This is a genomic window from Rathayibacter sp. AY1G1 (assembly GCF_002932095.1).
Classification (GTDB): domain Bacteria; phylum Actinomycetota; class Actinomycetes; order Actinomycetales; family Microbacteriaceae; genus Rathayibacter.
Genome location: NZ_PSUZ01000002.1, coordinates 111831 through 167914, shown reverse-complemented (window position 1 = coordinate 167914; position 56084 = coordinate 111831). Strand labels below are relative to the sequence as shown.

Genomic DNA, 56084 nt, shown 5'->3' with positions numbered 1-56084 from the left:
GTCGGGTCCAGGCGGATGCCGACGCGGTGCGCGGCCTCGGCCCACTGGCGCTTGAGGTGCTCCGTCGGCGCGACCACGGTGATCCGGTCGACCGTGCGGTTGTGCAGCAGCTCGGCGGCCAGCCGCAGCGCGAAGGTGGTCTTGCCCGCGCCCGGGGTCGCGGCGGCCAGGAAGTCGCGCGGCTCGTGCTGGAAGTAGGCCTCGAGCGCCTCCGCCTGCCAGGCGCGGAGCTTGTTCGCGGTACCCCACGGCGCCCTGCCCGGGAACGACGGGGACAGGTGCTCAGCGGCGGAGGTGCCGACCTGATGACCGAAGCTCGAGGGACTGTTCACGTGGACCGAATCTAGCCGACGCCTCCGACAGCGGCTCGGTCTCCGCGGCCCGCCGGGAGGCGCACGGCGTGTCGCGCCGTGCCACCGGCGGCCGGGTGCGGAGCATGATGGAGGGATGGTCGAGCAGCGTCATCCGTGGTCCCGCTACGTCGCCCTGGGCGACTCCTTCACCGAGGGGATCGGCGATCCCGAGCCCGGCAGCCCCGGCGGGCACCGCGGCTGGGCGGACCGCGTGGCGGAGGTCCTGGGCAGCCAGAACGAGGACTTCGCCTACGCCAACCTGGCGGTCCGCGGCCGCCTCCTGCAGCAGATCGTCGACGAGCAGGTCGAGCCCGCCCTGGAGCTGCGCCCCGACCTCATCACCATCTCCGCGGGCGGGAACGACGTCATCCGCCCGGGGACCGACCCCGATGACATCGCGTCCCGCTTCGAGTCGGGCCTCGCCCGGCTCCGCTCCGACGGGGCGACCGTCGTCCTCTTCACCGGAGTGGATGTGGGCTTCTCCCCCGTGTTCGGGCGGATCCGCGGGAAGGTCGCGATCTACAACGAGAACCTGCGGGCGCTGGCCAAGCGGTACGACTGCATCGTCGCCGACCAGTGGTCCCTCCAGGAGATCCAGGACGTGCGGATGTGGGCGCCGGACCGCCTGCACCTCAACCCGCACGGCCACCACGAGGTCGCGCGCATGGTCCTCGAGTCGCTGAACGTCGAGAACGACCTGCGCCCCCTCGCCCCGGAGCCGCTGCACGCCCGCACGTGGCGTGCCGCCCGCACGGAGGACATCCAGTGGGCGCGGGAGTACCTCGTGCCCTGGGTGCTGCGCCGAGTCCGCCACCAGTCCTCCGGCGACTTCATCACCGCCAAGCGGCCCTCCGCCGAGCGCTGGAGCATCGATCCCGCGGCCTCGGAGCCGGGCTCGGTCGTGCCGGGCAACGCGACGCCGGAGGAGGTCGCCGAGGACATCGCGACCGCGGGCGTGCGGATCATCGGCGATAGGGCCGCGGATCCCCTGGCCTGATCCGCTCCCGGGAGGCGGCGGCTCGCCCCGCGCTCAGCCGAACAGCTCGGCCGGGTGGCCGAGGCGCCAGGCGAAGCCCGGGTCCTCGATCGACCCGTCGGCGACGAGGGGAAGCTCGTACGGGGTGCCGTTGACGTCGACGGTCGCGGTCCCCACGCGCTCGCCGTCGGCGACGGTCTCGAGCGGATCGAGGGCGACCGTGGTCGTCGTCGAGACCGCGCCCCACACCAGCACGGACCGCGCCTCCGCGGTCTCGGCCGTCGCCGTCTCCCCCCAGGCGCTCGTGAGGGTGCCGTACTCCTGCCCCTCGACGGTCAGCGGGACGGTCCGGAAGCCCGCCTCGACGGTCGGAACGAGGGTCAGCACGTCCGCGGCGAGCTGCGGGTGCGTGCGCGCGCCCACCACCACGCCGACCAGGGTGACCGGCCGGCCCTCGACGGTCGAGTCGAGCGAGAACAGCAGGCACGAGCCCGCCTCGTCGGTCGTCCCCGTCTTGATCCCGTCCACTCCCGAGCGGCCGAGGAGCGAGTTGGTGTTGTCGACCTCGCCGACCCCCGGGATGACCGCGGTCGGCATCGCGACGATCGGAGCGAGCACCGGGTCCGCGATCAGCAGCTCGCCCAGGCGCACCATCTCGGCCGTCGTGCTGACCGTCGCCGGCGAGAGCCCGCTGGTGTCGGCGAGGGAGGTCCGCTCGAGCCCCTGCCCGTCGAGCCAGCCGCGCGCCGCGGCGAGGAAGGCGTCCTCCGAGCCGTACGCCCAGATCGCGAGCGACTTCGCGTAGTTGTTCGCGGACGGGAGCATCATGGCGGTCAGCGCCTCCCGCTCGGTCAGCTGCAGACCCGCGGTGACCGGAGCGTTCGAGCCGTTCTCGGCCAGGGTGTCGTTGTAGTACTGCACGTCCGCGCTCGTGAAGGTGATGGTCTCCCCGTCCGTCCCCGCCGCGATCGGCTTCGCCGCGAGGACGACGAGAGCGGTGACGACCTTGGCGATGCTCCCCGTCGGCACGGTTCCGGTGGAGCCGTAGCGGGCGAGCAGCCCGTCCTCCTCCGTCCCGTCGATGCCCACGGCCGCCACGGCGCCGGAGCCGTAGGCAGGCCAGGCCGGAGCGGGCGCGTCGACGGTGCTCGGGACGGGGTCCACCGCGACGGCGCTCGCCTTCGGCAGCTCCGCGGTCGCCGCGTTGGTCGCGTAGGCACCGCCTCCGCCGACCAGCACGGTCGCGGCGACGAGACCGGCGACGACCGCCCCGCGCCGTCGACGCGGTCGCGGCTCCGGCGCGGCGGGCTCCCCGAACAGGTCGAGGGCATCGTCGGATCGGGTCGGGGAGGTCACCCCGTCATCGTACGGGCGGGCCTCTCACCCGTCCCGGACGCCGCCCCGTCGTCGGGCGCGGCGGGTGACGCGCGGCACCGACCCCGATCCAGCGGCGGGAGCGTCAGCAGCAGGTCACCGCGGGGCCGCCGAGCGCCGGAGCCGGGCGGTCAGCGCCCGCGGGTCAGCGCCCACAGTGCGACGGCGCTCGCCGAGGCCACGTTGAGCGAGTCGACGCCGTGCAGCATCGGGATGGTGACGACGGTGTCCGAGGCGTCCAGCGCCGCGCGGCTGAGCCCGTCCCCCTCGGCGCCCAGGACGATCGCGACGCGCTCGGGGCGAGCCGCCGCGTACTCGTCGAGCGGCACCGCGTCCGGAGCGAGCGCCAGCGCGGCGACCGAGAACCCGGCCTCCTCCAGAGCGCGGCGAGCCGGTGCCCACTCGGGGGTGCGCGTCCACGGCACCTGCAGGACCGTGCCCATGCTCACCCGGACGCTGCGCCGGTACAGGGGGTCCGCGCACCGCGGCGTCACGAGCACCGCGTCCGCGCCCATGCCGGCCGCGGCGCGGAAGACGGCGCCGACGTTGGTGTGGTCGACCAGGTCCTCCAGGATCACGACGAGGCGCGCGCCCTCCAGCAGCTCGGCCATCGGCCGCAGCGGCGGACGGTGCATCGAGGCGAGCGCTCCGCGGTGGAGGTGGAACCCGGTCAGCTCCTCGATCAGCGGATCCGGCGCCACGAAGACCGGCACCTCGGGATGACGCTCGAGCACCCCGGCCGCGTCCGGCAGCCGCTTCTCCTGCACCAGGACCGAGCGGGGACGGTGCCCGGCGTCGAGCGCCCGCTCGATCACCTTGGCCGACTCGGCGATGTACAGACCGCCCTCCGGCTCCAGCACCCGCCGCAGCGCCACGTCGGTGAGGCGGTGGTAGTCGGCGAGGAGCGGGTGGTCGAGGTCGGTGATGTGCACGATCGGCATCCCGGCAATCTAGGGCACGGCGCGGACTAAACTCGTCCAGGGGCCGCTCGAACGGCCCTCGAAGGAGGCGCGGATGGAGTCGAGTCCGACACCGGTCGCCGAGGGCCCCGAGGCGCTCGCGGTCGAGCAGGCCGTCGAACTCCTCAGCGGGCGCCGCATCGCCGCCGTCACCGGCGCGGGCATGAGCACCGACTCGGGCATCCCCGACTACCGCGGAGCCGGGGCACCGGTGCGCAGCCCGATGACCTACTCCCAGTTCGTCGCCGATCCCGACTACCGCCGCCGGTACTGGGCCGGCAGCCAGCTCGGCTGGCGCCGGTTCACCAGCACGCTCCCCAACGACGGCCACCGGGCCCTGGCCCGGCTCGAGGAGCGCGGCCTGCTCACGGGCGTCGTCACGCAGAACGTCGACGGCCTGCACGTCCGGGCCGGCTCGCGCCGCGTGGTGGATCTGCACGGCTCGGCGGACCGTGTGCGCTGCATGACCTGCGGCCAGTACTTCGCCCGCGACGCGGTGGCCGAGCGGATCGAGGCGCTCAACCCCTGGCTCGACGACCCCGACGTCTCCTCCCTCAACCCCGACGGCGACGCCGAGGTCCACGACGTCTCGGCGATGACCGTCCCCGAGTGCACGGTCTGCGGCGGGATCCTGAAGCCGGACATCGTCTTCTTCGGCGAGTTCATCCCGACCGAGCGGTTCGAGGAGGCGCGCGCCATCGTCGCGGGCGCCGACGCGCTGCTCGTGGCCGGCTCGTCGCTCGTGGTCAACTCCGGCATCCGCTTCCTCGAGATCGCCCGTCGCGCCCGGATGCCGATCGTGATCGTCAACCGCGGCACCACCAAGGGCGACTCGCGCGCGAGCATCAAGATCGACGGCGGCACCAGCGAGGTGCTCCGCGAGCTCGCCGAGCGCCTGCCCGCGCGCCGCACCGCCGCCCTCTGAGCTCCCGCCCGCTCCGCACCCGACCTCCCGAGAGGCCCCTGTGACCCAGCTCACCCTCGTCCGCCACGGCCAGACCGACTGGAACGCCGCCCGGCGCATCCAGGGCAGGAGCGACATCCCGCTCAATGCGACCGGGCGCGCCCAGGCGCGGGCGGCGGCGCGGCTGCTCGCCGACCGGCGCTTCGACGCGGTGGTCGCCAGTCCGCTGCAGCGCGCCTTCGACACCGGAGCGATCATCGCGCGCGGTCTCGGACTCGACGAGCCGCTGGCGGCGCCGGGCCTGGCCGAGCGCGCCTACGGCGAGGCGGAGGGGATGACCGGTCCCGAGCTCGCCGAGCGCTTCCCCGGAGGCATCGAGCGCGCGCCGATCCCCGGCTGCGAGACCCGCGCCGAGGTCGTCGAGCGGGCGACCGCCGCGCTGCTCGAGGTGGCCGAGCGCTTCCCCGACGCGTCCGTCGTCGTCGCCACGCACGGTGCGGTCATCGGCAGCCTGATCCGCGCGCTCAGCAGCGAGGACCTCCCCGCGCACGGCGTCTCGGTCGGCAACGGCTCCCGGCACGACTTCGCGATCGTCGACGGGGCTCTGCGCATCGTCGGCGTCGACGACTCCGGCGACGTGGTCGTGGCGGACGTCGACCTCGACGACGTGCTCAGCCCGGCCCCGGGAGCCTGACGGCCCCGCCTCCCGGCGGCGGTCCGATCGCCGGCCCCGCGTCAGCGCCGGCCGAGATCCTGCAGGAGCCCGAAGAGCACCCGGGCGGAGTCGCGCCAGGAGAAGGCCGCGGCCCGCTCCGTCGCCCGGGCCGAGTGCGTCCGCCACACGGCGCCGTCCTCGAGCGACCGCACACCGTCCGCGATGCCCTTCGCGCTCGACGGGTCGACGTACACGGCGGCGTCCTGTGCGATCTCGCGGAAGATCGGGATGTCGCTCACCACGACCGGCGTCCCGAGCGCCATCGCCTCGACCAGCGGGATCCCGAAGCCCTCGTCCCTGCTCGCCGTCACGAGAGCGGTCGCCCGCGCGAGCACCGCGCGGTACTCCGCGTCCGGCGCCCCCTGGTGGAACACCAGCTTCGCGGTCGGCGCCAGGGCCCGGAGCGTCTCGACGGTCTCGTCGCTCGCCCGGCTCATCAGGTGCAGCTCGTAGTCGGGCAGCAGCCGCATCGCGCGCGCGAGCGTCTCGACGTTCTTGTAGGGCATGAACGAGCCCATGTAGACGAGCGAGCGCGCGGCCGACCGGTCGGGCAGCGATCCCGCCAGAGCGGCGCTCGCCTCGTCGGGCTCGGTCGCCGCGTTCGGGACGACGACCACCGGCCGGGTGGTGAGGCGGTGGGAGCGGATCAGGTCGCGGGTGGTCTCCGAGACGGTGACGACCGCGTCGGCGCGCTGGAGGAGCCTCCGCTGCGGCCACCAGGCGAGGTGGTAGAGCCGCCAGAGCGCGCGCACGTTAGCGGCCAGGTCGCGCGGCGGAGTGCGGTGGCGGTAGTAGATGAGGTCGTGCACGGTCAGGACGAGCCGGTAGCGGCGGCCGAGCGAGCCCATGGTCTGCATCGGCGAGAAGACCACGTCGGGCCGCAGCCGGTTCACCAGCAGCGCGACGAACGGCTCGAACGGGCTGGTCGGCCCGGTCACGCGCTCCCACGGGAGCGACGGGAGCATCGCGAGCTGGCGGCGGTCGCTGATCAGCATGGTCACGTCGTGCAGCTTCGCGAGCTCGCGGACGAGCTCCGCGGTGTAGCGGCTGATCCCGTCGTGCCGCTCGAGCCGGGTGTACCGGCAGTCGACGACGATCCTCATCGGTCGATCCCCTCCTCGAGGGCCGTCCGCAGTACGGCGGCGGCCTCGTCCGGCGTCTCGTAGTGGATCAGGTGGCCGACTCCGTCGATGACGTGCAGGCGGGCGTGCGGCAGCCTCTCGAGCAGGCGGTACTGCGCCGGGAGCGGAGTGATGTCGTCCTGCGCCGCGGCGATCAGCTGCGTCGGCACGCCGATCCGGGAGGCGTACTCGCCGACGTCGTGCGAGACGGAGGCGCGGAACGCCTCGAGGACCGTGTCGCGGGAGGCGAAGGCGCTGAAGTAGCGGTCGTGCTGGTCGTGCACGAAGCGTCGCAGCGCCGGCTCCTTCGTCTTCACCATCGCCAGGCTCATCACCCGCACGATCAGCGGGTCGCTGAGCAGGCGGCGTCCGAGGGGCCCCGGCAGGAGCGCGCCGAGCCGGTAGTAGAGGACGGCGAGCCTGGTCAGGACGCCGCGGGGACCCTGCAGGGCGGGCGCGCCGATCGGGTTGACCAGCACCAGGAGCGGAGCGGGCAGCCCGTCGGCGACGGCCGCGGCCGCGACGATCGAGCCGAAGGAGTGGCCGAGGACGGCCGCCTCACCGCGGAGCCCCAGCGCGTCGAGGAAGGAGCCGAGCCAGCAGGCGTAGCCGTCCACGTCGTGCGGCAGGCGCGTCATGGGGGTCGAGGCGCCGAAGCCGGGCAGGTCGGGAGCGACGACCCGCACGTCCGCTCCCCCGGCGAGCAGACGGGCGACGACGGGCTCGAGGCCGTGGTGCTCGCCGCGGAACCCGTGCACCAGCACGAGGACGGTCGAGGCGTCCGGAGCGCCGTAGGTCCAGTAGGCGGTGCGGGATCCGGCGACGTCCACCGCGGCCTCGCGGACGGGGACACGGCCGAGATCGGAGGCGTAGGGGGAGGGAGTGGTCATCGCGTTCCTTATCGTAGGGAAAGCCCGTCGAAGATCTGGCCGCAACGCCTTGCGTGGCCTCGATCCGAGCCGGGAGCATGATCACGCGCTCGCAACACGGCGCACCGCCCACCCGTCTCGCGAGACGGTCATCCGCTCAGGCAGCAGCAGAAGGAGCACCGTGAGCTTCACATCGCCGATCCAACTCCCCGGACTCGCCCTCGACCCCCAGTGGTACCGCCGGGCGGTGTTCTACGAGGTGATGATCCGGTCGTACTACGACTCCAACGGCGACGGCGCCGGCGACATCAACGGGCTCGCCTCCAAGCTCGACTACCTGCAGTGGCTCGGCATCGACGCCCTCTGGCTCCCGCCGTTCTACATGTCGCCTCTGCGCGACGGCGGCTACGACGTCTCCGACTTCAAGGCGATCCTCCCCGAGTTCGGCACGATGGAGGACTTCCGCGACCTCGTCCGGAAGGCCCACGAGCGCAACATGCGCATCGTGATGGACTTCCCGCTCAACCACACCAGCGACCAGCACGAGTGGTTCCAGCAGTCCCGCTCCGACCCCGAGGGGCCCTACGGCGACTTCTACGTCTGGAACGACACCGACGACAAGTGGCCGGACATCCGCATCATCTTCGTCGACACCGAGGACTCGAACTGGGCCTTCGACGCCGAGCGCCGCCAGTTCTACTTCCACCGCTTCTTCTCCCACCAGCCGGACCTCAACTTCGAGAACCCCGCCGTGCACGAGGCGATCCACGACGTGGTCAAGTTCTGGCTCGACCTCGGCGTCGACGGCATCCGGCTCGACGCGATCCCCTACCTCTACGAGTCCGACGAGGGCAACGGAGAGGGCGAACCGCCCACCCACGAGTTCATCAAGAACCTCCGCACCATGGTCGACCGCGACTACCCCGGCCGCATCCTGATCGCCGAGGCGAACCAGTGGCCGCGGGAGGTCGCCGCGTTCTTCGGCACGGAGGAGGAGCCCGAGTGCCACATGGCGTTCGACTTCCCGGTCATGCCGCGCATCTTCTACTCCCTCCGCGCGCAGACGGCGAACGAGCTGAAGAAGGTGCTCTCCGAGACGTTCGACATCCCCAGCGGCGCCGCCTGGGGCGTGTTCCTCCGCAACCACGACGAGCTCACGCTCGAGATGGTGTCCGAGGAGTACCGCCAGGCCATGTACGGCTGGTACGCCTACGACCCGCGGATGCGCTCGAACATCGGCATCCGCCGCAGGCTCGCGCCGCTGCTGGACAACTCGCGTGCCGAGCTCGAGCTGATCAACGCCCTGCTCTTCTCCCTCGCCGGCAGCCCGTTCCTGTACTACGGCGACGAGATCGGCATGGGCGACAACATCTGGCTCAACGACCGCGACGCGTCGCGCACGCCGATGCAGTGGACGCCCGACCGCAACGCCGGCTTCTCGGCCGCCGACCCCGGCAAGCTCGTGCAGCCGATCGTCCAGTCGCTCGTTTACCACTACAACCAGGTCAACGTGGAGGCGCAGCTGGCGCAGTCCCGCTCCCTGCTGCACTGGATGCGGAACGTCCTGCACGTGCGCCGCGGCCACCCGGCGTTCGGCCTCGGGTCGATGCGCGTCCTCGAGACGGACCACGAGTCGGTGCTCGCCTTCGTGCGGGACTACGCCGGCTCGGGCTCCGAGATGGGCGACCAGCCCGAGGAGGTGCTCTGCGTCTTCAGCTTCAACCACAACCCGGTCTCGGTCACGATCACCGACCCGGAGAATCCCGGATCGACGCTCAGCGACCTGTTCGGCGGCGGCCGCTTCCCCGGATTCTCGGACGACGGCACGCTGACGATGACACTCGGCACGCAGGGCTTCTTCTGGCTCCACGTCGCCAAGGCGCACGAGGCCCGCTGACCCGGCAGCACGCCGAGGGGCCTCCGGCCGATGTCGGAGGCCCCCTTTAGGCTGTCGGCGTGAGCACCACCGGAACGACCGAGACGCAGACCGAGCCGATGCTGTTCGACGACGCCGAGCAGGAGCTCGTCCCCTCCGAGGGGGCGCGGTGGTTCGATCTGCTGGCCGTGTTCGACCTCGAGACCACCGGCATCGACGTCCGCACGAGCCGCATCGTCACCGCGCACGTCGGCGTGATCGACGCGGCGGGCGAGCCGATCGAGGGCACGACCTGGCTCGCCGATCCCGGGGTCGAGATCCCGGCCGGCGCCTCCGCCGTCCACGGGATCAGCACCGAGCACGCCCGCGCGCACGGCCGCCCCGCCGGCGAGGTCGTGGCCGAGATCTCCGAGGCGCTGCGCTCGCTCCTCGCCCGCGGCATCCCGGTCGTCGTCTACAACGCCCCCTACGACCTCTCGCTCCTCGCCCACGAGGCGCGCCGCTGGGGCGTGCCCGTGCTGCTCGACCCGAGCCCCGTCGTCGATCCGCTCGTGATCGACAAGGCGGTGGACCGCTACCGCAAGGGCAAGCGCACCCTGACCCTCGCCGCCGAGCACTACGGCGTCGCCCTCACCGAGGCGCACGATGCGGGCGCGGACGCGATCGCGGCGGGTCGGGTCGCCCAGGCGCTGGGCCGCGCCTTCGCCGACGAGCTCGGAGTCGGCGCGGAGGCCCTGCACGCGCTCCAGGTCGACTGGTGCCGCACCCAGGCCGAGTCCTTCCAGGAGTACATGCGCCGCGTCCGCGACGAGTCCTTCGTCGCCGACGGGGGCTGGCCGGTCCGCCACTGACCCCTCAGGTCAGCGTGCGCCCCTCGCGCAGGAGCGCCACGTACTCCGCGATCCGCCGCTCCCGCGTCGCCGCCCGCTTCAGCTGCGAGAGGCGGAAGAGGAACGCGAAGCGCTTCTGCCCGCCGACGGTCGCGAAGAAGGCCAGGGCCTGCGGATCCGCGTCGAGCGCCCGCTGGAAGTCGTCCGGCACCTCCGCATCGCGCTGCCGGTAGGCCGCGTCCCAGCGCCCGTCGGCGCGTGCCCGCTCGACCTCGGCCAGCCCGCCCGGCAGCATCCGGCCCTCCGCCAGCAGCCGTGCGACGTGATCGCGATTGACCTTGGACCACGGGCTAGCGCGACGCCGCGGGGTGAAGGCCTGGAGCTTGAACTGCTCGTCGAAGGCTCCCGCCTGACCGTCGATCCAGCCGTGGCAGAGCGCGATGTCGAGCGCCTCGGCGTAGGTGATCCCCGGATCGACGGCGGCCTTCTTCCGCAGCTTCAGCCGGACTCCGTCCGGGTCGGGCTCGCCGCGGAGGTAGGCGTCCCACTCTTCAGGAGTCGTGAACGGCAGGATCGGCTTGTCGGCGAAGGACACCATGCCGGGACGCTACCGCGCCGGCTCCCCGACGGCCACGGCCCGCCCGTCGGCGCAAGCCCTCGCTCCGCGGACCGCGGCGCTGTGGGATCGGGTGAGCACGTGTTCCCCCTCCCCCTCTCGCAAGGAGAAGTCATGCCCACCATCCGCACGGTCACCGTCCTCGGCAGCGGAGTGCTCGGCTCCCAGATCGCCTTCCAGTCGGCCTTCCACGGCTTCGCCGTCACCGTCTACGACCTCTCCGACGACGTCCTCGAGTCGGCGCGCGAGCGGCTCCGCGGTCTCGCGGGCGTCTACGAGTCGGTGCCCGGCGGCGTCGCCGGCGGACCGCAGGAGGCGCTCGACTCCCTCCGCCTCACCTCCGACCTCGCGGAGGCGGTCGCCGACGCCGACCTCGTGATCGAGGCCGTCCCCGAGGACCTGGGCCTGAAGCAGGAGCTGTACGGCCGCCTGGGTGCGCTCGCTCCCGAGCGCACGGTCTTCGCGACCAACTCGTCCACGCTGCTCCCCAGCGACCTGAAGGCCTCGACCGGCCGACCCGACCGGTTCCTCGCGCTGCACTACGCCAACCACGTCTGGGCGCAGAACACGGCCGAGATCATGGGAACGGCGGACACGGACCCCGCCGTGGTCGACGCCGTCGTGGAGTTCGCCGTCTCCAGCGGCCTCGAGCCCATCAGGCTGCAGAAGGAGAAGGCCGGCTACGTCCTGAACTCGCTGCTGGTGCCGCTCCTCAACGCCGCGTCGGGTCTGCTCATGGGCGGCTACGCCGACCACGAGACCATCGACAAGACCTGGAGGATCGGCACCGGCGCCCCTCTCGGACCCTTCCAGATCTTCGACGTCGTCGGTCTGCGGACCGCCTACAACATCGCCGCCGCGGCCCCGGACGAGGCCTCCCAGGCGTTCGCCGCCCACCTGAAGACGGAGTACCTCGATCGCGGCCGCCTCGGAATGGCCACCGGAGAGGGCTTCTACCGCTACTGAGGACCGCGACGCGGGAACGACGAAGGGCCCCCGACCGTGCGGTCGAGGGCCCTTCGAGGAGTGCTACTTGCCGAAGTTCTTGTAGCGGCTGTTGAACTTCTCGACGCGGCCGGCCGAGTCCATGATGCGCTGCTTGCCCGTGTAGAACGGGTGCGAGGCGGAGGAGATCTCGACGTCGATGACGGGGTAGGTCACGCCGTCGAGCTCGATCGTCTTGCTGCTCTTCGCGGTCGAGCGGGTGAGGAAGGTCTCACCGGACGCGAGGTCGCGGAAGACGATCGCGGAGTACTCGGGGTGGATGTCGGTCTTCATGGTCGTGTCCTGTCGTCGATGGTCCTGAACCGCACCTGTCGTCGACGGGAACGGGTGGATGAGGGCGGGCGCACCGCGAACGGGCCCGAACCAGCTACCGAGAATACCAGACCGGCAGCGCGCTCAGAAGTCGCGGCGCGTCCGGACCCCGGAGCCGGGGTCAGCCGCGGGCGCGGGCCGAGAAGCGCCCGTTCTCGCGGGTGAGAGCGATGTCGAGCCCGAAGGTCTCGGCGAGCGTCGCCTCGGTCAGGGACTCGGCCAGCGGGCCCGCCGCCACCACCGCTCCGTCGCGGAGGAGCAGGGCGTGGGTGAAGCCGTCGGGGATCTCCTCGACGTGGTGGGTCACCATCACGATCGCGGGCGACGCCGGGTCCTTCGCGAAGCCGCCCAGCAGCTGGACGAGCTCCTCGCGGGCGCCGAGGTCGAGGCTCGCGGCCGGCTCGTCCAGCAGGAGCAGCTCTGGGTCGGTCATGATCGCGCGGGCGATCTGGACGCGCTTCTGCTCGCCGTCCGAGAGCGTCCCGAAGGTGCGCTCGGCGAGGTGCTCGAGCTTCCACTCGGACAGCACGCGGCGGGCGCGGCGCTCGTCGATCGCGTCATAGCCCTCGTTCCAGCGCCCGGTGACGGCGTAGGCGGCGGTCATCACGACGTCGAGCACGGTCTCGCCGGCCGGGAGGCGGCGGGCCATCGCGGTCGAGGCGTAGCCGATACGCGGGCGCAGCTCGAACACGTCGACCCGGCCGAGGGTCTCCTCGAGCAGGTGCGCGGCACCGGTCGAGGGGTAGGTCTGCGCCGCGGCGATCTGCAGGATCGAGGTCTTGCCCGCCCCGTTGGGGCCGAGGATCACCCAGCGCTCGTCCTCGGCCACGTCCCACGACACGCGGTCGAGGATCCGCTTGCCGTTCCGGACGAAGGACACATCGACGAACGAGACAACGCTGGGCATGGGAGCCATTCTAAAGGAGGCGGCCGGGAGGCTCAGACGAGCGAGTCGTAGATCGCCCGGGTGTCCCGCGCGATCTGCGTCCAGCTGAAGTGGCTCTGCGCGCGCTCGCGGCCCGCGGCGCCCATCCGCTTCGCCGTCTCCGGGTCGGCGACGACCTCGGCGAGGGCGGCGGCCAGGTCGGCGACGTAGCGCTCCGGGTCCACGGGGGTGCCGGTGCCGTCGGTGACCTGCTCGATCGGGACGAGTCGCCCGGTCACGCCGTCGTCGACGACCTCCGGGATGCCGCCGGTCGCCGTCCCGACGACCGCCGCACCGCAGGCCATCGCCTCGAGGTTGACGATGCCGAGGGGCTCGTAGATCGAGGGGCAGACGAACGTGGTCGCGTTCGTCAGGACCGCGGAGAGCTGGTGGCGCGGCAGATGCCGGTCGATCCAGACGACGCCGGTGCGCTCCTCCTGGAGGCTGCGGACGAGGGAGGTGACCTCGGCCATGATCTCGGGGGTGTCGGGGGCGCCCGCGCAGAGCACGAGCTGCACCTCGGGAGGCAGGGTCGCGGCGGCGCGGAGCAGGTAGGGCAGGCCCTTCTGCCGGGTGATGCGGCCGACGAAGACCACGGAGGGGCGCGAGGGGTCGATGCCCAGCTCGGCGAGGACGGCCTCGTCCTCGACCGGGTGCCAGGCGTCGAGGTCGATGCCGTTGTAGACCACGTGGACCTTCGCCGGGTCCAGGGCCGGGTAGGAGCGGAGGATGTCCTCGCGCATGCCGCCGGACACCGCGATCACGGCGTCGGCGTTCTCGTACGCCTCCCGCTCGATCCAGCTCGAGACGCGGTAGCCGCCGCCGAGCTGCTCGGCCTTCCACGGACGCAGCGGCTCGAGGCTGTGCGCCGAGACCACGTGCGGGATGCCGTGCAGGAGCTGGGCGAAACGCCCCGCGGCGTTGGCGTACCAGGTGTGGGAGTGGACCAGGTCGGCCCCCGCCGCGTCCTGCGCGATCTGCAGGTCGACCCCGAGGGTCTGCAGCGCGCCGTTCGCCTCGGCGAGCTCCGCGGGGACGGAGTACGCGAACGTGCCCTCCTCCTCGCGCGGCGCGCCGAAGCAGCGCACCACGACCTCCAGGTCGCTGCGCAGCGCCTTGGTGAGCTCGGCCACGTGGACACCGGCTCCCCCGTACACCTCGGGCGGGTATTCCTTGGTCAGCAGATCGACTCGCACCCCCGAACCGTAGTACAGGGCGCTCCCCCGGCGACAGCCGGGGTCCACGGGGAAGCCCGAGCCCCTACTGTGGTGCCATGCAGTCAAAGAAGATCTTCGGCATCGTCCTCGCCGGCGGCGAGGGAAAGCGCCTCATGCCCCTCACGGCGGACCGGGCCAAGCCCGCGGTGCCGTTCGGCGGGCAGTACCGGCTGATCGACTTCGCGCTGTCCAACCTGATCAACTCCGGTCTCACCCAGATCGTCGTGCTGACGCAGTACAAGTCGCACTCGCTCGACCGCCACGTCTCGCAGACCTGGCGCCTCTCCGGGCTCCTGAACTCCTACGTCGCCTCGGTCCCCGCGCAGCAGCGCCTGGGCAAGCGCTGGTTCAGCGGCTCGGCCGACGCGATCCTGCAGAGCCTCAACCTGATCCGCGACGAGAAGCCCGACATCGTCGTCGTGGTCGGCGCCGACCACGTCTACCGCATGGACTTCTCGCAGATGATCGACGCGCACATCACGTCCGGTGCGAAGGCGACCGTCGCGGCCATCCGCCAGCCGATCGAGCTCGCGGACCAGTTCGGCGTCATCCAGCTCGCCGGTGACGAGGCGGGCGACGGCATCGTCCCGACGATGATCTCCGAGTTCCTCGAGAAGCCCAAGGACGCCGTCGGCCTGGCCGACTCCCCGCACGAGGTCCTCGCCTCCATGGGCAACTACGTCTTCGACGCGGACGCCCTGATCGACGCGGTCATCCGCGACGGCGAGTCCTCCACGTCTGACCACGACATGGGCGGCGACATCATCCCCGACTTCGTCGCGCGCGGCGAGGCGGGCGTCTACGACCTCAAGCTCAACGACGTCCCCGGCTCGACCGACCGCGACCGCTACTACTGGCGGGACGTCGGCACCATCGACTCCTTCTTCGAGGCCCACCAGGACCTCATCTCGGCGCTGCCGGTCTTCAACCTCTACAACCAGCAGTGGCCGATCTTCTCGTCGCAGCTGAACTCCCCTCCGGCCAAGATCGTCCGCGACGGCAAGGGCAACATGGGATCGACGGTCGACTCGGTCGTCTCGCTCGGCACCGTGATCTCGGGCGCGCACATCGAGCGCAGCGTCGTCGGGCCCTGGACGGTCATCGAGTCGAACGCGACGGTCACCGACTCGGTGGTCTTCGACAAGGTCCGCATCGGCCCGGACGCGCTGGTCGTCCGCGCTATCCTCGACAAGGACGTCGTCGTCGAGCCCGGTGCTCGAGTCGGCGTGGACCACGACCGCGATCGCGAGCGCGGGTTCACCGTCACCGAGTCGGGCATCACCGTCGTCGGCAAGGGCGTCGTCGTCCACCCGTAGCACCCCCGCGGGTCGAGCTCTGCGCCCCGGCGCGCCCACCCGACCGATCGGACCGGCCCATGAGTGAGCGTCCTGCGACGCCTGCCCGCTTCCTCGTCGTCCTCGACGCGGACTCCACCCTCCTCCAGGACGAGGTGATCGAGCTCCTCGCGGTGCACGCCGGCTCCGAGGAGCGCGTCGCCGCCGTCACGGAGCGGGCGATGCGCGGCGAGCTCGACTTCGGCGAGAGCCTCCGCGAGCGGGTCGCCACTCTCGCCGGGGTCCCGGAGTCGGTGCTCCCCGGTGTGAGCTCGGGCGTCCGCGTCACGCCCGGCGCCGCCGAGCTCGTGGCCGGCGTCCACGCCGCCGGCGGCCGCATCGGAGTGGTGTCCGGAGGGTTCCACGAGGTCCTCGACCCGGTCGCTGGTGCGCTCGGCCTCGACTTCGTCCGGGCCAACCGCCTCTGCTGCGGGGGCGGCCTGCTGACCGGAGCGGTCGAAGGGGCGGTCATCGACGCCGCGGCCAAGGCGGAGGCGCTCCGCGAGTGGGCGGCGGTCTCGGGCGTCCCGCCGCAGCGCACGATCGCCGTCGGCGACGGTGCGAACGACCTGGAGATGATGGCGGTCGCCTCCCTCGCGGTCGCCTTCAACGCCAAGCCCCTGGTGCGCGAGCGCGCCGACCTCGTCGTCGGCGGCCTCGACCTGTCGCAGCTGCTGCCCGTCCTCGGCCTCCGCGGCTGAGGCCCGCCTCCCCCGGCCTCAGGGAGGTCAGCGGCCCGCGATCGCGACGAGTCCGGCGCAGCCGAGCGCCAGAGCCCAGCTGACGAGCGAGCCCACCAGGAAGTACTCCGCCTTCTCGCCGCTGCCGCCGTCGCGGGAGATCTCGGGGAAGCGCACGATCCCCTTGGCCGCGAGCACGGCACCGGCGAGGCCGATGGCTCCGGCGAGCGTGAGGCCGGCGATCAGCAGCCGCTCCAGCGGTCCGATCGTGCGCCCGCCCTGGAGGTCCGGCAGGCGGGCGTCGGCCGGCTCCCGACGCGCGAAGCGCTCGCTCCAGCGTGGACGCGGCGCGGGCTCGGCCTGCGGGAGCTCGCGGAACAGCGCCGCCCGCACGATCACGTTGCCGCTCTCCAGCAGGAAGAGCCCGGCTCCGACCGCCAGAGCGAGCTGCTCGATCGGAGGGAGCGTGCTCGCGACGGTGATCGGCGCGAGCGGCCCCGTCGGGACGCCGGCGGCGCGGTCGACAGCGGTCAGCACCAGGACCGCCGCGACGAGGGCGACGGCCGGACGCAGACCCCCGGGCGGCCGCGCGTTCTCGACGGTCGTGGTCGTCAGCAGCCAGGCTCCGGCCAGGACGACGACGATCGCCGCACCGAGCGGCGGGGCTCCGACGAGGAGCGCTGCGGTCACGGCTGCGGCGGCGAGCACAGGGATCGCGAGGAGGGCCGCACGGCGGCGGAGGTGCGTGCGCGCGAGGTCGCCGAGGCCGATCACGGCGAGCAGCAGCGCCGTCAGCACGTCTCCTCCAGCAGGCGCGCGCCGGCGAGGAGGGCGCCCGCTCCCGCGCGCCGCAGCGCCTGCGAGACGGCGGGCTGCGAGATCGACTCCTGCTCGCCCAGCTCCTTCTGCGACGCTCCGCGCAGGCTCCCCAGCACGAGTCGGCGATCGCGCGCGCTGAGCGCTCCGACCAGCGCGTCGCGGGAGAGGAGGTAGGCGTTGACGGCCGCCTCGCCGGAGTCCCCGTCGGCGTCCCCGGCGACGAACCATCCGCGGGCCGTGGGCACGGCACCGTCCTCGAGCGCGTGGGCGCGATCGATGGCCTCGCGCGCGCGCCACCAGCCGGACCCGTCCTCGAGGTCCCCGGCGATCCCCGACCCGACCACCCGCACCTCGCCCAGGCCGATGCCCGCGCGGCAGTCGACGCCGGCCGGGAGCGAGAGGCGCGCCTGCAGCGTCGCTCGGAGCGCGGCGTGGACGGAGGGGTAGATCGCCTGGAACTCGTCGCCGACCGTCGGGTGCAGGGGCTGGATCGCCGGGACCGCGGCCTCCACCTCGGCGAAGCCCCGCTCGATCTCGCGCTGAGCACCCGCGCGGTCGACGAGGGAGCGGGAGGTCACCAGGTCCAGGAGCACGGCGACGACATTGGAGGAGGTCATCGCATAAGCCTAGAGCTTATATCCCTCGGATATAAGCCCAGGGCTTATCGGTCAGTGGCCCATCCCGAGGCCGCCGTCGACCGGGATCACGGCACCCGAGATGTACGCCGCCTCGTCGCCGGCCAGCCAGCGCGTGACCTTCGCGACCTCGGCAGCGGTGCCGTAGCGGGCGAGCGGGATGCTCTTCCGGTACTCCGCCTGCTGCTCCGGCGAGAGCTCCGCGGTCATGTCGGTCTCGATGAAGCCGGGAGCGACGACATTGGCGGTGATGTTGCGGGCGCCGAGCTCGCGGGTCAGCGAGCGGGCGAAGCCCACGAGGGCGGCCTTCGACGAGGAGTAGTTGATCTGGCCCGGCGACCCGTAGAGGCCGACCACGCTGGAGATGAGGACGACGCGGCCGAAGCGCTGCTTGAGCATCCCCTTCGATGCGCGCTTGACGACGCGGAACGCCCCGGTGAGGTTCGTGTCGACGACGGACGTGAAGTCCTCCTCCGTCATGCGCAGCAGCAGGGTGTCGCGGGTGATGCCCGCGTTCGCCACCAGGATCTCGACCGGGCCCAGCTCGGCCTCGACCTGGGTGAACGCGGCGTCGATGGAGGCGGAGTCGGTCACGTCCGCGACGACGGTGAGGGAGCCCTCCGGGCCGGAGCCCGAGCGCGCGGTCACGGCGACCCGGTGACCGGCGGCCACGAACTCCTGGGCGATGGCGAAGCCGATCCCCCGGTTGCCCCCGGTGACGAGGACGGTGCGCGGCGTGGTCATGGTGTCCCTCCTGCCGGCGCTCGTGCGGCGCCGGGCGACCCGTACATCCTAGAGGCGCGTCGCGCAACAGATTCCGGGATGAGGCCCTCCCCGCCTGCACCCGCCCGCCGCGACGTAGGCTTGCAGGGCTGTGAAACCACGCGAGACACTCACCTCCCTACCGCCGTCGCCGAGCGCCGAGCGGCGCTCCCGCGCGATCAAGTACTCGATCGCCATGGGCATCAGGATGCTCTGCGTCATCTGCCTGCTCTTCGCCCACGGCTGGTGGCTGCTGTTCTTCGCCATCGGCGCCGTGGTCCTGCCCTACTTCGCCGTCGTGCTGGCCAACGTCGGCAGTGCGGGCGAGCGCGGCAACGTCGAGCGGCCGGGTGCGATCGTCCTCTCCCGGCCGGTCCCACCGCCCCCCGCCCCCGACTCCGAGGCGCCGACCGGCCCCGAGGGCGGCGACCCGCGAGGAGACCGGCCGTGATCCCGCTCGGCCGGGTCCCCGACGCGCACGCCTGCTCCCGAGCGGGCTGCCCGCGGACGGCGACGTTCGCGATCGCGTGGCGGAACCCGAGGATCCACGCGGAGGACCGTCGGAAGACCTGGCTGGCCTGCGGCGAGCACCGGGAGTTCCTGCGCGAGTTCCTCATCGCCCGCGACTTCCCGCTCGAGGTGAAGCCGCTCTACACGGTCGATCGCGGAGCGGAACGATGAGCGGCGACGCGCCCCGTCCCTCCTGGCGCTTCGTCTTCTCGCGACGCTGGTTCGGCTACCTCGCTCTCGCGATCGTCTTCGCCGTCGCCTGCGTGCTGCTCTCGCGCTGGCAGGTCGCGCGGCTCGACCAGGCCGCCTCGACCAACCGGCTGGTCACCGCGAACTGGACCGCCGACCCGGTGGCGCTCGACGGGCTGCTCCCCGCCGACTCCACGTGGGACGACGCGCTCGAGTACCGCCCGGTCGAGGTCACCGGCGTCTACGAGACGCAGGGGCAGACCCTCGTGCGCAACCGGCCCTACAACGGCAACCCCGGCTTCGAGATCCTGACGCCGCTGCGGCTCGACGACGGCAGCGTGTTCGTCGTCGACCGCGGCTGGGTCCCCGTCGGCTCGACCCAGGACTCCCCCGACGCGATCCCCGCGCCGCCCGAGGGGGAGGTGACCGTCGTCGCCCGCCTGAAGCCCGCGGAGGGACGGATCGACGGACGCTCCGCACCGGCCGGCCAGATCGCCACGATCCAGCTCGATGACCTGTCGACGCAGCTGGACGAGCCCCTGCGGACCTCGGCGTACGGCCTGCTGGTCGCCGAGGCGCCGGCGCCGGTCGACGCTCCCCCGCTGGCCGCGATCAAGCCGGTCGCCGACGAGGGCCTGCACATCAGCTACGCCGTCCAGTGGGTGCTGTTCGCCGTCATGGGCTTCGGCGGGCTCGGCTGGGCGATCCGCCACGAGTACCGCATCCGCAACGCCGACGACCCCGAGGTCGTCGCGGCCGAGGAGCGGCGCGAGGAGCGCCGCCGACGCCGCGGCCGCAGCGACTCCGAGGTCGAGGACGAGCTGCTCGACGCCCGCTAGGCGAGCGTGATCAGGTCGAGGTAGTCGGCCGCCCAGTGGTCCTCGGTGCCCTCCGGCATGATCAGGACGCGCTCGGGGTTCAGCGCCTCGACGGCTCCCTCGTCGTGGCTGACCAGGACGACCGCGCCCTCGTAGTGCGCGAGCGCGTCGAGGATCTCCTCGCGGCTCGCGGGGTCGAGGTTGTTGGTGGGCTCGTCGAGCAGGAGCACGTTCGCGCCCGAGACCACGATCATCGCCAGGGCGAGACGGGTCTTCTCCCCGCCGGAGAGGACCCCGGCCGGCTTGTGCGAGTCGTCGCCGGTGAACAGGAACGAGCCCAGGACCCGGCGGGCCTCGGTCTCGGTGAGGTTCGGGCTGGAGGAGACCATGTTCTCGAGCACCGAGCGCTTGACGTCGATCGTCTCGTGCTCCTGCGCGTAGTAGCCGATCCGGAGGCCGTGACCGGCCTCGATCACTCCGGTGTCGGGCTGGTCGACGCCGCCCAGGATGCGCAGGAGCGTCGTCTTGCCCGCTCCGTTGAGCCCCAGGATGACGACCTTGGAGCCGCGGTCGATCGCGAGGTCGACGGCGGTGAAGATCTCGAGCGAGCCGTAGCTCTTCGACAGGTTCTGAGCCTGCAGAGGGGTGCGACCGCAGGCGGACGGGGTTGGGAACCGGAGCTTCGCGACGCGGTCGACCGCACGGACCTCCTCGAGCCCGCTGAGCATGCGCTCGGCACGCGCGACCATCTGGTGCGCCGCTGCGGCCTTCGAGGCCTTCGCGCCGAACTTGGCGGCCTGCAGCTGGAGGGCGCCGGCCTTCTTCTCGACGTTGACCCGCTCCTTCTTGCGGCGCTCCTCGTCGGCGGCGCGCTGGCGCTGGTAGTTCTTCCAGTTCATGTTGTAGACGTCGATGACCTGGCGGTTGGCGTCGAGGTAGAAGACGCGGTTCACGGTCTCGCCGACCAGATCGATGTCGTGGCTGATCACGATGAAGCCGCCGCGGTAGTTCTTGAGGAACTCGCGGAGCCAGACGACGGAGTCGGCGTCGAGGTGGTTCGTCGGCTCGTCGAGGATCAGCGTGCTCGCGTCGGAGAAGAGGATGCGCGCGAGCTCGATGCGGCGCCGCTGGCCACCGGAGAGCGTCTTGAGCGGCTGGTCGAGGATCCGGTCGGGGAGGTTGAGGTTGCTCGCGATCGACGCGGCCTCCGCCTCAGCCGCGTATCCGCCGAGGGAGAGGAAGCGGTCCGTGAGGTTGCCGTACTTCTTCATGCCGGCCTCGCTCACGGAGGTGTCGCTGCTCGACATCGCGACCGTCGCCTCCTGCATGCCGAGCACCAGCTGCCCCAGCCCGCGGGCGTCGAGGATGCGGGTGCGCGCGAGCTCCTCCGGGTCGCCGGAGCGCGGGTCCTGAGGGAGGTAGCCGATCTCGCCGCCGCGGTCGACCGTGCCCTTCGAGGCGATGAGGTCGCCCGCGAGGACCTTGGTCAGCGTCGTCTTCCCCGCCCCGTTGCGGCCGACGAGGCCGACCTTGTCGCCGTCGCCCACCCGGAAGGAGACGTTCTCCATCAGGAGTCGGGCGCCGACTCGGAGTTCGAGGTCGTGCACGCTGAGCACAGTGCTGTCCGTTCCCGCCAAGAAATGGCGTTCGGTTCGGGAGGAGTGGGGCAAGGGGCCGCGATGCGGCAGCCCCCTAGTATATTTCCTGAGCCGCGGGGCGGATCCACGTCCGCTTACCGCGGACGCGCTCGCTCCTCGCTCTCGGGCGACCAGGACTCTCGGAGATCACCCATGTCCCCTTCCTCTTCCGCCCTCCCGCGCCCGGTCCTCGCCGACCGGCTCGTCACCCGCTCCGTCGCGACCGACGCCCTGCTGGTGCTCGCGGGTGCAGGTCTCACCGCAGCGATGGCGCAGCTGTTCATCCCGATGTGGCCGGTCCCCTTCACGGGCCAGACCTTCGCGGTCCTCCTGGTCGGCACGACGCTCGGCGCACTCCGCGGCGCGCTCTCCATGCTCGTGTACGCGCTCGTCGGCGCTCTCGGTGCCCCGGTCTTCACCGAGGGCTCGCACGGCTGGGCGGTCCTCGCGGGTCCCACCGGCGGCTACATCGTCGGCTTCGTCCTCGCGTCGATCGTCACCGGGTGGCTCGCCCAGCGGCAGTGGGACCGTCGCGTCCTCGGCACGCTGGTGACCTTCCTCGCCGGCACCGCCACCATCTACCTCGTCGGCCTGCCCTGGCTGGCCGCCGCCCTCGCCTCGCTGGGGCTGCCAGCCGACCTCGGCTCCGTCCTCTCCGCGGGACTCGTGCCCTTCCTGGTCGGCGACGCGCTCAAGGCGCTGGTCGCTGCCGCGCTGCTCCCCACCACCTGGGCGATGCTCTCGCGACGCTCGCGCTGAGCGGTCGCACGGACGCCGAAGGGCCGGGAGGACGATTCCTCCCGGCCCTTCGGGCGTCCGGCAGAGGTCGAGCCGCCCGGTCCTCCTGCTCGACCTCGGTGGGCACCTCCACCGACTCGACCGGCGGGGACGACGACGGCCCCGGACTCCGGAGCCGTCCCGCCCGGCCGTTCCGACTCCACGACGGACTGCGACAGGCCGAAGACGACAGGAACGCCGAAGGGCCGGGAGGACGACTCCTCCCGGCCCTTCGGCGTCGGTGTGCAGCGGCTAGATCGAGAAGCCGAGTGCGCGCATCATGTCGCGCCCGTCCTCGGTGATCCGGTCGGGACCCCACGGCGGCATCCAGACCCAGTTGATCCGGAACGCCTCGACGATGCCGTCGAGCGACTCGGCGGTCTGCTCCTCGAGCACGTCGGTCAGCGGGCAGCCCGCCGAGGTGAGGGTCATGTGGATGACGAGGGCGTCGTTCTCGTCGTCCCAGCCCAGGTCGTAGATGAGTCCCAGGTCGACCACGTTGACCCCGAGCTCGGGGTCCATGACGTCCTTGAGGGCCTCCTCGACCTGGTCGAAGAGCTTCGGCTCGAGAGTGGTGACCGCCATGATCAGACCGTCGCCGAGGTCAGGAAGCGGTCGTAGCCCTCGTCCTCGAGCCGGGTGGCGAGCTCCTTGCCGCCCTGCTCGGCGACGCGGCCGGCGACGAAGACGTGGACGAAGTCGGGCTGGATGTAGCGGAGGATCCGCGTGTAGTGCGTGATCAGCAGCACGCCGAGACCTGTGCTCTGGTGGGCGCGGTTGACGCCCTCCGACACGATCTTGAGCGCGTCGACGTCGAGGCCGGAGTCGGTCTCGTCGAGGACGGCGAACTGCGGGGCGAGCAGCTCGAGCTGGAGGATCTCGTTGCGCTTCTTCTCGCCGCCCGAGAAGCCCTCGTTGACGTTGCGCGCCGCGAAGGACGAGTCCATGCGGAGGTTCGCCATCGCCGACTTGACGTCCTTCGTCCACGTGCGGATCGCGGGCGCCTCTCCGGCGATCGCGGTCTTGGCGGTGCGGAGGAAGTTGGTGTTGGTCACACCGGGGATCTCGACCGGGTACTGCATGGCGAGGAAGAGGCCCGCGCGGGCGCGCTCGTCGACGGACATGTCGAGGACCTCGACGCCGTCGAGGGTGATCGAGCCGCCGTCGACGTGGTACTTGGGGTGTCCCGCGATCGTGTAAGCGAGGGTGGACTTGCCGGACCCGTTGGGGCCCATGATCGCGTGGATCTCACCCTGGTTGATGGTGAGATCGACACCGCGGAGGATCTGCTTGGTCCCCTGCTCGGTCTCGACACTGACGTGGAGATCGCTGATCTGGAGAACGGACATTCAGACTTCCTTCGTGACGGTCGGGTCGATGTAGACGTCGCCGTCGATGATCTCGACGACGAAGACGGGGACCGGCTCGTAGGCCGGGAGGTTCAGCGGGGTGCCGGTGCGGAGGGAGAACTGGGAGCCGTGCGCCCAGCACTCGAGGCTGTCGCCCTCGACGAAGCCCTCGGAGAGCGAGATCTCGCCGTGGGTGCAGGTGTCGCCGATGGCGTGGATCTCGCCGGCGGAGTCCTGCACGACCGCGATCGCGACTCCGTCGACCTCGACCCGCATGGCCTGGTTGGGGATCAGCTCGGAGACCGAGCAGATCATCGCGGCGTTGCTCATGCGGGGACCGCCGCTCCGCGGGAGGAGCCGGTCTGGCCGGCGCTGCCGGCGAGCTCCGCCTCGATCGCGAGCTGCAGGCGGTCCTCGAGCTCGGCGACCTTGATCTGCTGCACGATCTCGCTGAGGAACCCGCGCACGACCAGGCGTCGCGCCTCGTCCTCACGGATCCCGCGGGACTGCAGGTAGAAGAGCTGCTCGTCGTCGAAGCGGCCGGTCGCCGAGGCGTGCCCCGCTCCGGCGATGTCACCGGTCTCGATCTCGAGGTTCGGGATGGAGTCGGCGCGCGTACCGTCCGAGAGGACGAGGTTGCGGTTCTGCTCGTAGCTGTCGGTGCCGGTGGCGCTGTTGCGGATCAGGACGTCGCCGATCCAGACGGTGCGCGCGCCCTCGCCCTGCAGCGCGCCCTTGTAGGTCACGCGGCTGCGGGTGTCGGGGGCGTCGTGGTCGACGTACACCTGCTGCTCGAGGTGCTGGCCGCCGTCGGCGAAGTACAGGCCGAAGAGCTCGCCGTCCGCTCCGCGCTCGACGAGGTGCGCCGAGGGGTTCACCCGGACGATGGAGCCGCCGAGGGTGACCACGATGTGCTTCACCTTCGCGTCGCGTCCGACCCGCACGAAGTGGTTGGCCAGGTGCCGGGCGTCGTCCGCCCACTCCTGCACGGTGACGACGGTGAGCTGCGCGCCCTCGCCGACGAGGATCTCCACGTTCTCCGCGAGGGAGGCCTCCCCCTCGTTCTGCAGCACGACGACGGCGCGGGCGTAGGGCGCCGCCTCGATGATCGTGTGCGCGGAGCGGGGTGCGGAGCCGAGGCTCGAGCGGACGAGGGTGGCGACCTTCTCGTCCTCGCCCGTCACGTGGACGGCGAGGGCCTTCTCGAAGCTCGACCAGGCGTTCGCGGCGGCGCGGTCCTCGGGGAGGCCGGCGGTGCCGATCCGCTGGTCGTCGCGGCCGACCCACGAGACGTCGACACCGTCCACCGCCGCGTGCTCGAGGGGGGCGGGCGAGCCGTCGAGCGCGCCGTCGATCAGATCGCCGAGGCGGGCGACGGGCGTCAGCTTCCAGGCGATCTCGCGGCCGGTGACGGCCTCGAAGGCCTCGACGTCGGCCGACGCGAAGCGCTCGGAGCGCGTCTGCACGGGCGTGAACGCCCCGTCGGAGTGGGCGCTGATGCCCAGGCGCTCAGCGGCGGCCGCGCCGTCGATCTCGGGGGTCGCGGCGCTCGTGGGGACCGTCATCTGGCGGTGGTTCCTTTCGATGGGTGCGGGGCGCCCCGTCCGGGCGCCCCTTCGAGGGGGGAGGCGGGCGTCAACCGACGCTGCCCTCCATCCCCATCTCGATGAGCTTGTTCAGCTCGAGGGCGTACTCCATGGGCAGCTCGCGTGCGATCGGCTCGATGAAGCCGCGGACGATCATGGCCATCGCCTCGTCCTCCGGCAGGCCGCGCGACATCAGGTAGAAGAGCTGCTCCTCGCTGACCTTCGACACCGTCGCCTCGTGGCCGAGCTGCACGTCGTCGACACGGATGTCGATCGCCGGGTAGGTGTCGGAGCGCGAGATGGTGTCGACCAGGAGGGCGTCGCAGCGCACGGTGTTCGCCGAGTGGTGCGCGTTCGCGTCCACCCGGACCTCGCCTCGGTATCCGGCGCGACCGCCGCCGCGGGCGATCGACTTCGAGACGATCGACGACTGCGTGTACGGCGCCATGTGGACCATCTTCGCGCCGGCGTCCTGGTGCTGGCCGGGGCCCGCGAACGCGACGGAGAGGGTCTCGCCCTTGGCGTGCTCGCCGACCAGGAAGATCGACGGGTACTTCATCGTGACCTTGGAGCCGATGTTGCCGTCGATCCACTCCATCGTCGCGCCCTCGTGCGCGATCGCGCGCTTGGTGACGAGGTTGTAGACGTTGTTCGACCAGTTCTGGATCGTCGTGTAGCGCACGCGGGCGTTCTTCTTCACGATGATCTCGACCACGGCCGAGTGCAGCGAGTCCGACTTGTAGATCGGAGCCGTGCAGCCCTCGATGTAGTGGACGTAGCTGTCCTCGTCCGCGATGATCAGGGTCCGCTCGAACTGGCCCATGTTCTCGGTGTTGATCCGGAAGTAGGCCTGCAGCGGGATGTCCACGTGGACGCCCTTGGGGACGTACACGAAGGAGCCGCCGGACCAGACCGCGGTGTTCAGCGCCGCGAACTTGTTGTCGCCCGCGGGGATGACGGTGCCGAAGTACTCCTCGAAGATCTCGGGGTGCTCGCGCAACGCCGTGTCGGTGTCCATGAAGATGACGCCCTGCTCCTCCAGGTCCTCGCGGATCTGGTGGTAGACGACCTCGGACTCGTACTGGGCCGCGACGCCGCCGACGAGGCGCTGGCGCTCCGCCTCCGGGATGCCGAGCTTCTCGTACGTGTTCTTGATGTCGTCCGGGAGGTCGTCCCAGGTCTGCGCCTGCTTCTCGGTGGAGCGGACGAAGTACTTGATGTTGTCGAAGTCGATGTCCGACAGGTCGGCGCCCCACGTCGGCATGGGCTTGCGCTCGAAGAGCTTCAGGGCCTTCATGCGGCGGTCGCGCATCCAGGCGGGCTCGTTCTTGAGCGCGGAGATGTCGGAGACGACCTCGGGCGAGATGCCGCGTCGCGCGGAGGCTCCGGCGGAGTCCGAGTCGGACCAGCCGAACTCGTAGACGCCCAGGCTCTCGAGCTCGGGGCGGTCGATCAGGATGTCTGACATGTGTACCTCGTTTCCTACCCACTGCTAACCGGTCGGGTCCCGGAGTCATTCCCCCGGGGGTGGCCCGCGGGTGCTCTCCGGCCGGTCGCGCGATCGATCTGATGCGCGGAGCGGATGATGTGCGTCCCTGGATTCCGGAGGTGTGCGTCGGCGCTCCATCGGGCCGTGTGCGGATCACGTGCGCAGGGTGCGTCGAACCGTGACCAGCTTCACATTCTACCGGCGTCCGCCGTTCAGCGGAACCTCCGCACCTGGGTGTCGGCCGGGCACCGGTGACGTGCCTCCAGACGCGCATGGCCATACCAGTGTCGGTGGTCCGTGATTCGGTTCCGCCATGACGAACGACGCATCGACCCCGATCCCCGCACGACTCGTGACCGCACTGGTGGGCGCCGGCCTGCCGACCGGACCCGCACGGGCGTTCGGCCCTCTCGCCCGCGCGATCGCGGCCGACCTCCCGCTGCGGGCGCTCCCCCGCGTGCTCCTGCGCCTCCGGCGGCACCTGCTCTCCGCCGAGCCGGAGCCCGCGGTCAGGCGGCGGGCTGGAGCTCCTGGGCGGCGTCCCGGCGCTGGGCGCGCACGGTGAACAGCCTCGGGTTGACGTCGAGCAGCACGCGGACCGCGCCGACCCAGATGAGCGCCGAGCCGAGCAGGTGCACCGCGACGAGCGTCTCGGGCAGCGCGGTGAGCGACTGCGCGACCCCGACCAGCGCCTGCAGCACGACGACCACGAGGAAGGCGACCACGCGCCGCCGGGCGAGCTCCGAGCCCGCCGCCCGCGACAGGCGCAGGAGCAGCGCGGCGCCCACGACGAGCACCGCCGTGCCGAGCACGCCGTGGACGACGGTCACGCTCTCCCAGTGGAACTGCATGCGGGGCACCTCCGCGGAGTCGCCGGCGTGCGGGCCGGTCCCCGTCACGAGGGTCCCCACGAGGATCACGAGGAGCGTCAGGCCGACGAGCCCGATGCTGAGCGCCCGCGTCGGGCGGTCAGGCTCGAAGGCCACGGACTGCGAGCGGTGGGCGCGGTGCCACGTCAGTGCGGTGGTGGTGAGGAGGGCGATGGCGAGAACGAAGTGCCCGGCCACGATGTATGGGTTGAGGCCCGAGTGGACGGTCGCGCCGCCCGCGAGGGCGTTCGCGACGACGAGCCAGAACTGCGACCAAGCGAGCCGGGTCATGGTGCGGTCGCGCGGCTTCTGCAGGCGCGCGGCCGTGATCGCCCAGCCCACCGCGACCACGAGGACGCCGGTGAACGCGCGGTTCGTGAACTCGATGAAGCCGTGGATCCCGAGCTCGGGGGTCGAGGTGAGCGAGCCCGGCTCGCACGCCGGCCAGGTGGGGCAGCCGAGGCCAGAGCCGGTCAGCCGGACGACGCCCCCGAAGAAGATGATCAGGATGCTCGCGACGAGCGCCGCGGTGGTCCCCCAGCGCAGTGCGCGCGGACCCAGGGTCACCCGCTCGGCGAGCAAGGAGAACGGCGTCACCATCAGAAGGGGAGCAGCGGGTCGATGCCGACGGCGAGGAAGAGCAGGGTGAGGTATCCGATGGACCCGTGGAACACCCGCATCGGCGAGACGTGCTCGTGACGGATCGCGAGGCTGTAGAGGCGGTGCGTCTCGGCGATGAACCAGACTCCGCTGCCGAGCGCGACCACCGTGTAGAGCACCCCCATTCCGGCGACGGGGATCAGCAGGAGCGAGCAGGCGACGGTGGCCCAGGCGTAGAGGATGACCTGGAGCCCGACGATCGTGCGTCCGCGCACGACGGCCAGCATCGGCACGCCGGCGGCCTGGTAGTCGTCCCGGTACTTCATCGACAGCGGCCAGTAGTGCGGCGGCGTCCAGAGGAAGATGACGGAGAAGAGGATGACGGGGGCCCAGTCGAGCGAGCCGGTGACCGCCGCCCAGCCGATCAGCACCGGCATGCAGCCCGCGATGCCGCCCCACACGATGTTCTGCGGCGTCCGGCGCTTGAGGAAGAGCGTGTAGAACACGACGTAGATCAGGATCGCGGCGAGCGAGAGGCCCGCGGAGAGCCAGTTGGCCGTGAGGCCGAGCCAGACGATCGACAGGACGCCGATCGTGGTCGCGAAGACGAGCGCGGACCGGTCCGAGATCTCCCCGGTCACGAGCGGCCGGTTCTTCGTCCGGTTCATGATCCGGTCGATGTCGCGGTCGAAGTAGCAGTTGAACGCGCCCGCGGACCCGGCGCTCAGCGCGCCGCCGATCAGGACGTTGAGGACCAGCAGCAGATTGGGGATCCCGCCCTGCGCCAGGATCATCGTCGGAGCGGTCACCACGAGGAGCAGCTCGATCACGCGCGGCTTCGTCAGAGCGACGAAGGCCTTCACCTTGCGCGAGAGGGTCGTCGGCGACGCCCCGTCCCGCTCGACGGCGGTGGTCTCCACGACTGCGTCCATTGCTCCTCTAACGATTCGATGATCGCGAACGAGTGTAATGCGCCCGTCCGGGAGCCGGGCCCGGCGTGCACGCTTGTCCAATCGGACGCAGACATATGCGACCACGCAACCCCCGGTCGGCGGCGCACCCCCCTCCGTATACTCGGGACTGCTCGCCAGAGCGCCCGGCACGCACCCGAGCCCGCCCGACGATCGTCGGCACGGGGCCGAGAGGGCCGTCGCCGGAGCATCGTGTCGAAGTCGTCATGCGGCGTGCTCCACCATGCGAGAGGGCGGACGGTCCCCGTCTGCCCCACGTCTCGAGAAGGGTCAGTACCAAGTGTCAGAACTGCAATGGGAATCCATTGACGAGAAGGCAGTCGACACGGCGAGGGTTCTCGCCGCGGATGCGGTCGAGAAGGTCGGCAACGGCCATCCCGGAACCGCCATGAGCCTCGCGCCCGCCGCCTACCTCCTGTTCCAGAAGGTCATGCGCCGCGATCCGTCCGACGCGACCTGGATCGGCCGCGACCGGTTCATCCTGTCGGTCGGCCACTCCTCGCTGACCCAGTACGTCCAGTTCTACCTGGGCGGCTACGGACTCGAGCTCGACGACCTCAAGGCGCTGCGCACCTGGGGCTCGAAGACCCCGGGCCACCCGGAGTACGGCCACACCGACGGCGTCGAGATCACCACCGGGCCGCTCGGCCAGGGCCTCGCCTCCGCCGTGGGCTTCGCCTACGCCTCGCGCTTCGAGCGCGAGCTGTTCGACCCGGAGGCCGCCGCGGGCACCTCCCCGTTCGACCACTTCGTCTACGTGATCGCCGGCGACGGCGACCTGCAGGAGGGCGTCACCAGCGAGGCCTCCTCGCTGGCCGGCCACCAGAAGCTCGGCAACCTGGTCGTCATCTACGACTCCAACCAGATCTCGATCGAGGACGACACCAACATCGCCTTCACCGAGGACGTCAAGGCGCGCTACGAGGCCTACGACTGGCAGGTCCAGGTCGTCGACTGGAAGAAGACCGGCGAGTACCACGAGGACGTCGCCGAGCTGCACGCCGCGATCGAGGCCGCGAAGGGCGAGACCGACAAGCCGTCGCTCATCATCCTGCGCACCATCATCGGCTGGCCGTCGCCGAAGAAGCAGAACACCGGCAAGATCCACGGCTCCGCCCTGGGCGCCGACGAGCTCCGCGGACTCAAGGAGGTGCTCGGCTTCGACCCCGAGAAGACCTTCGACGTCGCCGACGAGGTCATCGAGCACACCCGCAAGGCCGTCGAGCGCGGCCAGGCCCAGCACGCCGAGTGGGACGAGCAGCTCGCCGCCTGGGCGTCCGCGAACCCCGAGAAGAAGGAGCTGCTCGACCGGGTCCTCTCGGGCGAGCTGCCCGAGGGCGTCCAGGAGGCGCTCCCCGTCTTCGAGCCCGGCAAGGAGGTCTCGACCCGCGCCGCGTCCGGCAAGGTCATCAACGCCCTCGCCGGCGTGATCCCCGAGCTGTGGGGCGGCTCCGCCGACCTCGCCGAGTCGAACAACACGACGATCGAGGGAGCCGGCTCCTTCGTCCCGACGGAGTTCTCGACCCACGAGTGGACCGGGAAGAAGGGCGGCCGCGTGCTGCACTTCGGCATCCGCGAGCACGCCATGGGCGCGATCCTCAACGGGATCGTCCTGCACGGCAACACCCGCCCCTTCGGCGGCACCTTCCTGATCTTCTCCGACTACATGCGCCCGGCGGTCCGTCTCGCCGCGCTCATGAAGGCGCCGGCCATCTACGTCTGGACCCACGACTCCGTGGCGCTCGGCGAGGACGGCCCGACGCACCAGCCGGTCGAGCAGCTGTCGACCCTCCGCGCGATCCCGGGCCTGGACGTCGTCCGCCCCGGCGACGCGAACGAGGTCGCCTACGCCTGGAAGACCATCCTCGAGCGCCGCGAGGGCCCCGCCGGCCTCGCGCTCACCCGTCAGAACATCCCGGTGTTCGAGCGCGGCGAGGGCGACGCGGAGGGCGAGACCTTCGCCTCCGCCGCGAACGTCGCTCGCGGTGCCTACATCCTGGCCGAGGCGCCGGGCGGCACCCCGGACGTGATCTTCATCGCGACCGGCTCCGAGGTCCAGATCGCCGTCGAGGCGCGCGAGGCCCTGAGGAGCGAGGGCGTCAACGCCCGCGTCGTCTCGGCTCCGTCCCTCGAGTGGTTCGAGGAGCAGGACGCCGAGTACCGCGAGAAGGTCCTGCCCTCCTCGGTGAAGGCGCGCGTCTCGATCGAGGCCGGCCTGAGCCTGGGCTGGCAGAAGTACGTCGGCGACGCCGGCCGCTCCGTCTCGATCGAGCACTTCGGCGCCTCGGCCGACTACAAGACCCTGTTCCGCGAGTTCGGGATCACCACCGAGGCGGCACTGTCCGCCGCCAAGGAGTCGCTCGCAGCCTCCTGACCCGAAGGCCGCGTCCACCACGGACGCGGCCTTCGCCGTCGGAGCAGCGGCTCCCCCTCACACCACGCACCACCTACGCAGAAGAAGAAGAGACATGACCGAGAACACCCCCACCGCAGAGCTCTCCGCCGCCGGCGTCAGCATCTGGCTCGACGACCTCTCCCGCTCGCGCATCTCCACCGGAGGGCTGCAGAAGCTCATCGAGGAGAAGAACGTCGTCGGAGTCACCACGAACCCCACGATCTTCGCCGCGGCCCTGACCAACGGCGAGTCCTACGACGCCCAGGTGCGCGAGCTCGCCTCCGCCGGCACCTCGGTGACCGACGCCGTCTTCGAGATCACCACCGACGACGTCGCCGCGGCGTCCGACATCTTCCGCCCGATCTACGACGCGACCAACGGCTACGACGGCCGCGTGTCGATCGAGGTCGAGCCCGGCCTGGCGCACGACGCCCAGGGCACCATCGAGCAGGCCAAGGCCCTCTGGGCCAAGGTCGACCGCCCCAACGCGATGATCAAGATCCCCGCGACCGTCGAGGGCCTCGAGGCCATCACGGAGGTCATCGGCTCCGGCATCTCGGTGAACGTCACCCTGATCTTCTCGCTCGCCCGCTACCGCGCTGTCATCAACGCGTACCTGGCCGGCCTCGAGAAGGCCAAGGACGCCGGCATCGACCTGTCGACCATCCACTCCGTCGCCTCGTTCTTCGTCTCGCGCGTCGACACCGAGATCGACAAGCGCCTCGAGGCCGTCGGCACCGACGAGGCCCGCGCCCTCAAGAGCAAGTCCGGCGTCGCCAACGCGCAGCTGGCCTACGAGGTCTTCGTCGAGGCGTTCGCCACCGAGCGCGCCCTGCTGCTCCAGGAGTCCGGCGCCAACCGCCAGCGCCCCCTCTGGGCCTCGACCGGCGTCAAGTCGACCGACCTCCCCGACACCCTCTACGTGACTGAGCTCGTCGCGGCCGGCGTGGTCAACACGATGCCCGAGAAGACCCTCGAGGCGACCTTCGACCACGGCGTCATCACCGGCGACACCGTCACGGGCTCGTACGCCGACGCGAACGCCGTCCTCGACGCCGTCGCGGCGCAGGGCGTCTCGTACGCCGACGTCACCGAGCTGCTCGAGAAGGAGGGCGTGGAGAAGTTCATCGTCTCCTGGAACGAGCTGCTCGACACCGTCACCGCGGCGCTCGAGGGCGCGAAGGCGCAGGCCTGATCATGGCCATCCAGATCCACGTCAGCGGAGACGCCGAGAAGGCCGTCGACCGCGTCGTCCCGGAGCTCGTCGCCGACGAGGTCGCCTCCGGCATCACCGCCCAGGTCCCCACCCTGTGGGGCGCCGCGGCGGAGGAGGAGGCGGCCAAGCGCCTCGGGTGGACCGAGTCGACCACCGTCTCCCGCCCCCTGATCCCCCAGATCCTCGCCCTGCGCGAGGAGTTCCAGGCCAAGGGCGTCGACCACATCGTCCTCGGCGGCATGGGCGGCTCCTCGCTCGCGCCCGAGGTCATCACCCGCACCGCCGGCGTCGAGCTCACCGTGCTCGACTCGACGGCGCCCGGCCAGGTGCTCGCGGCCCTGAACGACCGGCTCGCGTCGACCGCGGTCGTCATCTCCTCGAAGTCCGGCTCGACCGTCGAGACCGCGAGCCAGAAGAAGGCCTACGAGAAGGCGTTCACGGAGGCGGGCATCGATCCGCTCGACCGCATCGTCATCGTGACCGACCCGGGCTCGCCCCTGGACACCTCCTCCCGCGAGGCCGGCTACCGCGTGTTCAACGCCGACCCGAACATCGGCGGGCGCTTCTCGGCGCTCTCCGCGTTCGGCCTCGTGCCGTCCGGGCTCGCCGGCGCCGACATCGAGGCCCTCCTCGACGAGGCGGCCGAGGCCTCCCTCGGGCTCGCCGTGGACTCCCCCGAGAACCCGGGCCTGATCCTCGGAGCGGCGATCGCCGCGACCAGCCCGCGCCGCGACAAGCTCGCGATCGTCGCCGACGGGACCGACATCGTCGGCTTCGCCGACTGGGCGGAGCAGCTCATCGCCGAGTCCACCGGCAAGGACGGCACGGGCATCCTCCCCGTCGTCTTCGGCACGCTGGCCCCCGAGCTCTCGGAGGACCTGCCCGACGTGCAGGTCGTCCGCCTGGTCGAGGACGCCACGGCGCTGCACCTGTTCCCGCGCGACCGCCACGAGGGCGAGATCCTCCTCTCCGGCTCGCTCGGCGCTCAGATGCTGACGTGGGAGTACGCCGTCGCCGTCGCGGGTCGCCTCCTGGGCATCAACCCGTTCGACCAGCCCGACGTCGAGTCGGCGAAGGTCGCGACCCGGGCCCTGCTCGAGAAGCGCCCCGAGCCCGAGGCGCCCGCGTTCACCGACGCGGGCATCGAGGTCACCGGCAGCAGCAGCGTCACCGAGGGCGTCTCGACCGTCGCCGCCGCTGTCGACCGCCTCCTCGCGCAGCTGGGCGACGGCGGCTACGTCTCGATCCAGGCGTACGTCGACCGCCTCGCGCTCCCGCAGCTCGAGGGCGTGCGCGACCTCCTCGCCGCGCAGGCCCAGCGCCCCGTCACCTTCGGGTGGGGCCCGCGCTTCCTGCACTCGACCGGGCAGTACCACAAGGGCGGGGCGCCGACCGGCGTGTTCCTCCAGATCACCGAGCGCTCCGACGTGGACCTCGAGATCCCGGACAGCCCGTTCACCTTCGGCCAGCTCATCCTGGCGCAGGCCGCCGGCGACGCGAGCGTGCTCGCCGAGCACGGCCGGCCGGTGCTGACCCTCACGCTGACCGACCCCGAGGCCGACCTCGAGGCGCTCTTCGAGGCCCTCAACACCTGATCCGACGGGCACGCCGCCGCTGCGCTCTCGAGCGCGCGGCGGCGTGCCCGCGGTCGTCCCGCGACCACTTCCCGGGGCAGCAGCCGGGCCCGCCCGCTCCTCCCCCTCCCTCACCGATAGCAGTGCGCCGGTCCCACCGGCACACAGAAGGACACTGCACATGTCTGTGGACATCACCCCCGAGTTCAATCCGCTGAGGTTGAGCTTCGACCGCCGGTTGAACCGGATCGCCGGGCCCAGCGGCCTCGTCATCTTCGGCGTGACCGGCGACCTCTCCCGCAAGAAGCTCATGCCCGCGGTCTACGATCTCGCCAACCGCGGCCTCCTGCCTCCCGGCTTCGCCCTCGTCGGATTCGCCCGGCGCGACTGGGACGACCAGGACTTCGAGCAGGTCGTCCACGACTCCGTGAAGAAGCACGCCCGCACCGAGTTCCACGAGGAGGTCTGGGCGCAGCTCGCGCAGGGCATCCGGTTCGTGCAGGGCGAGTTCGACGACCCCGAGGCGTTCGCCCGCCTGAAGACGACCGTCGACGACCTCGACCGCGAGCGCGGCACGAACGGCAACTTCGCCTTCTACCTCTCGATCCCCCCGAAGTCCTTCCCGCAGGTCACCGAGCAGCTGCGCAGCTCCGGCCTCGCCGAGCAGAAGGACGGCCAGTGGCGCCGCGTCGTCATCGAGAAGCCGTTCGGCAGCGACCTGAAGACGGCTCGCGAGCTGAACGACGTCGTCGAGTCGGTCTTCCCGCCCGACTCCGTCTTCCGGATCGACCACTACCTCGGCAAGGAGACGGTCCAGAACATCCTGGCCCTCCGCTTCGCCAACATGATGTACGAGCCGCTCTGGAACTCGAACTACGTCGACCACGTGCAGATCACCATGGCCGAGGACATCGGCGTGGGCGGGCGCGCGGGCTACTACGACGGCATCGGAGCGGCGCGCGACGTCATCCAGAACCACCTGCTGCAGCTGCTCGCCCTGACCGCCATGGAGGAGCCGATCTCGTTCGACGCGGCCGACCTCCGTGCGGAGAAGGAGAAGGTCCTCGCGGCCGTCCGCCTCCCCGCCGACCTCTCCACCGCGACCGCCCGCGGGCAGTACGCCGGCGGCTGGCAGGGCGGCGAGAAGGTGCTCGGCTTCCTCGAGGAGGACGGCATGAGCCCCACCTCGACCACCGAGACCTATGCCGCCATGCGCCTGGACATCGGCACCCGACGCTGGGCCGGCGTGCCGTTCTACCTGCGGGCCGGCAAGCGCCTCGGCCGCCGCGTCACTGAGATCGCGGTCGTGTTCAAGCGGGCACCGAAGCAGCTCTTCGCCGAGAGCCAGACCACGTCGCTGGGCCAGAACGCGCTCGTCATCCGGGTCCAGCCCGACGAGGGCGTCACCATGCGCTTCGGCTCGAAGGTGCCCGGCGCCGGCATGCAGGTGCGCGACGTGACGATGGACTTCGGCTACGGCCACGCGTTCACCGAGGCGAGTCCCGAGGCCTACGAGCGTCTCATCCTCGACGTCCTCCTGGGCGAGCCGCCGCTCTTCCCCCGGCACGAGGAGGTCGAGCTGTCCTGGAAGATCCTCGACCCGATCGAGGAGTTCTGGGCCACGCAGGGCCAGCCCGAGCAGTACCGCCCCGGAACTTGGGGCCCCGATTCCGCCGACGAGCTCCTCGCCCGCGACGGCCGCACCTGGAGGCGTCCATGATCGTCGATCTGCCCGACACCACGACGAGCGAGGTCTCGAAGACCCTCGTCAAGATCCGCGAGGAGGGCGGCGCCGTCGCCCTCGGCCGCGTCCTCACCCTCATCATCGCGACCTCCCGGGGTCACGAGGAGGAGGCCATCGAAGCCGCGAACGACGCGTCCCGCGAGCACCCGATGCGCGTCATCGTGGTCTCGAAAGACGACGGCACCACCACGGTCCCGGTCGACGCGACGGCGCGGGTCGACGCGCAGATCCGGGTCGGAGGCGACGCCGGCGCGAGCGAGGTCGTCGTGCTCCGTCCCTACGGAGACGCGGCCGAGGACGAGGAGAGCCTGGTCACGGGCCTGCTCCTCCCCGACGCCCCCGTCGTGGCTTGGTGGCCGAACAGCGCTCCGGACAACGCCTCCGCGTCCCCGATCGGCCGGATCGCCACTCGGCGGATCACCGACGCGTCGGCCCAGTCGAACCCGGCGGAAGCGCTGCACCACCTCGCGTCCACCTACGCCCCCGGCGACACCGACTTCGCCTGGACCCGCCTCACCCTCTGGCGCGCGCAGCTCGCCGCCGTGCTCGACCAGCCGCCCTACGAGCCGATCACGGCCGTCGAGGTCTCGGGCGCGCCCGACTCCCCCTCGACGATCCTGCTCGCCGCCTGGCTGCAGCTCGAGCTCGACATCCCCGTCGACCACGAGCTCACGATCAGCGCGACCGGGTCCAGCGGGATCCACGGCGTGCGGCTCATCCGCGACTCCGGAGTGATCGAGCTCGAGCGCTCGGTGCCCAACGTCGCGACGCTCACGCAGCCCGATCAGCCGGTCCACGACATCTCGCTCCCCCGCCGCAGCCTCCGGGACTGCCTGGCGGAGGAGCTGCGCCGGCTCGACCCGGATGACCTGTACGGTGAAGTGATCTCGCGCGGGGTCGACATGCTCACTGAGAAGGCCGAGGCCCGCAGCGCCTCCTGAGGTGTGGGCGCCCGTCCAGGGCGCCCGCACCTAAGAGCTTCCCGACACGGAGCCGAACCCCGCCGATCGGCACCCGAACCCGAAGGAGTCCCCTAAGATGACCACCGAACGCCGCGTGCTGGTCCACCGCGACAAGCAGACCCTCGCCGGCTCGGTCGCCGCCCGGTTCCTCACCAAGACGATCGACGTCCTCGACGACCTGGGTTCGGCGAACGTCGTGCTCACCGGAGGGACGATGGGAGCCGCCACGCTCAAGGAGATCGGCTCCTCCTCCGCCGCCGGCAACGTGGACTGGTCGCGCGTGCACTTCTGGTGGGGTGACGAGCGCTGGGTGCCCCGCGGCCACGAGGACCGCAACGACGTCCAGGCCGGGGACCTCTTCAGCGTCCTCGACGTGCCGGCGGCGAACGTGCACTCCTACCCGGCCTCGGACGAGGGCCTGGACCTCGACGGCGCCGCCGCTGCCTACGACGCGGAGCTGCGCGAGCACGCCTCCGAGGGGCGCGACTACCCGCGCTTCGACATCACCTTCCTCGGCGTCGGGCCGGACGGGCACATCGCGTCGCTGTTCCCCGAGCGCTCCGCGATCCGCTCCACGACGCCCGGCGTCCTCGCCGTCCGCAACTCGCCGAAGCCGCCGCCGGAGCGCCTCACCCTCACGCTGCCGCTGATCAACCAGTCGGACCGCATCTGGATGGTGCTCGCCGGCGCCGACAAGGCCTCGGCCCTGGGCCTCGCGCTCGCGGGTGCCAGCACGAACGAGGTGCCCGCGTCGGGCGCGTTCGGTCGCAAGCGCACGGTGTTCTTCGTCGACCAGGAGGCTGCGGCCGAGGTTCCCGAGTCGCTCATCGCTCCGAGCTACTGAGCCCGGTCCGGAAACGACGGAAGGCCCGTCCCCCGAGGGGGCGGGCCTTCCGTCGTTCGTCGTCCGGTGAGGATCAGGACGGGGTCGCGGTGCCTCGTCGGGCGCGCAGCTGCTGCAGCGCCTCCTCGAGGAGCTGAGCGGCCTCGGCCTCGGTGCGGCGCTCCTTCACGTAGGCGAGGTGCGTCTTGTAGGGCTCGGTCTTCGCGACCTGCGGCGGGTTCGCCCGGTCGCGGCCCGCGGGGAGACCGGACTGCGGCGAGTCGATCACCTCGGGGATCTCGTCCTCGGGGAGGGCCGCCGAGAAGTGGCGCACCGTCTCGTTGCCGAGAGCGTCCCAGTAGGAGACCGCGACGCGCTCCGCGTGGAAGCCCCGGTCCTGCTCGCCCATGGGTCCTGCGCCGACGCGCGAACCGCGGATTGCACTGCCGCCTGATGCCATTGCGAGTACCCCTATGCTCCGGTGGTGAACTTGGTGATGAGTCCGAGCACCACGATGCAGGCCAGCCAGACGACGCCCAGGATCACGGTGATGCGGTTGAGGTTGCGCTCGGCGACGCCCGACGCGCCGAGGTTGGAGGTGACTCCGCCCCCGAACATGTCGGACAGACCGCCGCCGCGCCCCTTGTGGAGCAGGATCAGCATGGTGAGCAGGAGGCTCGTGATGCCCAGGATGACCTGGAGCACGACCTGGAGGATGTCCACGCGGTACCTTTCGAAGTTCTGGCGCGTTGCGCGCCCCGTCGAGTATAACGGCGCCTGCGAATCCGCGAGGAATGCATCGTCCCGTGTTCGGGGCGATGTATACGAGTGTCCGTCGAGGGGCGGAGCGGGTGGCCTCGTCGCGGTGCCCTCGACAACCTCTTCAGTCGCCGGACCGCGAGCCTGTGATCCACGTACCAGCGGACCGATCGAGCCGAACGCGACACGCTCTCGGAGGGCACCCCGCGACGAGCCGACAGCACCGGACCGGCCAACGCGTGAAGCCGGTATGGGATCTCCGAGGCGAACCGGCGATTCGCGTCCCAGCGGATCGACGTAGCCGGACGCATCCCGCTCTCGGAACCGCGCCCCGTCGCGAAGCCGACCGCGCCACGCCGCGCAGGGAGCGGCGTGGACGACGAAAGGGCGGGCCCGATGGGCCCGCCCTCTCGTCGCAGCAGCTCAGACCCCGACGTGGTTCCGGAATCGGGCGATCGCCGCGAACTCGTCGACCTGGAGGCTGGCGCCTCCGACCAGTGCTCCGTCGACGTCGGGCTCGCGCATGAAGCCGGCGATGTTGCCGGACTTCACGGAGCCGCCGTAGAGGATGCGGGTCTTCGCGGCGGTGTCGGCGCCGAGGACGTCGGCGACGACTCCGCGGAGCGCCTTGCAGACCTGCTGGGCCTGCTCGGGTGTCGCGGCCTGTCCGGAGCCGATGGCCCAGACCGGCTCGTAGGCGACGACGAGGTCGGCGTCCGCGGGGAGGCCGGTGAGGGCCTCCTTCAGCTGGGCGACCGGCACAGCCGACGGGCCGTGCTTCTCGAGGTCCTCCGCGGTCTCGCCGACGCAGATGATCGGAGCGACGCCGTGCTGGAGGGCCGCGGCCGACTTGGCGGCGATGTCCGCGTCCGTCTCGCCGTGGAGCGTGCGACGCTCCGAGTGGCCGACGATCACGTAGTCGCAGTCGAGCTGCTTCAGGAACTGGCCCGAGATCTCGCCGGTGTAGGCGCCGCTGTCGAACTTCGAGACGTCCTGCGCACCGTACTTGAGCGGCAGCTTGTCCGAGTCGACGAGGATCTGCACGGGCCGGAGGTCCGTGAAGGGCGGGAACACCGCGACCTCGACACCGTCGAAGTCGTGGTCGGCGTCCTTGAGGCTCCACGCCAGCTTCTGCACGAAGGCGATGGCCTGGAGGTGGTCCAGGTTCATCTTCCAGTTGCCGGCGATGAGCGGGGTGCGGGCGGCGGTGTCTACCATCCGAGGACCTCCAGTCCGGGGAGGCGCTTGCCCTCGAGGAATTCGAGGCTCGCTCCGCCTCCCGTCGAGATGTGGCCGAACTGGTCGTCGCGGAACCCGAGGGCGCGGACGGCCGCGGCGGAGTCGCCTCCGCCGACGACGCTGAGACCGTCGACCTCGGTGAGCGCCTGCGCGACGGTCTTGGTGCCCGCCGCGAACGGCTCGAGCTCGAAGACGCCCATGGGGCCGTTCCAGAACACCGTCTCGGACGCCGCGATGATCTCGGCGAAGTGCGCGGCGGTATCCGGTCCGATGTCCAGGCCGAGGCCCTTCTCACCGAAGGGCGTGCCCTCGATCGCGTCGGCCGAGGCGACCTGGTGCTCGGCGTCGGGGCCGAACTCCGACGCCACGACGACGTCCGTCGGCAGGACGATCTCCACGCCCAGCTCCTTCGCGTTCGCGAGGTAGCCGAGCACGGTGTCGACCTGGTCCGCCTCCAGCAGGCTGGCGCCGACCTCGTGGCCCTGGGCCTTGAGGAAGGTGAAGAGCATTCCGCCGCCGATGAGGATCGAGTCGACCTTCGGCAGCAGGTGCTCGATCACGCCGAGCTTGTCCGAGACCTTCGAGCCGCCGAGGACGACCGCGTAGGGGCGCTCGGGCTTCTCGGTGAGCCGCTCCAGCACCTCGAGCTCGGCCGCGATCAGCGTGCCGGCCGCGCTGGGGAGAAGCTCGGCGAGCTCGTAGACGCTCGCCTGCTTGCGGTGCACGACGCCGAACCCGTCGGAGACGAAGGCGTCGCCGTAGGCGGCCAGCTTCTCGGCGAAGGTGCGGCGCTCGGCCTCGTCCTTGCTCGTTTCGCCGGCGTTGAACCGGAGGTTCTCGAGGACGACGACCTGGCCGTCCTGGAGAGCATCGACGGCGGCCGAGGCCGCCTCCCCGACGGTGTCCTCGGCGAAGGCCACCGGAGCGTCGAGCAGCTCGCCGAGGCGGGCGGCGACGGGAGCGAGGCTGTACTTCGCCTCGGGCTTCCCCTCGGGGCGCCCGAGGTGGCTCACGACCACGACTCGGGCGCCCTCGGAGACCAGACGCTGGAGCGTGGGCACCGACGCGCGCACGCGACCGTCGTCCGTGATCGTTCCGTCCTTCAGGGGGACGTTCAGATCGCAGCGGACGACGACGCGCTTGCCTGCGAGGGAGCCCAGTGAGTCCAGAGTGCGGAGCGTCACTGCGCGCAGCCCTTAGAGCTTGCCGGCGACGAACTCGGTGACGTCGACGAGGCGGTTGGAGTAGCCCCACTCGTTGTCGTACCAGGAGGCGACCTTGACCTGGCTGCCGATGACCTTCGTGAGGCCCGCATCGAAGATCGACGAGTGCGGGTCGGTCACGATGTCGCTCGAGACGATCGGGTCCTCGGTGTACTTGAGGATGCCCTTGAGGTCTCCCTCGGAGGCCGCCTTGTACGCCGCGTTGATCTCCTCGACGGTGGCGGGCTTGGTCAGCTCGACGGTGAGGTCGGTGATCGAGCCGGTCGGGACCGGGACGCGGAGGGCGTAGCCGTCGAGCTTGCCGACGAGCTCCGGGATGACCAGGCCGAGCGCCTTGGCGGCACCGGTCGAGGTCGGGATGATGTTGACGGCGGCGGCGCGGGCGCGACGCAGGTCGCTGTGCGGGCCGTCCTGGAGGTTCTGGTCGGCGGTGTACGCGTGGACCGTGGTCATCAGGCCGCGCTCGATGCCGAAGTTGTCGAGCAGCACCTTGGCGAGCGGCGCGAGGCAGTTCGTGGTGCAGGACGCGTTCGAGATGATGTCGTGCGTCGCGGGGTCGTAGGTGTTCTCGTTCACGCCGAGGACCAGGGTCGCGACGTCGCTGCCGGTGGCGGGAGCGGAGACGATGACCTTCTTGGCACCCGCGGTGATGTGCTTGCGCGCGTCCTCCGACTTGGTGAAGCGGCCGGTCGACTCGATGACGACGTCGACTCCCAGCTCGCCCCAGGGGAGGTTCGCGGGGTCGCGCTCCTCGAGGACGATGATCGGCTTGCCGTTGACGACGATGCGGTCGCCGTCGAGCTCGACGGTCGCGTCGAGGCGGCCCGTGATGGAGTCGTACTTCAGGAGGTGCGCGAGGGCCTTGTTGTCGGTGAGGTCGTTGACCGCGACGATCTCGAGGTCGCTGCCCTTGGCGAGGGCTGCACGGAAGAAGTTACGGCCGATACGGCCGAAGCCGTTGATGCCGATCTTGACGGACACAGATATCTCCTGGTGAGGAAAGGCACCTCGACGGTGCAGTGGAGGGGTGGAAGCCGACGACAGGGCGTCCCGGACGCGGGGCCCGGGACGCCGAGATCGCTACGACAGTAGCAGCAGGCCCGAAGTCTTCTCGCGGGCTTTCTCGAAGCGCGCGGAGACGTCGGCCCAGTTCACGATGTTCCAGAACGCCTTGACGTAGTCGGCCTTCACGTTGACGTAGTCGAGGTAGAAGGCGTGCTCCCACATGTCGAGGAGGAGGACCGGGACGGTCGCCGCGGCGAGGTTGCCCTGGTGGTCGTAGAGCTGCTCGATGATGAGCTTCTCGCCGAGAGAGTCCCAGGCGAGGATCGACCAGCCGGAGCCCTGGATGCCGAGGGCCGAGGCGGTGAAGTGGGCGCGGAACTTGTCGAACGACCCGAAGTTGTCGTCGATGGCCGCGGCGAGCTCGCCGACGGGCTTGTCGCCGCCGTCCGGCGAGAGGTTGTTCCAGAACACGGTGTGGTTCACGTGACCGGCGAGGTTGAAGGCGAGGTCCTTCTGGAGCTTGTTCACGTTCGCGAGGTTCTCGCTGTCGCGAGCGTCCTGCAGCGAGGCGAGGGCGGTGTTCGCCCCGGCCACGTACGTCGCGTGGTGCTTGTCGTGGTGGAGCTCCATGATCCGCCCACTGATGTTCGGCTCGAGGGCCGAGTAGTCGTAGGGCAGTTCGGCGAGCGTGTAGTCAGCCATGTGCGATCTCCTGTTCGTGGTCGTCGCTCCCGTGCGACCCGCCGGCGTCTCGGCGTCCTCCGCGAGGCGGAGGAGGAGGGCCGGGAGTGTCCTGAGCGACCCGATCAGTCTAGCGAGGGGGCCCCTCCGCGTTCGGAGGGCTTGCGTTGTTCGACCAGGAGACACTCAGCGTTCGCCGGGCGGGGCGCGCCGTGCGGCCGGGCCTACAGGTCCTGCAGCTCGGCCGGGAGGTTCGCGTCGGTGCCCGGGATGTCGAGGTCGGACGCGCGCTTGTCGGCCATCGCGAGGAGGCGGCGGATGCGGCCGGCGACGGCGTCCTTCGTCATCGGCGGATCGGCGTGGTGGCCGAGCTCGTCGAGGCTCGCGTCGCGGTGCGCGAGGCGCAGGCGCCCGGCGTAGCGGAGGTGCTCGGGGATGTCGTCGCCCAGGATCTCCATCGCGCGCTCGACGCGGGCGCACGCCGCGACGGCGGCCTGGGCGGAGCGGCGGAGGTTCGCGTCGTCGAAGTTGACGAGGCGGTTCGCGGTCGCCCGCACCTCGCGGCGCTGGCGCAGCTCCTCCCAGCTCGCGACGGTCGCGGTCGCGCCCATCAGGGTGAGCATCGCGCTGATGCTCTCGCCGTCGCGGATGACGACCCGGTGGACGCCGCGCACCTCGCGGGACTTGGCCTGGACTCCCAGGCGTCCGGCGGCTCCGACGATCGCCATGGCCGCCTCGTTGCCGGGGCAGATGATCTCGAGCGCCGCGGAGCGGCCCGGGTCGGTCAGCGAGCCCTGGGCGAGGAAGGCGCCGCGCCACAGGGCGGCGAGCTCCTCGCGGGAGCCGGTCGTGAGGCGGTTGGGCAGGCCGCGGACGGGCCGGCCCCGCTGGTCGAGGAGGCCGGTCTGCCGGGCGAGGGTGTCCCCGCCCTCGACGACGCGCACCAGCCAGCTCGTGGTCCTCCGGGATCCGCCGGCCGAGACGATGCTGCCCTCGCTGCGGACGCCGTACAGCTCGGCGAGGTCGCGGCGCACGCGGGTCGCGAGCGGGGCGGAATCGAGCTCGACCTCGACCGCGAGGCGGTTGGAGATGATGTGCAGTCCTCCGGAGAAGCGGAGGATGGTCGCCAGTTCGGCGGCACGGACGGTGTTCTTGCGCGAGACGATCGCGACCAGTTCGCCCTTGACGTCTGCGGTGAGGGCCACGGAGTCTTCCTTACGTCGGGTGCGCGGCTGAGCGCGCGGGGATCATTCTCGGCCGAGGTCGCGGTGCGCCACGTTGACGGCGACGCCCGGCAGCTCGGCCAGACGGGCCGCGACACGGCCCGCGACCGCGACGGAGCGGTGCTTGCCTCCCGTGCAGCCGATCGCGATGGTCGCGTGGCGCTTGTTCTCGCGCTGGTAGCCGTCGAGCACGGGGCGCAGGGCCCGGGAGTAGGAGTCGATGAACTCCTCGGCGCCCTGCTGGGCCAGCACGTAGTCTCTCACCTCTTCGTCGAGACCCGTGTGCGGACGCAGCTCCGGGATCCAGTACGGGTTCGGCAGGAACCGCGCGTCGGCCACCATGTCGGCGTCCGTCGGCAGCCCGTACTTGAAGCCGAAGCTCATCACCGTGACCTGGAGGCCCGCGCGGCCGGCCTCGGCGAAGCGCTCGGTGATGCTGGTGGCCAGCTGGTGGATGTTGAGGTCCGAGGTGTCGATGACGATGTCGGCCGACTCCCGCAGCTGAGCGAGGCGCGTCCGCTCGGCGGAGATGCCGTCGAGGAGGGTCCCCCGGCCCTGCAGCGGGTGCGGACGGCGCACCTGCTCGAAGCGGCGGACGAGCGCGGCGTCGGTGGCCTCGAGGAACACCACTCGGAGGTCGACCCCGGCGCGCAGCTCGCGGACGATGTCGCCGAGGTCCTCGAAGAAGTCGCGTCCGCGGACGTCGACGACCGCCGCGATCTTCGGCAGCGTGTCCCCTGCACGCTGCGCCAGGTCGACCAGCGGGCGCAGCATCTGCGGCGGCAGGTTGTCGACGACGTACCAGCCGAGGTCCTCCAGCGCGTTCGCGGCCGTGGACCGGCCCGCTCCGGACATCCCCGTGACGATCAGCACGTCCTGCTGCTCGCTCTCCGTGCTCATGCGCTCTCCGTGCTCGTGTCTGCTCGTGTCCTCGGTGCCGGGCACCGGCCGCTCTCCCCCGGAGCGCGGGCCTCCAGCCTAGGGCGTGCCCCCGACGGCGGACCCGTCCGGATGCAGGTGCGCGTGGATCGCGCCCGCCAGCGTCGGGCCGATGCCCTTGACCTCGGCGATCTCGGCCTCGCCCGCCTCGCGGAGCCGGGCGACGGATCCGAAGTGCTTCAGCAGGTCGCGGACTCGCGTGCCTCCGAGCCCGGGCACCTCGGCCAGCTGCGACGAGATGTCGCGCTTGCGACGCGTCCTCTGGTGGGTGATCGCGAAGCGGTGCGCCTCGTCGCGGATGCGCTGGAAGAGGAAGAGCGCATCGCTGTTGCGCGGCAGGATGACGGGGAAGTCGGAGTCCGGCAGCCAGATCTCCTCGAGGCGCTTGGCGATCCCGCAGAGGGTGATGCCGGTCACCCCGGACTCGTCGAGCGCGCGCTGCGCGGCTGCGACCTGCGGCTGGCCGCCGTCGACGATCAGCAGCTGCGGGGGGTACGAGAACTTGCGCCGCTTGGCCTCGCCGGTCTCGGGGTCGACCGCCGCGGGCTCGACCGGCTCGCGGAGGTACGCGAGGCGGCGGGTGAGCACCTGGTGCAGCGACTCGGTGTCGTCCGTCGACTCCGCGATGGAGAACCGCCGGTACTGGTCCTTCCGCGCGAGCCCGTCCTCGAAGACCACCATCGAGGCGACGATGTTGGTGCCGCTGAGGTGGGAGACGTCGTAGCACTCCATCCGGAGCGGCGCCTCGCTCATGCCGAGGGCGTCGCGGATGTCCTCCAGGGCCTGCGTCCGAGCGGTGAAGTCGGCGGAGCGGCGGGTCTTGTAGAGCATCAGCGAGTGCTTCGCGTTCTGCGTCGCCGTCTCGAGGAGGGCGGCCTTGTCTCCGCGCTGGGCCGCTCGGAGGCGCACGTTCGTGCCGCGCAGTCCGCTCAGCCACTCCTCGAGCGCCTCGGTGTCCTCGGGCAGCTCCGGCACGACGACCTCCCGGGGCGGGACGTCGCCGGTCTCGTAGGCGGCCTGGAGGGCCGTGTCGACGAGCTCCGCCGTGCTCATGTCGAGCTCCTTGTCGACGACCCAGCCCCGCTCGCCGCGGATGCGCCCGCCGCGGACCCGGAACTGCTGCACGGAGGCGGCGAGCTCGTCGTGGACGATCGCGTAGAGGTCGACGTCCACGTTGTCCTTGAGCACGACCGCGCTCTTGGCGAGGACCGCGTCGAGGGCGGCGGCCTGATCGCGTAGCTTGCCGGCGCGCTCGTACTCCATCGCCGCGGCGGCCTCGCGCATCTCCTTCTCGAGCTCGCCGATCATCCGGCGGTCGTGGCTGCCCATGAAGGCGACGAAGCGGTCGACCATCTCGCGGTGCTCGGCGAAGGTGACACGGTGGGAGCAGGGCCCGCCGCAGCGGCCGATCTGCGACGCGAAGCAGGGCTTGCCGCTCTGCATGGCGCGCTTGTAGTTGGAGTCGTTGCAGGTCCTGATCGGGAACGCCTTGATCATCAGGTCGATCGTCTCGTGGATCGCCCAGATCTTCGGGTAGGGCCCGAAGTAGCGGGCCTTCCTGATCTTGGCGTTCCGCGTGACCATCACCCGCGGGGCCTCGTCGCCGAGCGTCACCGCCATGTAGGGGTAGGACTTGTCGTCGCGGAACTTGACGTTGAAGGGGGGATCGAACTCGTTGATCCAGGTGAACTCGAGCTGCAGGGCCTCGACGTCGGTGCCGACAACGGTCCACTCGACGCCGGAGGCCGAGGTGACCATCCGCCGGGTGCGCTCGTGCAGGCTCGGCAGCGGGGCGAAGTAGTTGCTCAGCCGCGCGCGGAGGTTCTTGGCCTTGCCCACGTAGAGCACCCGCCCCCGGGCATCCGTGAAGCGGTACACGCCCGGGAGGGTCGGGATCTCACCCGGCTTCGGCCGGAAGTCGACTGTCTGCGCCATGCCTCTCGCTCGCGTCAGCCGAGGATCTCGGCGAGGAACATGCCGGTGTGGCTGCCCTCGACCTTCGCCACGTGCTCGGGGGTGCCCACCGCGACCACCTGTCCGCCGCCGGCGCCGCCCTCGGGACCCATGTCGATCAGCCAGTCGGCGGACTTGATGACGTCGAGGTTGTGCTCGATGGTGATCACCGTGTTGCCCTTGTCGACCAGGCCGTTGAGGACGAGGAGGAGCTTGCGGACGTCCTCGAAGTGCAGGCCCGTCGTCGGCTCGTCGAGCACGTAGACGCTGCGGCCGTTGGAGCGGCGCTGGAGCTCGGTGGCCAGCTTGACGCGCTGCGCCTCGCCGCCGGAGAGCGTGGTCGCGCTCTGGCCGAGGCGGACGTAGCCGAGGCCCACCTCCACCAGCGTGCGGAGGAAGCGGTGGATCGCCGTGATGGGCTCGAAGAAGTCGGCCGCCTCGGCGATCGGCATGTCGAGCACCTCGGCGATGTTCTTGCCCTTGTAGTGCACGGTCAGTGTGTCGCGGTTGTAGCGCGCTCCCCCGCAGACCTCGCACGCCACGTAGACGTCGGGCAGGAAGTTCATCTCGATCTTGATGGTGCCGTCGCCCGAGCAGGCCTCGCAGCGGCCGCCCTTGACGTTGAAGCTGAAGCGTCCGGGCAGGTACCCCCGCGCCTTCGCCTCGGTGGTCTCGGCGAAGAGGTTGCGGATGCGGTCGAACACGCCCGTGTAGGTGGCGGGGTTCGAGCGCGGCGTGCGGCCGATCGGGTTCTGGTCGACGTGCACGACCTTGTCGAGGTTCTCGAGGCCGGTGACGCGCGTGTGCTTGCCCGGCACCTTGCGGGCGCCGTTGAGCTGGTTGGCGAGCACGCGGTAGAGGATGTCGTTCACGAGGGTGCTCTTGCCGGAGCCGGAGACCCCGGTGACCGCGACGAACGTGCCGAGCGGGAACTCCGCGTCGACCTTGCGGAGGTTGTTGGCGTTCGCCCCGACGACCTTGATCATCCGCTTGCGGTCGATCTTCCGCCGCTTCTTCGGGACCTCGATCGCCTTGCGGCCCGAGACGTAGTCGCCGGTCAGCGAGTGGGTGTTCTCGAGCAGCGACTCGTAGGAGCCGGAGTGCACGACCTTGCCGCCGTTGACCCCGGCGCCCGGGCCGATGTCGACGATCCAGTCGGCGGTGCGGATGGTGTCCTCGTCGTGCTCGACCACGATCAGCGTGTTGCCCAGATCGCGCAGCTTGATGAGGGTGTCGATCAGGCGGCGGTTGTCGCGCTGGTGCAGGCCGATGCTCGGCTCGTCGAGCACGTAGAGCACGCCGGTCAGCCCGGAGCCGATCTGGGTCGCCAGGCGGATGCGCTGCGCCTCGCCGCCCGACAGGGAGGCGGCGGCGCGCGAGAGGTTGAGGTAGTTGAGCCCGACTTCGATGAGGAAGTCGATGCGCGCGCGGATCTCGCGTAGCACCTGCGCGGCGATGTGCGCCTCGCGGTCGGTCAGCTCGAGCCGGCTCATGAAGTCCTGGGCGTCGCCGAGGCTGAGGTCGGCCACGTCCGCGATGCTCGCCCCGTGCACGAGCACGGCGAGCACCTCGGGCTTGAGGCGGGAGCCCTTGCACACGGGGCAGGGCACCTCGCGGAGGAACTCGGACCAGCGGGTGCGCTGGACGTCGGTCTCGGCCTGGACGAACTGGCGCTCGATGTAGGGCACGACGCCCTCGAAGCCCGAGGTGTAGCTCATCTCGCGGCCGTAGCGATTCTTCCACTTGACCTTGACCTCGAAGTTGTCGCCGTGGAGGACGGCCTGCTGCACCTCGGTGCTGAGGCGCTTCCACGGGGTGGTGAGCGTGAAGCCGAGGTCGCGGGAGAGGCCGTCGAGCAGCTTCTCGTAGTACTGGAACAAGCCCTTGCCCTGGGTGGTCCAGGGGATGATGACGCCCTCGGCGATGCTCAGGTCGGGGTCGCCGAGCAGCAGCTCGTCGTCGACCGACATGCGCGTGCCGAGGCCCGAGCACTCCGGGCAGGCGCCGAAGGGCGCGTTGAAGGAGAAGGTCCGCGGCTCGATCTCGGTCAGCGAGATCGGGTGGTTGTTGGGGCAGGACAGCTTCTCGGAGTAGGTGGTCCAGGCGCCGTCGCCCTCGCCGTCGACGTAGTTGATCTGCACGATGCCGTCGGTGAGCCGCAGGGCCGTCTCGAGCGAGTCGGTGAGGCGCCCGAGGATGTCGGGGCCGGCCACGAGCCGGTCGACCACGACGGAGATGTCGTGCTTGTACTGCTTCTTGAGCACCGGCGGCTCGCTCAGCTGGACGAGCTTCCCGTCCACCATGGCGCGGGAGTAGCCGCCCGCGGTCAGCTCCTTGAAGAGGTCGACGAACTCGCCCTTCTTCTGCGAGACGACGGGGCTGAGGATCTGGTAGCGGGTACCGGTCTCGAGCTCCATCAGCTGGTCGGCGATCTGCTGCACGGTCTGCGCGGAGATCCGCTCGCTGCAGATGGGGCAGTGCGGGACGCCGATGCGCGCCCAGAGCAGACGCATGTAGTCGAAGATCTCGGTGATCGTGCCGACGGTGGAGCGCGGGTTGCGGTTCGTCGACTTCTGGTCGATCGAGACCGCGGGGCTGAGGCCCTCGATGAAGTCGACGTCCGGCCGGTCCACCTGCCCGAGGAACTGGCGGGCGTACGCGGAGAGGGACTCGACGTAGCGCCGCTGGCCCTCCGCGAAGATCGTGTCGAAGGCCAGGGAGGACTTGCCCGAGCCCGAGAGACCGGTGAACACCACCATCGAGTCGCGCGGGATCTCGAGGTCGACGTTCTGCAGGTTGTGCACCCGCGCGCCGCTCACCACCAGCTTCGAGGACGACTCGTCGAGCGAGGAGACGAAGCGGTGGAAGGAGGGAGAGGGGGTGGAGGAGGGGTCCGTAACGGCGTTCAGGATCGACACTCCGAAAGTGTATGCGGAGCCACCGACATCGCCCGTGGCGTTCGCTGGGCGCTGATCCGCGGGCCCCTCCCCTTGCGGATCAGCGCCCCCGATCAGGACAGGTGCCCGGCCTTCTCCATCTGGCGGAGCTCGCGCTTGAGCTCCTGGACCTCGTCCCGCAGCCGGGCCGCGAGCTCGAACTTGAGCTCGCCCGCCGCCTGGAGCATCTGCCCGTTGAGGTCGGAGATGATCGCCTCGAGATCGTTGCCGCCGTTCGCGGCGAGACCCTGACGGCGCAGGTTCGGCGTCGGGCTCTTCTTCTTGGCGTCGCGCCCGGCGAGCAGCTTGGCGGTGTCGGCCCCCTCGCGGGCGAGGGCGTCGGTGATGTCGGCGATCTTCTTCCGCAGCGGCGTCGGGTCGATGCCGTGGTCGAGGTTGTAGGCGACCTGCTTCTCGCGTCGGCGGTCGGTCTCGTCGATCGCGAGCCGCATCGAGTCCGTCACCTTGTCGGCGTACATGTGGACCTCGCCCGAGACGTTGCGCGCCGCACGGCCGATCGTCTGGATGAGCGACGTGGACGAGCGGAGGAAGCCCTCCTTGTCGGCGTCGAGGATCGCCACGAGCGAGACCTCCGGCAGGTCGAGCCCCTCGCGCAGCAGGTTGATGCCGACCAGGACGTCGTACACGCCCGCTCGCAGCTCCGAGAGGAGCTCGACGCGCCGCAGGGTGTCGACGTCGGAGTGCAGGTAGCGGACCCGGACGCCGGCCTCCGTGAGGAAGTCGGTGAGCTCCTCGGCCATGCGCTTCGTCAGCGTCGTGACGAGCACGCGCTCGTCGCGCTCGGTGCGGCGCTTGATCTCCTCGAGCAGGTCGTCGATCTGGCCCTTCGTCGGCTTGACGACGATCTCGGGATCGATCAGGCCGGTCGGGCGGATGATCTGCTCGACGATGCCGTCGGCGATGCCCATCTCGTAGCGGCCCGGGGTCGCCGAGAGGTAGACGGTCTGGCCGACGCGCGACTTGAACTCCTCCCACTTCAGGGGCCGGTTGTCCATCGCCGAGGGCAGGCGGAAGCCGTGCTCGACCAGCGTGCGCTTGCGGGAGGCGTCGCCCTCGTACATCGCACCGATCTGCGGCACCGTCACGTGCGACTCGTCGATCACGACGAGGAAGTCGTCCGGGAAGTAGTCGAGCAGGCAGTGCGGGGCCTCGCCCGACTCGCGGCCGTCGATGTGGCGGGAGTAGTTCTCGATGCCGGAGCAGAATCCGATCTGCTGCATCATCTCGAGATCGAAGGTCGTGCGCATCCGCAGGCGCTGCGCCTCGAGGAGCTTGTTCTGCTTCTCGAGGTCGGCCAGGCGCACCTCGAGCTCCTGCTGGATGGTGTCGATCGCACGGTGCATGACGTCCTGGCTGGCGACGTAGTGCGAGCCGGGGAAGACCGACACGGAGTCGAGCTTCCGGACGATGTCGCCGGTGAGCGGGTGGAGCGTGTAGAGCGCCTCGATCTCGTCGCCGAACATCTCGATCCGGATCGCGAGCTCCTCGTACATCGGGATGATCTCGATCGTGTCGCCCCGCACCCGGAAGGTGCCGCGGGCGAAGTCGACGTCGTTGCGCGCGTACTGCATCGACACGAACTTGCGGATGAGGCGGTCCCGGTCGACCCGCTGGCCGACCTGGAGCGCCACCATCGCCTCGAGGTACTGCTCGGGCTGGCCGAGGCCGTAGATGCACGAGACGGTCGACACCACGATCACGTCGCGGCGGCTCAGGAGCGAGTTCGTGGTGGAGTGGCGCAGCCGCTCGACCTCGGCGTTGACCGAGCTGTCCTTCTCGATGAAGGTGTCGGTCTGCGGGACGTAGGCCTCGGGCTGGTAGTAGTCGTAGTACGAGACGAAGTACTCGACGGCGTTGTTGGGGAACAGCTCGCGGAACTCGTTGGCGAGCTGCGCGGCGAGGGTCTTGTTGTGCGCGAGCACGAGCGTGGGGCGCTGCACGGCCTCGACGAGCCAGGCCGTGGTCGCGGACTTGCCGGTCCCGGTGGCGCCCAGCAGGACGACATCGGTCTCGCCGGCGTTGATGCGGGCGCTCAGATCGGCGATCGCGCCGGGCTGGTCACCGCTCGGCTTGTACTCGCTGATGACCTCGAACGGGTGCACGGCACGGGTTGGCTCCATGGTTCGAAGCGTAGCCGCGACCACCGACACCGGACGGCGCGTGCGCTGGCGGCGAACGGGGGTGCGCTCTCCGGCCGGGCCGCTCGGCCACGAGGGCGGGTGTCCGGGACGGACCGTCAGCGGGCGAGACGCTCCCACAGCGCGTCGGTCCGAGCGAGCGTCTCCTCCAGCGTGCCGGAGGAGTCGATCACGACGTCGGCGAGGGCGAGGCGCTCCTCGTCGCTCGCCTGCGACGAGACCCGCGCACGAGCCTCCTCCTCGGTCAGTCCCCGGAGGGCGACGAGACGCTCGATGCGGAGGTGCTGCGGCGCGTGCACGACGACCACCTCGTCGAACTCCCCCGCTCCACGGCCCTCGGCGAGGAGGGGGACGTCGTATACGACCACCGCGGCCGGGTCCGCCTCGGCGGCCTCCGCGAACAGCCGCTGCGAACGGAGGGTCACCGCCGGATGGGTGATCGCATTGAGGTCGGCGCGGGCCGCCGCGTCCGAGAAGACGATCGCGCCGAGCGCCGGGCGGTCGAGCGCGCCGTCCGCGCGGATCACGGACGGGCCGAAGCGCTCGGCGATCGCCGCCAGCGCCGGCTCCCCCGGCTCGACGACCTCGCGCGCGAGGACGTCGGCGTCGACCACCACCGCTCCGTGCTCGGCGAGACGGCGGGCGACGGTGGACTTGCCCGAGGCGATGCCTCCGGTGAGGGCGACGAGATGCACCCGGCCACCCTACCCAGCGCCGTCGCCCGGAACGCCGAACGGCCGGCCCCCGAGGGGACCGGCCGTTCGATGCGATGTGCTCGCGATCAGTTGTTCGAGGACAGCTTCTCGCGGAGCGCGGCGAGCGACTCGTCGTCGGCGAGGGTGCCGCCGGTGGTCGACTCGCTGGTGAAGCCGGCGCCGACCGAGACGCCCTCGGAGACGGTGGCCGCCTCCTCCTGCGACTTGGCGACCTGGGCCTTGTGGGCCTCCCAGCGCGCCTGAGCAGCGGCGTACTCCAGCTCCCAGGCCTCGCGCTGCGACTCGAAGCCCTCGCGCCACTCGTTGGTCTCGGGGTCGAAGCCCTCGGGGTACTTGTAGTTCCCCTGGTCGTCGTACTCCGTGGCCATGCCGTAGAGCGCCGGGTCGAACTCGGTGCCCTCGGGGTCGACGTTCTCGTTCGCCTGCTTGAGCGAGAGGGAGATGCGGCGACGGTCGAGGTCGATGTCGATGACCTTGACGAACACCTCTTCGCCGACCGACACGACCTGCTCGGCGAGCTCGACGTGCTTGCCCGACAGCTCGGAGATGTGGACGAGGCCCTCGATGCCGTCCGCGACGCGGACGAAGGCACCGAACGGGACCAGCTTCGTGACCTTGCCCGGCGCGACCTGTCCGATCGCGTGGGTGCGGGCGAAGACCTGCCACGGGTCCTCCTGGGTCGCCTTGAGCGAGAGCGACACGCGCTCGCGGTCGAGGTCGACCTCGAGGATCTCGACGGTGACCTCCTGGCCCACCTCGACGACCTCGGAGGCGTGCTCGATGTGCTTCCAGGAGAGCTCGGAGACGTGGACGAGACCGTCGACGCCGCCGAGGTCGACGAACGCACCGAAGTTGACGATCGACGACACGACGCCCTTGCGGACCTGACCCTTGTGCAGGTTGTTCAGGAACGTGGTGCGGCTCTCGGATTGGGTCTGCTCGAGGAGCGCGCGACGCGACAGGACCACGTTGTTGCGGTTCTTGTCGAGCTCGAGGATCTTCGCCTCGATCTCCTGGCCGAGGTACGGCGTGAGGTCGCGGACACGGCGCAGCTCGATGAGCGAGGCCGGGAGGAAGCCGCGGAGGCCGATGTCGACGATGAGACCGCCCTTGACGACCTCGATGACCGAGCCGGTGACGACGCCGTCCGACTCCTTGATCTTCTCGACGTCGCCCCACGCGCGCTCGTACTGCGCACGCTTCTTGGACAGGATCAGGCGACCCTCCTTGTCCTCCTTCTGGAGGACGAGGGCCTCGACGCTGTCGCCCACGTTGACGACCTCGGAGGGGTCGACGTCGTGCTTGATGGAGAGCTCGCGCGAGGGGATGACGCCCTCGGTCTTGTAGCCGACGTCGAGGAGGACCTCGTCGCGGTCGATCTTCACGACGGTGCCTTCGATGAGGTCTCCGTCGTTGAAGAACTTCAGAGTCTTTTCGACCGCGGCAAGAAAGTCTTCAGCAGACCCGATGTCGTTGATCGCGACCTGCTTGGTTGCCTTGTCGGTCGTTGCGGTTGTCATTAAGGGATGCTCCAGGATGGATGGGTCTCGGGCGGCGGCCGCCTGCGGGCCTCGCGGCTCGGCGGAGTGGTGACCACTGCGGTGGTGAGGGATGTGCCTCCGGCCCGGGAGCCGCGCTCGGCCGGCCGGAGGACCGGCCTTCCTCGCGCGCCGCGGGCACGGCGGCGCCACAGATGTGACACCCCAGCTTAGACGCCCCGGGAGGCGCACGGCAATCTCGCCGCGCCCGTCCAGGCGCGGGTTCCGGAGTCAGCCGGCGAGGGAGGAGCGGAGGGTGTCGAGACCGACGCCGCCGAGGTCGAGCGCCCTCCGGTGGAAGGCCGCGAGCGAGAACGCGGCGCCCTCGCGCGCCTCCGCCTCGTCGCGCAGCTGCTCCCAGATCCGCTGCCCGATCTTGTAGGACGGAGCCTGCCCCGGCCAGCCGAGGTACCGGTTCACCTCGAAGCGCACGAACGCGTCGTCCATGTTCACGTTGGCCCGCATGAAGTCGAGGGCCGACTCGGCGGTCCAGACGGTGCCGGAGCCCGGCATCGGCTTCTGGAGGTGCACGCCGATGTCCAGCACGACGCGCGCCGCGCGCATCCGCTGGCCGTCGAGCATGCCCAGGCGGTCGGCCGGGTCGTCGAGGTAGCCGAAGCGCTCCATCAGCCGCTCCGCGTAGAGCGCCCAGCCCTCGGCGTGGCCGGAGGTCCCGGCGAGCTGACGGCGCCAGGTGTTGAGGCGGGCGCGGTTGTGGACGGCCTGGCCGATCTGCAGGTGATGGCCCGGGACGCCCTCGTGGTAGACCGTGGTCAGCTCCCGCCAGGTGGCGAACTCGGTGACTCCGGCCGGGACCGACCACCACATCCGCCCCGGGCGCGAGAAGTCGTCGCTCGGACCGGTGTAGTAGATGCCGCCCTCCTGGGTCGGCGCGATCCTGCACTCGAGGCGGCGCACCTCCTCCGGGATGTCGAAGGCGGTGCCGGCGAGCTCGCGGACGGAGCGGTCGCTGGTCTCCTGCATCCACGCCTGCAGAGCGTCGACGCCGTGCAGAGTGCGGGCCGGGTCCGCCTCGAGGTGGGCGATCGCCTCGGCGACGGAGGCGCCGGGCAGGATCTCGCGCGCGATCGCCTCCTGCTCGGACGTCATGCGGGCCAGCTCCTCGATCCCCCACTCGTAGGTCTCGTCGAGGTCGACGACAGCGCCGAGGAAGCGGCGGGAGTGCAGCGCGTACAGCTCCCGGCCGACGGCGTCCTGCTCGGTCGCGGCGGGGGCGAGCTCGCCCCGGAGGAACTGCGCGAGCGACCCGTAGGCGGCCGAGGCACGGCGGGCGCCGTCCTCCAGCCGCTGAGCGAGCGACGCGGGCAGGGATCCGGCGGCGGGAGCGGCCTCCGCGGCCAGCTCGGCGAAGAACCCGCGGGGAGCGGCGATCTTCCGCGCCTGCTCGGCGACGAGCTCGACCTGGCGGCGGGCGGGGACCACGCCGGTGCGGATCCCCTCGCGCAGGGTCTCCGCGTAGCCCTCGAGGGCGGCCGGCACGGCCAGCAGCCGCTCGGCGACCGCCTCCCAGTCGGCGACCTCGTCCGTCGGCATCAGGTCGAAGACGTCGCGCAGCTCCTGCGCCGGGGACGCGATCACGTTGAGGTCCCGCAGCGGCAGACCGGCGTCGTGCCCCTCCAGGGAGAGCCGGAGCTCGGCGCCGAGGTCGGCGACCGTGACGCGGTCGACGTCGTCCACGGGGTCGGCGGCCTCGAGCTCGGCGAGGGCCGAGGCGGTCGCCGCCCGGGCCTGCTCGAGACCGGCCGGCGAGTAGTCGCCCAGACGGCCGTTCGCGCCGCTGCGTCCGATCGCGGTGCCGAGGGTGGGGTCGAGGTCGACGAGCGTGTCGACCCAGCGCTCGGCGACGGCGTCGACGGCGGTGGGCTCGCGGGGGGTGTCGGTGCTCATGCCTCCGAGCCTAG

The 56084-nt window shown here is 71.0% G+C and carries 52 protein-coding genes (1 of these 52 only partly in view); 18 read left to right on the top strand and 34 right to left on the bottom strand.

Annotated features, from left to right (window positions below; translation table 11 throughout):
- A protein-coding gene (locus C5C36_RS02045; protein ID WP_104221986.1) for a DEAD/DEAH box helicase crosses the window boundary here: on the bottom strand, positions 1–332 show its start. It extends 1471 nt beyond the left edge of the window; the window shows 332 of its 1803 coding nt (coding positions 1–332); the start codon lies at positions 330–332; its stop codon lies off the left edge, out of view.
- A 115-nt stretch (positions 333–447) separates the two neighbouring features.
- On the opposite strand from C5C36_RS02045, the gene C5C36_RS02040 reads away from it, so the two are divergent.
- Positions 448–1350 carry an SGNH/GDSL hydrolase family protein gene (locus C5C36_RS02040; RefSeq protein WP_104246814.1) on the top strand — a complete coding sequence of 301 codons (903 nt, stop codon included), beginning with the start codon at positions 448–450 and terminating at the stop codon, positions 1348–1350.
- A gap of 33 nt (positions 1351–1383) precedes the next feature.
- Here C5C36_RS02040 and C5C36_RS02035 read toward each other — a convergent pair whose 3' ends face one another.
- Positions 1384–2685: a D-alanyl-D-alanine carboxypeptidase family protein gene (locus tag C5C36_RS02035; protein ID WP_104309138.1), complete on the bottom strand. Its 1302-nt coding sequence runs from the start codon at positions 2683–2685 to the stop codon at positions 1384–1386.
- 149 nt (positions 2686–2834) lie between these two features.
- Positions 2835–3644 carry an RNA methyltransferase gene (locus tag C5C36_RS02030; protein ID WP_104232619.1) on the bottom strand — a complete coding sequence of 270 codons (810 nt, stop codon included), beginning with the start codon at positions 3642–3644 and terminating at the stop codon, positions 2835–2837.
- 73 nt (positions 3645–3717) lie between these two features.
- On the opposite strand from C5C36_RS02030, the gene C5C36_RS02025 reads away from it, so the two are divergent.
- Entirely contained in the window at positions 3718–4587 is an 870-nt protein-coding gene (locus C5C36_RS02025; RefSeq protein ID WP_104250355.1) for a Sir2 family NAD-dependent protein deacetylase, read from the top strand.
- Positions 4588–4627: 40 nt separating this feature from the next.
- Positions 4628–5260, top strand: a complete 633-nt coding sequence (locus C5C36_RS02020; protein ID WP_104260686.1) for a histidine phosphatase family protein — start codon at positions 4628–4630, stop codon at positions 5258–5260.
- A gap of 41 nt (positions 5261–5301) precedes the next feature.
- Here the strand turns inward: C5C36_RS02020 and C5C36_RS02015 are convergent, their stop codons facing one another.
- Positions 5302–6384, bottom strand: coding sequence for a glycosyltransferase family 1 protein (locus tag C5C36_RS02015; protein ID WP_104309137.1), 1083 nt, complete (start codon positions 6382–6384; stop codon positions 5302–5304).
- The gene (locus C5C36_RS02010) at positions 6381–7292 is read right to left on the bottom strand and encodes an alpha/beta fold hydrolase (protein WP_104309136.1); all 912 of its coding nucleotides are present in this window, start codon (positions 7290–7292) and stop codon (positions 6381–6383) included. Before C5C36_RS02010 ends, C5C36_RS02015 begins: the two co-directional genes overlap by 4 nt.
- Positions 7293–7452: 160 nt before the next feature.
- Here C5C36_RS02010 and treS point away from each other — a divergent pair, with 160 nt between their 5' ends.
- Positions 7453–9168, top strand: a complete 1716-nt coding sequence (gene treS, locus C5C36_RS02005; RefSeq protein ID WP_104221970.1) for a maltose alpha-D-glucosyltransferase — start codon at positions 7453–7455, stop codon at positions 9166–9168.
- A gap of 98 nt (positions 9169–9266) precedes the next feature.
- Positions 9267–9998 carry a 3'-5' exonuclease gene (locus tag C5C36_RS02000; protein WP_104222136.1) on the top strand — a complete coding sequence of 244 codons (732 nt, stop codon included), beginning with the start codon at positions 9267–9269 and terminating at the stop codon, positions 9996–9998.
- A 4-nt stretch (positions 9999–10002) separates the two neighbouring features.
- On the opposite strand, the gene C5C36_RS01995 is transcribed toward C5C36_RS02000, so the two are convergent.
- The gene (locus C5C36_RS01995) at positions 10003–10575 is read right to left on the bottom strand and encodes a YdeI family protein (RefSeq protein ID WP_104232624.1); all 573 of its coding nucleotides are present in this window, start codon (positions 10573–10575) and stop codon (positions 10003–10005) included.
- 132 nt (positions 10576–10707) lie between these two features.
- On the opposite strand from C5C36_RS01995, the gene C5C36_RS01990 reads away from it, so the two are divergent.
- On the top strand, positions 10708–11559 hold the full coding sequence (locus C5C36_RS01990) for a 3-hydroxyacyl-CoA dehydrogenase (protein ID WP_104309135.1): 852 nt from the start codon (positions 10708–10710) through the stop codon (positions 11557–11559).
- 63 nt (positions 11560–11622) lie between these two features.
- Here C5C36_RS01990 and C5C36_RS01985 read toward each other — a convergent pair whose 3' ends face one another.
- From C5C36_RS01985 to glgA, 3 genes are all read right to left on the bottom strand, one after another.
- Positions 11623–11871: a type B 50S ribosomal protein L31 gene (locus tag C5C36_RS01985; RefSeq protein ID WP_068253003.1), complete on the bottom strand. Its 249-nt coding sequence runs from the start codon at positions 11869–11871 to the stop codon at positions 11623–11625.
- Between the two features lie 160 nt (positions 11872–12031).
- Positions 12032–12817 carry an ABC transporter ATP-binding protein gene (locus C5C36_RS01980; protein ID WP_104309134.1) on the bottom strand — a complete coding sequence of 262 codons (786 nt, stop codon included), beginning with the start codon at positions 12815–12817 and terminating at the stop codon, positions 12032–12034.
- Between the two features lie 32 nt (positions 12818–12849).
- Positions 12850–14031, bottom strand: a complete 1182-nt coding sequence (gene glgA / locus C5C36_RS01975) for a glycogen synthase (protein WP_104309133.1) — start codon at positions 14029–14031, stop codon at positions 12850–12852.
- Between the two features lie 77 nt (positions 14032–14108).
- Here glgA and C5C36_RS01970 point away from each other — a divergent pair, with 77 nt between their 5' ends.
- Both C5C36_RS01970 and serB read left to right on the top strand, forming a co-directional pair.
- Complete coding sequence (locus tag C5C36_RS01970; RefSeq protein ID WP_104221960.1) at positions 14109–15368, top strand: glucose-1-phosphate adenylyltransferase; 1260 nt, start codon at positions 14109–14111, stop codon at positions 15366–15368.
- A 59-nt stretch (positions 15369–15427) separates the two neighbouring features.
- Positions 15428–16087 (top strand): phosphoserine phosphatase SerB, encoded by a 660-nt coding sequence (gene serB / locus C5C36_RS01965; RefSeq protein WP_104309132.1) that lies wholly within the window; start codon positions 15428–15430, stop codon positions 16085–16087.
- Positions 16088–16114: 27 nt separating this feature from the next.
- On the opposite strand, the gene C5C36_RS01960 is transcribed toward serB, so the two are convergent.
- The 3 genes from C5C36_RS01960 to C5C36_RS01950 are packed head-to-tail and all read right to left on the bottom strand — an operon-like array spanning position 16115 to position 18264.
- On the bottom strand, positions 16115–16864 hold the full coding sequence (locus C5C36_RS01960) for a hypothetical protein (protein ID WP_104309131.1): 750 nt from the start codon (positions 16862–16864) through the stop codon (positions 16115–16117).
- Positions 16858–17502, bottom strand: coding sequence for a SatD family protein (locus C5C36_RS01955; RefSeq protein ID WP_104309130.1), 645 nt, complete (start codon positions 17500–17502; stop codon positions 16858–16860). The genes C5C36_RS01960 and C5C36_RS01955 overlap by 7 nt, the downstream gene beginning before the upstream one ends.
- A gap of 51 nt (positions 17503–17553) precedes the next feature.
- Positions 17554–18264 carry a beta-ketoacyl-ACP reductase gene (locus C5C36_RS01950; RefSeq protein ID WP_104221952.1) on the bottom strand — a complete coding sequence of 237 codons (711 nt, stop codon included), beginning with the start codon at positions 18262–18264 and terminating at the stop codon, positions 17554–17556.
- Positions 18265–18394: 130 nt separating this feature from the next.
- Between C5C36_RS01950 and C5C36_RS01945 the strand changes: the two genes are divergently transcribed.
- From C5C36_RS01945 to C5C36_RS01935, 3 genes are read left to right on the top strand one after another with little or no spacing between them, the layout of a single operon-like run.
- Positions 18395–18733 (top strand): DUF3099 domain-containing protein, encoded by a 339-nt coding sequence (locus C5C36_RS01945; RefSeq protein WP_104221949.1) that lies wholly within the window; start codon positions 18395–18397, stop codon positions 18731–18733.
- The gene (locus C5C36_RS01940) at positions 18730–18963 is read left to right on the top strand and encodes a hypothetical protein (protein ID WP_104309129.1); all 234 of its coding nucleotides are present in this window, start codon (positions 18730–18732) and stop codon (positions 18961–18963) included. The genes C5C36_RS01945 and C5C36_RS01940 overlap by 4 nt, the downstream gene beginning before the upstream one ends.
- Positions 18960–19820 (top strand): SURF1 family protein, encoded by an 861-nt coding sequence (locus C5C36_RS01935; RefSeq protein WP_104250363.1) that lies wholly within the window; start codon positions 18960–18962, stop codon positions 19818–19820. Before C5C36_RS01940 ends, C5C36_RS01935 begins: the two co-directional genes overlap by 4 nt.
- On the opposite strand, the gene C5C36_RS01930 is transcribed toward C5C36_RS01935, so the two are convergent.
- Positions 19817–21415: an ABC-F family ATP-binding cassette domain-containing protein gene (locus C5C36_RS01930; protein WP_104260744.1), complete on the bottom strand. Its 1599-nt coding sequence runs from the start codon at positions 21413–21415 to the stop codon at positions 19817–19819. The genes C5C36_RS01935 and C5C36_RS01930 overlap by 4 nt on opposite strands.
- A 174-nt stretch (positions 21416–21589) precedes the next feature.
- Here C5C36_RS01930 and C5C36_RS01925 point away from each other — a divergent pair, with 174 nt between their 5' ends.
- Positions 21590–22195 (top strand): biotin transporter BioY, encoded by a 606-nt coding sequence (locus tag C5C36_RS01925; protein ID WP_104232632.1) that lies wholly within the window; start codon positions 21590–21592, stop codon positions 22193–22195.
- 270 nt (positions 22196–22465) lie between these two features.
- On the opposite strand, the gene C5C36_RS01920 is transcribed toward C5C36_RS01925, so the two are convergent.
- The 7 genes from C5C36_RS01920 to C5C36_RS01890 form a co-directional block, all read right to left on the bottom strand.
- Positions 22466–22798 (bottom strand): metal-sulfur cluster assembly factor, encoded by a 333-nt coding sequence (locus C5C36_RS01920; RefSeq protein WP_104221939.1) that lies wholly within the window; start codon positions 22796–22798, stop codon positions 22466–22468.
- A gap of 2 nt (positions 22799–22800) precedes the next feature.
- Positions 22801–23562 (bottom strand): Fe-S cluster assembly ATPase SufC, encoded by a 762-nt coding sequence (gene sufC / locus C5C36_RS01915; RefSeq protein WP_104221937.1) that lies wholly within the window; start codon positions 23560–23562, stop codon positions 22801–22803.
- Entirely contained in the window at positions 23563–23892 is a 330-nt protein-coding gene (locus C5C36_RS01910) for a non-heme iron oxygenase ferredoxin subunit (RefSeq protein WP_077222834.1), read from the bottom strand.
- Entirely contained in the window at positions 23889–25127 is a 1239-nt protein-coding gene (gene sufD / locus C5C36_RS01905) for a Fe-S cluster assembly protein SufD (protein WP_104309128.1), read from the bottom strand. Before sufD ends, C5C36_RS01910 begins: the two co-directional genes overlap by 4 nt.
- Positions 25128–25197: 70 nt before the next feature.
- Positions 25198–26616, bottom strand: coding sequence for a Fe-S cluster assembly protein SufB (gene sufB / locus C5C36_RS01900; protein WP_104221933.1), 1419 nt, complete (start codon positions 26614–26616; stop codon positions 25198–25200).
- Positions 26617–27146: 530 nt separating this feature from the next.
- The gene (locus C5C36_RS01895; RefSeq protein WP_104246804.1) at positions 27147–28106 is read right to left on the bottom strand and encodes a heme A synthase; all 960 of its coding nucleotides are present in this window, start codon (positions 28104–28106) and stop codon (positions 27147–27149) included.
- Positions 28106–29038: a heme o synthase gene (locus C5C36_RS01890; protein WP_104232635.1), complete on the bottom strand. Its 933-nt coding sequence runs from the start codon at positions 29036–29038 to the stop codon at positions 28106–28108. Before C5C36_RS01890 ends, C5C36_RS01895 begins: the two co-directional genes overlap by 1 nt.
- A gap of 319 nt (positions 29039–29357) precedes the next feature.
- Here C5C36_RS01890 and tkt point away from each other — a divergent pair, with 319 nt between their 5' ends.
- The 6 genes from tkt to pgl all read left to right on the top strand — a co-directional run bounded on the left by tkt (position 29358) and on the right by pgl (position 37812).
- Positions 29358–31451 (top strand): transketolase, encoded by a 2094-nt coding sequence (tkt, locus tag C5C36_RS01885; RefSeq protein ID WP_104225291.1) that lies wholly within the window; start codon positions 29358–29360, stop codon positions 31449–31451.
- 94 nt (positions 31452–31545) lie between these two features.
- Positions 31546–32667: a transaldolase gene (tal, locus tag C5C36_RS01880; protein ID WP_104221924.1), complete on the top strand. Its 1122-nt coding sequence runs from the start codon at positions 31546–31548 to the stop codon at positions 32665–32667.
- A 2-nt stretch (positions 32668–32669) separates the two neighbouring features.
- A complete protein-coding gene (locus C5C36_RS01875; protein WP_104309127.1) occupies positions 32670–34283 on the top strand; it encodes a glucose-6-phosphate isomerase in 1614 nt (537 codons plus the stop codon).
- A 160-nt stretch (positions 34284–34443) separates the two neighbouring features.
- On the top strand, positions 34444–35982 hold the full coding sequence (gene zwf / locus C5C36_RS01870) for a glucose-6-phosphate dehydrogenase (RefSeq protein WP_104246802.1): 1539 nt from the start codon (positions 34444–34446) through the stop codon (positions 35980–35982).
- Complete coding sequence (locus C5C36_RS01865) at positions 35979–36947, top strand: glucose-6-phosphate dehydrogenase assembly protein OpcA (RefSeq protein WP_104232638.1); 969 nt, start codon at positions 35979–35981, stop codon at positions 36945–36947. The genes zwf and C5C36_RS01865 overlap by 4 nt, the downstream gene beginning before the upstream one ends.
- Positions 36948–37044: 97 nt before the next feature.
- Positions 37045–37812 (top strand): 6-phosphogluconolactonase, encoded by a 768-nt coding sequence (pgl, locus tag C5C36_RS01860; RefSeq protein WP_104221917.1) that lies wholly within the window; start codon positions 37045–37047, stop codon positions 37810–37812.
- Between the two features lie 73 nt (positions 37813–37885).
- Here the strand turns inward: pgl and C5C36_RS01855 are convergent, their stop codons facing one another.
- The 14 genes from C5C36_RS01855 to C5C36_RS01790 all read right to left on the bottom strand — a co-directional run bounded on the left by C5C36_RS01855 (position 37886) and on the right by C5C36_RS01790 (position 56070).
- Complete coding sequence (locus tag C5C36_RS01855; RefSeq protein ID WP_055791968.1) at positions 37886–38251, bottom strand: RNA polymerase-binding protein RbpA; 366 nt, start codon at positions 38249–38251, stop codon at positions 37886–37888.
- Positions 38252–38262: 11 nt separating this feature from the next.
- Complete coding sequence (gene secG, locus C5C36_RS01850) at positions 38263–38514, bottom strand: preprotein translocase subunit SecG (RefSeq protein WP_104221915.1); 252 nt, start codon at positions 38512–38514, stop codon at positions 38263–38265.
- A gap of 459 nt (positions 38515–38973) precedes the next feature.
- Positions 38974–39768 (bottom strand): triose-phosphate isomerase, encoded by a 795-nt coding sequence (gene tpiA, locus C5C36_RS01845; RefSeq protein WP_104237487.1) that lies wholly within the window; start codon positions 39766–39768, stop codon positions 38974–38976.
- Positions 39762–40973: a phosphoglycerate kinase gene (locus tag C5C36_RS01840; RefSeq protein ID WP_104309126.1), complete on the bottom strand. Its 1212-nt coding sequence runs from the start codon at positions 40971–40973 to the stop codon at positions 39762–39764. The genes tpiA and C5C36_RS01840 overlap by 7 nt, the downstream gene beginning before the upstream one ends.
- A 12-nt stretch (positions 40974–40985) precedes the next feature.
- Entirely contained in the window at positions 40986–41993 is a 1008-nt protein-coding gene (gene gap, locus C5C36_RS01835; protein WP_104221909.1) for a type I glyceraldehyde-3-phosphate dehydrogenase, read from the bottom strand.
- 99 nt (positions 41994–42092) lie between these two features.
- Positions 42093–42719, bottom strand: a complete 627-nt coding sequence (locus C5C36_RS01830; RefSeq protein ID WP_104309125.1) for a superoxide dismutase — start codon at positions 42717–42719, stop codon at positions 42093–42095.
- A 203-nt stretch (positions 42720–42922) separates the two neighbouring features.
- Entirely contained in the window at positions 42923–43903 is a 981-nt protein-coding gene (gene whiA / locus C5C36_RS01825; RefSeq protein WP_104221905.1) for a DNA-binding protein WhiA, read from the bottom strand.
- A 42-nt stretch (positions 43904–43945) separates the two neighbouring features.
- The gene (gene rapZ / locus C5C36_RS01820) at positions 43946–44821 is read right to left on the bottom strand and encodes an RNase adapter RapZ (RefSeq protein ID WP_097166020.1); all 876 of its coding nucleotides are present in this window, start codon (positions 44819–44821) and stop codon (positions 43946–43948) included.
- Positions 44822–44899: 78 nt separating this feature from the next.
- Complete coding sequence (gene uvrC / locus C5C36_RS01815) at positions 44900–46795, bottom strand: excinuclease ABC subunit UvrC (protein WP_104268633.1); 1896 nt, start codon at positions 46793–46795, stop codon at positions 44900–44902.
- Between the two features lie 14 nt (positions 46796–46809).
- A complete protein-coding gene (gene uvrA, locus C5C36_RS01810) occupies positions 46810–49635 on the bottom strand; it encodes an excinuclease ABC subunit UvrA (RefSeq protein ID WP_244229661.1) in 2826 nt (941 codons plus the stop codon).
- Between the two features lie 188 nt (positions 49636–49823).
- Positions 49824–51890 (bottom strand): excinuclease ABC subunit UvrB, encoded by a 2067-nt coding sequence (gene uvrB, locus C5C36_RS01805; protein ID WP_104221901.1) that lies wholly within the window; start codon positions 51888–51890, stop codon positions 49824–49826.
- 116 nt (positions 51891–52006) lie between these two features.
- On the bottom strand, positions 52007–52603 hold the full coding sequence (gene coaE / locus C5C36_RS01800; protein ID WP_104221899.1) for a dephospho-CoA kinase: 597 nt from the start codon (positions 52601–52603) through the stop codon (positions 52007–52009).
- 86 nt (positions 52604–52689) lie between these two features.
- Positions 52690–54144, bottom strand: a complete 1455-nt coding sequence (gene rpsA, locus C5C36_RS01795; protein WP_104225298.1) for a 30S ribosomal protein S1 — start codon at positions 54142–54144, stop codon at positions 52690–52692.
- A 249-nt stretch (positions 54145–54393) separates the two neighbouring features.
- The gene (locus C5C36_RS01790; RefSeq protein WP_104273124.1) at positions 54394–56070 is read right to left on the bottom strand and encodes a DUF885 domain-containing protein; all 1677 of its coding nucleotides are present in this window, start codon (positions 56068–56070) and stop codon (positions 54394–54396) included.
- Positions 56071–56084: the final 14 nt, after the last annotated feature.

What these genes read in the sequence shown, in the direction of transcription:
- C5C36_RS02015 (WP_104309137.1), bottom strand. Translation starts at nt 6,384, where the DNA reads ATGAGGATCGTCGTCGACTGCCGGTACACCCGGCTCGAGCGGCACGAC.
- C5C36_RS01830 (WP_104309125.1), bottom strand. Translation starts at nt 42,719, where the DNA reads ATGGCTGACTACACGCTCGCCGAACTGCCCTACGACTACTCGGCCCTC.
- tal (WP_104221924.1), top strand. Translation starts at nt 31,546, where the DNA reads ATGACCGAGAACACCCCCACCGCAGAGCTCTCCGCCGCCGGCGTCAGC.
- C5C36_RS01950 (WP_104221952.1), bottom strand. Translation starts at nt 18,264, where the DNA reads ATGACCACGCCGCGCACCGTCCTCGTCACCGGGGGCAACCGGGGGATC.
- C5C36_RS01875 (WP_104309127.1), top strand. Translation starts at nt 32,670, where the DNA reads ATGGCCATCCAGATCCACGTCAGCGGAGACGCCGAGAAGGCCGTCGAC.
- sufD (WP_104309128.1), bottom strand. Translation starts at nt 25,127, where the DNA reads ATGACGGTCCCCACGAGCGCCGCGACCCCCGAGATCGACGGCGCGGCC.
- sufC (WP_104221937.1), bottom strand. Translation starts at nt 23,562, where the DNA reads ATGTCCGTTCTCCAGATCAGCGATCTCCACGTCAGTGTCGAGACCGAG.
- C5C36_RS01925 (WP_104232632.1), top strand. Translation starts at nt 21,590, where the DNA reads ATGTCCCCTTCCTCTTCCGCCCTCCCGCGCCCGGTCCTCGCCGACCGG.
- C5C36_RS01985 (WP_068253003.1), bottom strand. Translation starts at nt 11,871, where the DNA reads ATGAAGACCGACATCCACCCCGAGTACTCCGCGATCGTCTTCCGCGAC.
- C5C36_RS02040 (WP_104246814.1), top strand. Translation starts at nt 448, where the DNA reads ATGGTCGAGCAGCGTCATCCGTGGTCCCGCTACGTCGCCCTGGGCGAC.
- sufB (WP_104221933.1), bottom strand. Translation starts at nt 26,616, where the DNA reads ATGTCAGACATCCTGATCGACCGCCCCGAGCTCGAGAGCCTGGGCGTC.
- C5C36_RS02010 (WP_104309136.1), bottom strand. Translation starts at nt 7,292, where the DNA reads ATGACCACTCCCTCCCCCTACGCCTCCGATCTCGGCCGTGTCCCCGTC.
- C5C36_RS01920 (WP_104221939.1), bottom strand. Translation starts at nt 22,798, where the DNA reads ATGGCGGTCACCACTCTCGAGCCGAAGCTCTTCGACCAGGTCGAGGAG.
- serB (WP_104309132.1), top strand. Translation starts at nt 15,428, where the DNA reads ATGAGTGAGCGTCCTGCGACGCCTGCCCGCTTCCTCGTCGTCCTCGAC.
- C5C36_RS01970 (WP_104221960.1), top strand. Translation starts at nt 14,109, where the DNA reads ATGCAGTCAAAGAAGATCTTCGGCATCGTCCTCGCCGGCGGCGAGGGA.
- tpiA (WP_104237487.1), bottom strand. Translation starts at nt 39,768, where the DNA reads ATGGTAGACACCGCCGCCCGCACCCCGCTCATCGCCGGCAACTGGAAG.
- C5C36_RS02000 (WP_104222136.1), top strand. Translation starts at nt 9,267, where the DNA reads ATGCTGTTCGACGACGCCGAGCAGGAGCTCGTCCCCTCCGAGGGGGCG.
- rpsA (WP_104225298.1), bottom strand. Translation starts at nt 54,144, where the DNA reads ATGACAACCGCAACGACCGACAAGGCAACCAAGCAGGTCGCGATCAAC.
- C5C36_RS01895 (WP_104246804.1), bottom strand. Translation starts at nt 28,106, where the DNA reads ATGGTGACGCCGTTCTCCTTGCTCGCCGAGCGGGTGACCCTGGGTCCG.
- C5C36_RS01790 (WP_104273124.1), bottom strand. Translation starts at nt 56,070, where the DNA reads ATGAGCACCGACACCCCCCGCGAGCCCACCGCCGTCGACGCCGTCGCC.
- rapZ (WP_097166020.1), bottom strand. Translation starts at nt 44,821, where the DNA reads ATGAGCACGGAGAGCGAGCAGCAGGACGTGCTGATCGTCACGGGGATG.
- C5C36_RS01995 (WP_104232624.1), bottom strand. Translation starts at nt 10,575, where the DNA reads ATGGTGTCCTTCGCCGACAAGCCGATCCTGCCGTTCACGACTCCTGAA.
- C5C36_RS01980 (WP_104309134.1), bottom strand. Translation starts at nt 12,817, where the DNA reads ATGCCCAGCGTTGTCTCGTTCGTCGATGTGTCCTTCGTCCGGAACGGC.
- C5C36_RS01865 (WP_104232638.1), top strand. Translation starts at nt 35,979, where the DNA reads ATGATCGTCGATCTGCCCGACACCACGACGAGCGAGGTCTCGAAGACC.
- uvrB (WP_104221901.1), bottom strand. Translation starts at nt 51,890, where the DNA reads ATGGAGCCAACCCGTGCCGTGCACCCGTTCGAGGTCATCAGCGAGTAC.
- C5C36_RS01890 (WP_104232635.1), bottom strand. Translation starts at nt 29,038, where the DNA reads ATGGACGCAGTCGTGGAGACCACCGCCGTCGAGCGGGACGGGGCGTCG.
- zwf (WP_104246802.1), top strand. Translation starts at nt 34,444, where the DNA reads ATGTCTGTGGACATCACCCCCGAGTTCAATCCGCTGAGGTTGAGCTTC.
- C5C36_RS02030 (WP_104232619.1), bottom strand. Translation starts at nt 3,644, where the DNA reads ATGCCGATCGTGCACATCACCGACCTCGACCACCCGCTCCTCGCCGAC.
- C5C36_RS01955 (WP_104309130.1), bottom strand. Translation starts at nt 17,502, where the DNA reads ATGACCTCCTCCAATGTCGTCGCCGTGCTCCTGGACCTGGTGACCTCC.
- C5C36_RS01990 (WP_104309135.1), top strand. Translation starts at nt 10,708, where the DNA reads ATGCCCACCATCCGCACGGTCACCGTCCTCGGCAGCGGAGTGCTCGGC.
- C5C36_RS02025 (WP_104250355.1), top strand. Translation starts at nt 3,718, where the DNA reads ATGGAGTCGAGTCCGACACCGGTCGCCGAGGGCCCCGAGGCGCTCGCG.
- C5C36_RS01935 (WP_104250363.1), top strand. Translation starts at nt 18,960, where the DNA reads ATGAGCGGCGACGCGCCCCGTCCCTCCTGGCGCTTCGTCTTCTCGCGA.
- C5C36_RS01910 (WP_077222834.1), bottom strand. Translation starts at nt 23,892, where the DNA reads ATGAGCAACGCCGCGATGATCTGCTCGGTCTCCGAGCTGATCCCCAAC.
- C5C36_RS01855 (WP_055791968.1), bottom strand. Translation starts at nt 38,251, where the DNA reads ATGGCATCAGGCGGCAGTGCAATCCGCGGTTCGCGCGTCGGCGCAGGA.
- pgl (WP_104221917.1), top strand. Translation starts at nt 37,045, where the DNA reads ATGACCACCGAACGCCGCGTGCTGGTCCACCGCGACAAGCAGACCCTC.
- uvrC (WP_104268633.1), bottom strand. Translation starts at nt 46,795, where the DNA reads ATGGCGCAGACAGTCGACTTCCGGCCGAAGCCGGGTGAGATCCCGACC.